This is a genomic window from Mesorhizobium sp. M0870, assembly GCF_040319775.1.
Classification (GTDB): domain Bacteria; phylum Pseudomonadota; class Alphaproteobacteria; order Rhizobiales; family Rhizobiaceae; genus Mesorhizobium.
Genome location: NZ_JAMYOI010000007.1, coordinates 1 through 53,660 on the forward strand (window position 1 = coordinate 1; position 53,660 = coordinate 53,660).

A 53,660-nucleotide genomic window follows, 5' to 3' on the forward strand; every position below is an offset into this window, starting at 1 on the left:
CACGAACAGGATGGAAACGAATCTCCATCCTGTTCGATAGGTCTTACCAGATCCTCATCCAGCCCAACTTAAGTGAACTGCATTAGCCTGTCGAGGCGGCCTTTTCTTTGTCGGTCATGTCCGCTAATCCGGCGCTCTGGGCCACTGAAAGCGACATGCCATGAACATGCTTCCAGACATCGAACCGATCGCCGACAGCGAAGGCGGCTTCCATCCGCTGTTCGCCGACGTGCCGTCCTCGGTCGAATTCAACAAATTGCGCAAGCGGCTGCTGCGGCTGACCCGGCAGGCGATCGAGGATTTCTCGATGGTCACGCCCGGCCAGCGCTGGCTCGTTGCCCTGTCTGGCGGCAAGGATTCCTACGGCCTGCTCGCGGTGCTGCTCGACCTTAAATGGCGCGGGCTCTTGCCGGTCGATCTTCTGGCCTGCAATCTCGACCAAGGCCAGCCCAATTTCCCCAAACATATCCTGCCGGACTATCTCGACAGCCACGGCATTGCCCACCGGATCGAGTATCAGAACACCTATTCCGTCGTCACCGACAAGCTTCCTGCGGGCAGCACCTATTGCTCGCTCTGCTCGCGCCTCAGGCGGGGCCATCTCTACCGCATTGCGCGCGAGGAGGGGTGCTCGGCGCTGGTGCTCGGCCACCATCGCGAGGACATTCTCGAAACCTTCTTCATGAATCTCTTCCATGGCGGCCGTCTCGCCGCCATGCCGCCAAAACTGCTCAACGACGAGGGCGACGTCATGGTGCTGCGGCCATTGAGCTACTGCGCCGAGGCCGATCTGGAAAAATTCGCCGCCGCCATGCATTTCCCGATCATTCCCTGCGATCTCTGCGGCAGCCAGGAAGGTCTTCAGCGCAACGCCATGAAGGCGATGCTCGAGGACCTGGAAAAGCGCATGCCGGGCCGCAAGGATACGATGCTGCGCGCGCTGTCGAACAGCAGGCCATCGCATCTGCTCGACAGAAAGCTGTTCGACTTCGCTGCGCTCAATGAGACCCTCAGCACAAGGCAAGATATTTCCGATGACATTTGACGACACCGCGATCGACTGGCTGGCCGGCATTCTGGCCGAGGCGGCGCTGACCGAGATCATGCCGCGCTTTCGCCGGCTTGGTGAGGGCGACATCCGCCAGAAGACGTCGGCTGCCGACCTGGTGACCGAAGCCGACGTCAATGCCGAGCGGCTGATCGCCGCGCGGCTGCGCGAGCGCTATCCCCAGGCGATGATCGTCGGCGAGGAGGCCTGTTCCGACAATCCGGCACTGCTCGATGGTCTGGGCGATGCCGATCTGGCCTTCGTCATCGATCCGGTCGACGGCACTTTCAACTTCGCCTCCGGCGTGCCGCTGTTCGGCGTCATGCTGGCGGTCGTGGTCCAGGGCGAGACGGTTGCCGGCATCATCCACGATCCCGTCGGCAAGGACTGGCTGATCAGTGCCAGGGGCGCTGGCAGCCATATCCGGCATGCGCATGGCAGCCTGGAGAAGGTGCATGTCGCGGCACCTGCGCCGATCGCGCAGATGACCGGCTCCGTCTCCTGGCAATATATGGCCGAGCCGGAGCGGTCGCGGCTGGCGCGCAACCAGACGAAGATCCTGTCGCAATTCGCCTATCGCTGCGCCGCGCACGAATACCGCCTGTTGGCGAGCGGCCATGCCCACTTCGTCGTCTACAACAAGCTGATGCCGTGGGATCATCTGGCCGGCGTGCTGATCCATGCCGAGGCCGGCGGCCACGCGGCGCGCTTCGACGGCAGCACCTATCTGCCCTCGCATCTCGGCGGCGGCCTGCTTGTCGCGCCCGATCGCGAAAGCTGGCACGAATTGCGCCGCGAACTCTGGGCGGCACAGGATTAATTGCTGCGTTAGCCGAAGGAGCGGTGCAATTTCACGCAAATCCGGAGGCTCTCGAATGAAACCTCGGTTCGCATTTGTCGCCACGGCTCTTGCCGCCGCTCTGTTTGCCAGTTCCCAGGAAGCAAGATCGCAAGAGCGCAGCTGTCGCAGTTCCGATCCCGTCGATACGATAAGGGAGATGTCGGACGCTATCTATGCCTGCTGGAAACCGCCACCCGGAACCGCGGGCATGTCCCTGACACTGCGGTTCTCGCTTCGCCGCAACGGCACACTGATTGGCAAACCTCGCGCCACATATTCCGATCTGGGAACCGATGCCCAGCGCAGCAGGGCCTTCGTGGCATCCATCCTCAGGGCACTTGATGACGCTCTGCCATTGCCTTTTTCGGACAGCATGGGTGAAGCAATCGCAGGGCGCATGCTTGCCCCTCGGTTCACGGCAACTCTTGAAGGTGCGTCCTAATGCAAGTCGGTGATGTGCCCTGAAACGGGCGGGTTCTGTGGCTGGAACATCTTGCCGCGCTCGGCGATGAAGATCATCAGCAGCGCCGCGACCGAGACACTGCAGAAGCCGGCGGCCAGCGGCGTCACCGTGCCGTTGAAGGCCTGACCGATCAACGTGCCGAGAATGCCGCCGAGAAACGTCTGCATGAAACCGAGGATCGACGACGCCGTGCCAGCCAGTTGTCCGAGCGGTTCCATGGCCAGCGCGTTGAAGTTCGCGCCGAGCGCACCGAACGGAAGCATGGCACAGGCAAAGAAGGTGATGAACAGCCAGAGCGGCATCTTCATTTCCAGCGAAACGACCAGCCAGGCAAGGCTGATGACCAGGAACAGCAGCAACGCGCTCTGCGACAGGCGGCGCATGCCGATGCGGCCGACAAGGCGCGAATTCAGAAAGTTGGAGAAGGCGAGCACGCCCGCAACCCCGGCGAAGATGACCGGGAACATCTCCCCGACATGGAAGATGTCCACATAGATCTGCTGCGCCGAAGCGATGAAGCCGAACATGGCGCCGAAGATGAAGGTGCTGGCGAAGGCATAGCAGATCGCAATGCGGTTGGTGAGCACGATGCGAAACCCGCCGACAATCGAGTTCACGGTCAGCGGCCGGCGATGTTCGGGATGCAGCGTTTCAGGAAGGCGCAGCAGCGACCAGGCCGAGACGAGGAGCGCACCGACGGCCATGGTGACGAAGATCCAATGCCAGGTCGCAAACAGCATGATGAACTGGCCGATGCCGGGAGCAATGACCGGTATCGCCATGAACACCATGAAGATCAGCGACATCACCTCGGCCATGCGCCGGCCGTCGAACGTATCGCGCACGATCGAGACGGCGATGACGCGGGTGGCGGCTGCACCGATGCCCTGCACGGCTCGGCACAGCAGAAGTGTTTCAAAGCTTGGCGCAATGGCGGCAGCCGCCGCCGCGGCGACATAAATCACCAGCCCGGCGACCAGCGGTGCGCGACGCCCGAAGCGATCCGAGATCGGCCCGAAGAACAGCTGTCCGCCGCCGAAGCCCAGAATGTAGGCCGTTATGACGTACTGCCGGTGGTTTTCATTTTCGACGCCGAGCGAGGCGCCGATCTGCTGCAGCGCGGGCAGCATGATATCGATGGCCAGCGAGTTCAGCGCCATCAGCGCCGCGCACAGGGCGATGAACTCCCAGCGCGGAATGGGCAGTTTGCTTGCCGATTGCGGCTCTGGTTTTGACTGGTCCACGGCAAGTCCGATCTTTCAAACGAAAATGCGCCGGCGGGCCGGCGCATTGGCTCGTCTTGGTCCTGGGTTCAGGACATGAAAATTGCCGAGGTGGGCTGCTCCCGGCGCCTTTGTGCATGACCCCGAAAATCAAAATCAACCTTCGGATGGCAATATGCACAAACAGAAATCAGGCGGCGCCTTTGACGCTGACGCCCTTCTCGACGAGGAATGTCTGCAACTCACCGGCCTGGAACATCTCGCGGATGATATCGCAGCCGCCGACGAATTCGCCCTTGACGTAGAGCTGAGGGATCGTCGGCCAGTTGGAATATTCCTTGATGCCCTGGCGCAGTTCAGCCGAGTCCAGAACGTTCACGCCTTTGTAGTCGGCGCCGATATAGTCGAGGATCTGGACGACCTGGCCGGAAAATCCGCATTGCGGGAAACCGGGCGTGCCCTTCATGAAAAGGACGACGTCGTTGCCCTTCACTTCATTGTCGATGTAGTCGTTGATACCGCTCATGGAAAATCCTTTCCCGCCTGTGGGAGTCAGGCTCGAAACATATCCCTTCAAATAAACCCAACGATTGCTCGAAACAAGACGTTAGCCGTGCCGTGGCTGAAATGGCGCAAAGGATGAGCCGTGTTGGGCCAAGCGGTTCTCTCGACACTGATCCGCGTGGTTGCGGTTGTTCCGGTGCGGCTCAGTCAGGAACGCTGGTCTGCAGCGCCAGTGCGTGCAGCACGCCACCCATATTTCCTTTCAGCGCGTCATAGACCATCTGGTGCTGCTGCACGCGGCTTTTCCCTCGAAAGCTCTCGGCCACCACCTCGGCCGCATAATGGTCGCCGTCGCCGGCGAGATCGCGGATCGTCACCTTGGCGTCCGGAATGCCGTCCTTGATCAGTTTTTCGATGTCGTGGGCATCCATTGCCATGGCAAAATCCTGTTTCGAGCGGCCGGCAGCCGGCCATAAGATGAGAGTCGGGCGAGCCTAAAGCCTTTCCGGTCCGGATTGAAGCCGTTCTGTCCCACCAACGGCAAGACGGTTCGATGGCTTCAGAGAAAGACTAGACCGGTGGGCTTGCTTCATTCTCGGCAACGTCCTCGCGTGTCGAGAAAGCACGGCCAAGGCTGAAGGCAAGTACATAGAGCGGCAAGTTGAGCACGAGGCTGACAATGGGAAGATAGCTCGTCATTTGCCAAGCCGGCGAGAAGAACGCCTGGCCGTAGCCGTCGCAGGTCAACGACGAGCCGTACTCCCACAACGCGCCTACGACCACCGCGCTGGCAAAAAGCTTGATGCAGGTGACAATGTGCCTTGCCCGTGCCGGATCCGGCGCCAGGCGGTCCCACAGAACCAGGCAGACGATCGGGACCGCGTAGACGAGATTCTGCGCGATGAGCATGGGGATGGCGCCATTGGCCGCGGCAAGGAACTCCGCGCGCGTTTCCAGCCGCATGCATACCTCGCTTGAGGTTGTCGACAGCAGGAAAAAGACGAACGGTCCCAGGAACCAGAAGAAGAACAACGACGGCCAGAAGACGACTGCAAGCAGCGCCCGGGCAGCCAGTTTCCTGTGATTGATCATGAGTTTCCCGAAAAACCGTTCCCACTTTTCGGGATCATGCTCTCGTCAACTGGCCTGGTCCATGAAGCGGGGGAACCAGCCTTCGTGCGCCGCGGAGAGTTCGCTGACCGGGATTGCCCTGGCGTCGCCAAGCTTCAGCGCGTTGCCCCCGGTCGAGCCGATCCACGGCGCGAAGATGCCGAGTTCGCCCTGCTGCTTGCGAATGGCGTCCCATTCGTCACCATGCGGATCGATCGACAGCGTCAGGAGATAACGGCCCTGATCCTCGCCGAACCAGACCGGGATCGGGTCGGTGCCGACAAGCCCGGGAACGGCGGCGCCGATTCCGGACGCCATCGCCATCTCGGCAAGTGCAACGGCGACACCGCCATCGGAAACGTCGTGCGCCGCCGTGACGATGCCGGAGGCGATGAGCGCTCGCACATGGTCGCCGACGCGTTTTTCGTGATCGAGATCGACCGGCGGCGGCGGGCCATCCGTGCGGCCGTGTACGTCCCTGAAATAGACCGATTGGCCAAGATGCGTTCCCCAGGACGCCGGTGCGCCGACCAGCAGGATCATCTGGCCCTCGGCCGCAAAGCCGATCCGCACCATCTTCGACCAATCGGCGATCAGCCCGACGCCGCCTATGGTCGGGGTTGGCAGGATGCCTTGGCCGTTGGTCTCGTTGTAGAGCGAGACATTGCCGGAGACGATCGGGAATCCGAGCGCACGGCAGGCGTCGCCTATGCCTTTCACCGCGCCGACCAGCTGGCCCATGATCTCAGGCCGTTCCGGGTTGCCGAAATTGAGGTTGTCGGTTGCGGCCAGCGGCAGAGCGCCGGTGGCGGTCAAATTGCGCCAGCATTCGGCCACCGCCTGCTTGCCGCCCTCATAGGGGTCGGCCTCGCAATAGCGCGGCGTCACGTCGGAGGAGAAGGCGAGCGCCTTGGTCGCATGGCCTTCGACCCGGACCACGCCGGCATCGCCGCCTGGAAGCTGCAGCGAATTGCCCTGGATCAACGTGTCATACTGTTCCCACACCCAGCGCCGCGAAGACAGGTCGGGCCCGCCGAGCAGCTTCAGCAGCGCGTCTGCAACGTCGGCTTGCGGAATGTCATTGGCGGCCAGCGGCGCCGGCTTTTTCGGTTCGGTCCACGGCCGATCATATTCCGGAGCCTTGTCGCCAAGATCCTTGATCGGCAGGTTGGCGACCTCGTCGCCCTGGTGCAGAACGCGGAAGCGCAGATCGTCGGTGGTCTTGCCGACGATGGCGAAATCGAGCCCCCATTTGTGGAAGATCGCCTCGGCTTCCTTTTCCTTTTCCGGGCGCAGCACCATCAGCATGCGCTCCTGGCTTTCCGAAAGCATCATTTCGTAGGCGCTCATGCGCTCTTCGCGCACAGGAACCTTGTCGAGATCGAGCTCGATTCCGAGGTCGCCCTTGGCGCCCATTTCGACCGCCGAGCAGGTGAGGCCGGCGGCACCCATGTCCTGGATGGCGATGACGGCGCCCGAGGCCATCAGTTCGAGGCTGGCTTCCAGCAGGCATTTTTCGGTGAAGGGATCGCCGACCTGCACTGTCGGGCGCTTCTCATCGATTTTGTCGTCGAATTCGGCCGAAGCCATGGTGGCGCCGCCGACGCCGTCGCGGCCAGTCTTGGCGCCGAGATAGACGACCGGCAGGCCGACGCCCTTGGCTTCCGACAGGAAGATCGCATCGGTTTTGGCAAGGCCCGCCGCAAAGGCGTTGACCAGGATGTTGCCATTGTAGCGGGCGTCGAAATTGACCTCGCCGCCGACTGTCGGCACGCCGAAGGCGTTGCCATAGCCGCCGACGCCGGAAACCACGCCTGAAACGAGGTGCCGGGTCTTGGGATGGTCAGGCGAGCCGAAGCGCAGCGCATTCATCGCCGCGATCGGCCGCGCGCCCATGGTGAAGACGTCGCGCAATATGCCGCCGACGCCGGTCGCCGCGCCTTGGTAGGGCTCGATATAGGACGGGTGGTTGTGGCTCTCCATCTTGAAGACGACGCAGTCGCCGTCGCCGATGTCGACCACGCCGGCATTCTCGCCCGGCCCCTGGATGACTTGCGGACCGGTGGTCGGCAGCGTGCGCAGCCACTTCTTCGAGGATTTGTAGGAGCAGTGCTCATTCCACATCGCCGAGAAGATGCCGAGTTCGGTGAAGCTCGGCTCGCGCCCGACGAGGTCGAGGATGCGCTGATACTCGTCGGGCTTGAGCCCGTGTGAGGCAATGAGCTCGGGGGTGATCGGCACGGAATTGGAAATGGTCATGGGCGGCGATTTATATCCGGGACGTTGGGATTTTGAGTCCCGTCTTATCGCAAGCCTCGCGGCCGATACACCCATGGATCGACGAAAAACGACGGAAAACCGGACAAAGCCACGCAGTGTCAGGAGAAGCTGTCGTAGCCGGCGCGGCCTTCATCGAGAAGTCGCCGGATCGCCGCGACGCCTTCGGCTATGTCCTCGCGCTGTCTCGGCTGCGAAACGCCAAAGCGGACGCCATGGAAAACCTGCTCGGAGCGGCCGGCCTTGAACTCGTCCTCATCGTCGATCAGCACGCCGTGCTCAAGGCAGGCGTTCTTGAAGGTGCCGGAAAGCCAGGGGTCGGGCAGGGTCAGCCAGACAAAGGGCACCCTGTCATGCGACTTGAATGCGAAGCCGGCCAAAGTCTCGCGCACGATGGCGATGCGGGCGCCGATTTCGGCGATGCTGCGCTTGCGTATCTCATCCGCCTGACCTGACAGCACCAGCCTTGTATTCACCTCCGCCAGCAGGAAGGGCATGCCGCCGGTCATCATCTTGTGAGCGACACGGATGCGGTGGCGGTAGGCGGGCGGGCAAGAAAGCCAGCCGCCGCGTACACCGGCTGCGACCGACTTCGACAGGCCGCCCGCGACAATGGTGCGTTCAGGCGCATACTCGGCCAGCAATGGTGTCGGGTCATCGGTCAGATTGCCATAGAGGTCGTCCTCGATGAGGACTACGTTGTATTCGCGTGCGACATGGGCGATCGCCTCGCGGCGCGCCGCCGACAAGGTGGCCAGCGTCGGATTCTGCGCAGTCGGCATCAGGAAGATCATCTTGGGATGCTTTTGCGCGCAGACGCGCTCGAAATCCTGCGGATCGATGCCTTCCTCGTCCGATGCCACCAGCGCGGTGCGCCTGCCGATCAGGCCGGCACTGCGGGAAATCTGCGAGTAGGTGAGGTGCTCGAAGGCAACATAGTCGCCAGGCATGGTGAGCGCCGCGATTGCCGCCATCACCGCCGCATGGGTGCCGAGCGTGGGAACGATGGTGTCGGCACTCGGACGAAACGAATTGCGCGCCAACCAGCGGGCGCCGGCTTCGTACCAGCGGTCGGGAAAATCCCGCGTGTAGCTTGAAATCTCATGTGGATGGTCCTGCGCCGTGCGCGACAGGACACCGGCGACGATGTCGCCCTGGCCGATATCGGGTGCTGCGGTGCTGTCGAAACGCAGCTTGCCTTTAGGCGCATCGATATAGCGTGTGCCTTCGCCGCCGACGTCCGGAGCCGGAAAATCCGGCTTCGCGCGCTGGCCGAGCACATAGGTTCCACGCCCGACTTCGCCGCTCACCAGCCCACGCTCGCGCAGCAATTGATAGGCCCGGCCGACCGTGCCGACGGTGGTGCCGATGTCGTAGGCGAGGTCGCGTTGCGGCGGCAGCTTTGCGCCGGCATCGATCACCCCCCGGTCGATGTCCGTTTCGATGGAATCCGCAAGCCGCTGATACAGCGGGCCGGAGCCGGTGGTGAGGTCGGGGAGCCAATTTGTCATGGTGACAATTTTCTATATTGCACCCATACATGAGTCAATACATATCAGATGCGTGCCAAAAAGGGTACAATTTGGAATTCTGGTAGAAAGAAATTGAATACAATCGCCACAATCCGTCATTCGAGCGCCGAGTTATCGGGCCAAGCGACACGTCCATCGGACCGGAGCGGCTTTGTCAGCCGTCTGGTGCGTCTGGTCAGATCGCTGGCGAGATGGATCGACAGCCTGCTGGATCGCCGCCGCAGCCGGCTGGCACTGCTGGAAATGACCGATGATCAGCTCAAGGATATCGGCGTCTCGCGCTGCGATGCCCACCGTGAGGGCATCAGGCCGTTCTGGGACTGAAAGCTAGCGGAGTTTTGATGCCCTGATGCGTGCAATGCCATGGTCCGCAAGGACGGCGACCACGCACAGCACGAGAAAAAGTCCGGTGATGGCCAGCGCCGAGATGGCAACGCTGGGCGCACCGTTCTTGGCGACGTCAAGGAAGGGATAGGGCACCTCGCCGGCAAGCGGTGCCCGTACCAGCGCATAGATCAGATAGGCGACGGGATAGAGCATCCACCAGGAAATGTCGCTCCAGCGCGTCCTGCCGTCAGCGCCCGATATCAACCACCACAGCACGAAGAGCACCGGCGTCACATAATGCAGCAGGACGTCGCAGAGCAGGAACAGCCCCTGCGGCTGCCAGAGTTGTGCCAGGACCGTTGCGTAGATGATGAAGACCAGCGCGATCGAAACCGCAACGCCGGTGCGCATCCGCGCGCCTGCAAAGGCCGGCAGCCAGGCATAGAAGGTGGGTGACAGCAGCGACGTGTACACCAGCACCGCGCCGATGTTGGTCAGGATGGTGAAGAAGCTGAAGACGAAAATGATTGAGCCAAGCAGGCTGCGGCCGGCTTCCATCGATGCCGGAATGCTGATGCAGAACTGCAGGATGAGCCCGGCCAGACCGATGACCAGACCCGCGATCTGCAGGAACCGGCCCACGGGCTAGGCCGTCGCGGCGCAGGCCGGATTGCCGGCCTGCCAACGGGCGATGTCCGAGCCGATGCGGGCGCCGAGCGGATCGTTCATCAGCGGTCCGAAGACGTCGACGCGGCTAGAATTGCCTTGCGCTTGCACGACGAGCAAAGGTTTGCCGCCATAGTGCTTGGCCGGCACCAGCAGGAAACGCGGCGTGCCGCTGAACGAATTCAGCTCATTGGCCATCTGGTACGGTTTGAAGGCTGGGTCCTTGCTGGCGATCCAGCATTTGTGGGCAGCGATCGCCACTTGTTCCATGGCCAGCAGCGCAGCACTTTTGCCTGAGGGAACAGGCGTGCTCTTTGGCGTCGACTGGCAGGATGCCAGCACAAAGCCCGCCGCGGCGACCAGCGCGATCGTCTTCGACTTGATCAAGCGGCACCCATCTCAAGCTCGGAAAGAAAAATCTTCAAACCATCGGTCATCTCGCCCCACACCCGCGACAATGCCGGGTGTTGCGAGGCGATCTGCTGGTAGGCGTCGAATTTCGGATAGGCGTCGAGCAGGTCGTGGCGTCCCGTCATAACGCGAAAATTGTTGAAGATGAACCGCGTCGGCGTCAGCCAGGCATCGGCGAAACTAATGTCGTCGCCGAGTGCGAAGGGCCCTTGCGCCATGCGGGCCTCGATCGCCGCCAGTCCATGATGTAGGCGGGCGAACTGGGCGTCGATCTCGGCATTGTTTCGCTTCGGCACGGAATGAAGCTCGAAAAGCTTCATCATCGGTGTCAGCACATCGAGATCGGTGATGCGGGCGAACATACGCACCAGCGCGCGGTCCTTGGAATCGGGCGGCAGCAGCGCCGGTTCCGGGAACCGTTCCTCGAGATATTCGGCGATGACCACCGATTCGACGATGGTTTCGCCCGAGCCGGTGATCAGAACCGGAATCCGGTTCATCGGTGAGATGGCGCGAAACTCTTCCGGGATGGGGAAACCGGGCGGCGGCGCGATGATCTTGAGTGGTACGTCCTTGATGTAGGCCAGTGCCCGCACGATCGACGAGTAGGGCGACAACGGCCGCGAATAGAGTTTCATGACCGTCTCTCTCCCCAATGAACCAGACTTGCTCCAAAGAGACAGGAATGTCCGGCTGTTTTCAAGCTGTTCGCTTCGATATCGTCAGGCGGCGATGCCGAGGGCGCTCTCGAACAGTCCGCGGCCGTCGGTGCCGCCATGGGCTGCTTCGATCAGGTTTTCCGGGTGCGGCATCAGCCCGAGCACATTGCCTTGGCTGTTGACGATGCCGGCAATGTCGTTGATCGAGCCGTTGGGGTTGGTGCCCTCCGCATAGCGGAACACCACCTGGCCTTCGCCTTCGAGACGGGCAAGCGTGTCGGCGTCGGCGAAATAATTGCCGTCATGATGCGCGACCGGCGAGCGGATGATCTGGCCCGGCTGATAGCGGCGGGTGAACATGGTGTTGGCATTGGTGATCTCGAGCTTCACCTGCCGGCAGACGAATTTCAGCGAGGTGTTGCGCATCAAGGCGCCCGGCAACAGGCCGGCCTCGACCAGGATTTGGAAACCATTGCAGACGCCGATGACTGTAACGCCCGCGGCCGCTTTTTCGGCCACTGCCCGCATGACCGGCATGCGCGCAGCGATCGCGCCGCAGCGCAGATAGTCGCCGAAGGAAAAGCCGCCCGGAATGGCGATCAGGTCGACATCGGGGATTTCGGTGTCGGTCTGCCAGACGGTGACTGGCGGTGTTCCCGAAATCTTGGTCAACGCCGCGATCATGTCGCGGTCGCGGTTGAGGCCGGGCAGGAGGACGACGGCTGCTTTCAATTTAGGCAATCTCCACCGCGTAATTCTCAATCACCGTATTCGCCAGCAGCTTGTCGCACATGGCCTTGAGGTCGGCTTCGGCCTTGGCCTTGTCACTTTCGGCCAGTTCGACGTCGAAAACCTTGCCCTGCCGCACCGCGCCGACGCCGCCGAAGCCAAGGCCCGACAATGCGTGTTCTATCGCTTTGCCCTGCGGGTCGAGCACGCCGTTCTTGAGGGTGACGGTAATGCGGGCCTTGATCACGCTGGACATGCTCCTGTTCTGACTATCAGTTCGCAAGCCGCGATCAGTGCGGCTTGCCTTTGAGGCCGTCGGTCGAGGCGACGAGCACCGGGCCGGTCGGGCGCGGCGGCTCGTTCTCGTTCATGATGCCGAGGCGGCGGGCAACTTCCTGGTAGGCCTCGACGAGGCCGCCCATGTCGCGGCGGAAACGATCCTTGTCGAGCTTGTCCTGCGTCGCCACGTCCCACAGGCGGCAGGAATCCGGCGAGATCTCGTCGGCGACGACAATGCGCATCATGTCGCCCTCGAACAGCCGGCCGCATTCGATCTTGAAGTCGACGAGCTGGATGCCGACGCCCATGAACAGGCCGGAGAGGAAGTCGTTGACGCGAATGGCCAGCGCCATGACGTCGTCGATCTCCTGCGGGCTCGCCCAGCCGAACGCAGTGATGTGCTCTTCCGACACCATCGGATCGTCAAGCGCGTCGGCCTTGTAATAGAATTCAATGATCGAGCGCGGCAGAACGGTGCCTTCCTCGATGCCGAGCCGCTTGGACAGCGAACCGGCGGCGACATTGCGCACCACCACTTCGAGCGGAATAATCTCGACTTCCTTGATCAACTGCTCGCGCATGTTCAGCCGGCGGATGAAATGGGTCGGGATCCCCATGCGGTTCAAATGGTTGAAGATGTACTCGGAAATGCGGTTGTTGAGGACGCCCTTGCCGTCGATGACTTCATGCTTCTTCTTGTTGAACGCGGTGGCGTCATCCTTGAAGAACTGGATAAGCGTGCCCGGTTCGGGTCCCTCATAGAGTATCTTGGCCTTGCCTTCATAAATGCGGCGGCGATTTTTCATCTGGATTTTTCTCTGGGGTTCCGGACAGGCGGTATCAGACCATTTCCTGTCCGTCTGCCTGAAATAGTGCGGCTACGGTAGGGTTCAATGCCGGGTCTATCCCAATCACATCGTTTGCTCAATCGGCAAATCCTTCCAATCAACCGCTTTCGGGACTGAAATGCCGCAGCGCAGCATGCGATGAAGCGTATTGACCGGCCCGCGACCTTTTGGTTTGTGCTTTGGCAACGCACATATTCACCGCCAACGAATCGAATTTGACCGGAGGGACGCCATGAGCAGCATGAAAGACCGCGAAGAGGGCTTTGAGCGTAAATTCGCATTCGACGAGGAGCTTCGGTTCAAGGCCTCGGCGCGCCGCAACAAGGCGCTCGGCCTGTGGGCCGCCGAAAAGCTCGGAAAGTCCGGCGCTGATGCCGACGCCTATGCCAAGGAAGTGGTTATCTCCGACATCGAGGAAGCCGGCGACCACGACGTGTTCCGCAAAATCCGCGGGGATTTCGACGCGGCCGGCGTCGAGCAGTCGGACCACCAGATCCGCCGCACCATGGACGAACTGATGGCGCAGGCGATCGAGCAGATCAAGAACACCTGATCCGGGCCATGCGCTGATCCCGGCCATACGCTGGACCAATCGACCGCCCGGCCTATCCGGGCGGTTTTTCTTTGCCTTTGTCACGATTTCCGGCTGAAACTGCCGGAGTTAACAAGGAAAGTACCCATGTCCCTGAAGTCCCGCCTCGCGGCCGACGAAACGTTGTTCACCGCATGGTCCGGCGTGCCGGATGCCTTGACCGTCGAGATCGTCGCCAAGCAGGGCTTTGATGCCGTCACGCTCGACATGCAGCATGGCGGCCATCACGAAGACAGCGTGCTGCGTGGCCTGGTGCCGGTGCTCGCTGCCGGCAAGCCGGCGCTGGTGCGCATTCCTGTTGGCCGTTTCGACATGGCAAGCCGCGCGCTCGATTTCGGCGCCGAGGCGGTCATCGCGCCGATGGTGAATTCGGTTGCCGATGCAAAACTGTTCGCCGCCGCCATGAAATACCCGCCGCTCGGCGAGCGCTCATGGGGGCCGACTTACGCTTTTCCACGCCACGGCAAGGGCGACCAGGCCGAGTGGCTGCGCGACACCAACCAACGCACCATGGCCTTCGCCATGGTCGAGACGCGTCCGGCCCTCGATGCGCTCGACGGCATCCTCGACACCCCCGGCATCGACGGCATCTTCCTCGGCCCATCGGATTTCTCGATCGCCTGGAGCAATGGTGCGACCGTCAATTCGACGCTGGAAAGCATGATGGAGACGGTGGCATCGGTGGCCGAGCGCACCCGCAAGGCCGGCAAACATGCGGCGATCTACGTTGTCGAGCCGGCAATTGCCGGCCGGGTTGTGTCGATGGGCTATCGCCTGCTGGCCATGGGCTCCGAGCATTCGCTGATCGGGCTTGGCGCAAAAACGCTGATCAAGAGCGTCCGCGATTCGATTGGGTCCTGAAGAAACTCAGGGTTTCAAATCCGTCAGGAATTTGGCGAAGGTCATTGAACCTTCGGGCCACGGCCCGAAGCCTGAATCCGCGTTCAGATGACCGGTCTCGCCGGCATCGATGAATAGTGAGCCCCATGCACCGGCAATGTCTTCGGCGACATCGAAGGCGCAGAACGGATCGTTGCGGCTGGCGATCACGATCGAGGGAAAGGGCAGCGGCTCACGCGGGTAGGGACCGAAGGTCATCAGGTGCCTGGGCCTGATCTCGGGATTGGCGACGTCGGGAGGTGCCACGAAGAAGGCCCCGGCGATCGGCTTGCGGAATTGCGGAATGGCTTGCACCGCAGTGGTGACGCCGAGCGAATGCGCGACCAGGACGACCGGCCGCTCGGCCTCGTTGACCGCCTTGGCGACGCTCGCGGTCCAGTCCTCGCGAACCGGCTTCGACCACTCGGCCTGTTCAACGCGGCGCGCCGTCGACAGTTTCGACTGCCAGCGGCTCTGCCAATGGTCGGGGCCGGAATTGGTGTAGCCCGGCACGATGAGGATATCTGCTTCCTTGACCTTCATGGCGCTGAGATAGCGAGCGGCATCGCTTCGTGCAACCGGCGGGAACGCCACTTTTGATCACAATAGTGAACACCATGTTCGCTTCTTCGCGTCTTGTGTGAACGATGCCGATGGACGATCTGTGGTCAGGAAAAGAAACAGCCGTGCGCGGGAACCCTGACTTTGGAACTGACACGACGTACAATGATCGGCGGAGTGGGGCTTCTCGCTTTGGGAGCTTCATCGCAGGCCGGTCGAACGGAGCATTTGATGAGCGAGTTGCCTTTTGCCGCCACCACCCCAGTCAGCGTTGCCCGCGTCGGGCTGAAGGCGCGCGACGCGGAAAGCCTTGCCGCATATTACCGCGAAATTGTCGGTCTGCAGGAGTTGGGCCGTGCCGATGGTTCGATCACGCTGGGCGCCGCCAACCGTCCCTTGTTGGTGCTTGAGCAGGACGCTTCAGCTAAGCCGGATGATCCGCGCAGCGCCGGGCTGTTCCACACCGCCTTCCTGCTGCCCAGCCGCGCCGATCTCGGCCGCTGGATCAACCACGCTATATCGAACAAGATCGCGATCGAGGGCGCTTCCGACCATCTGGTCAGCGAAGCTCTGTACCTGACCGATCCCGAAGGCAATGGCATCGAGATCTATGCCGACCGCCGCCCGCAGGACTGGAAGTGGAATGGCGACAAGATTGCCATGGCAACGGAGCGGCTGAACATTCCGTCCGTCGTTGCCGAAGTGCCTGCGGGTGACGCCGGCTGGCAGGGCGCGCCGGAAAACAGCATCGTCGGCCATGTCCACCTGCGTGTCGGCAGGCCGGAAGACGCCGAAGCCTGGTGGAACCAGGAATTCGGCTTCGACACGGTGGCGAAATATGGCGGCCAGGCGGTGTTCCTGTCTTCGGGCGGCTATCACCACCACATCGGCGCCAACGCCTGGCAGAGTTCAGGCGCAGGCCGCCGCGATCCCTCCCGGTCAGGTCTGGCCTGGGTCGAGATGCGTTCGGACAAGGCATCCACCGAAACCACGCGGGAAGACCCGTGGGGCACGGTGATCCGCACCGTGCCTGGCGCTGCCGGCTAAGCGCCCGCTGCGCTCTTAAACAGAACTGGCGGCGTAACCGGTCAGCAATCCGTGTGCCCAACTGTCGAAGCCGGCCGCCGTCGCGCGGCTGGATGCTTCGGCCCAGTCATAACTGACCGCGTGATGGCTGAACGACCATTCTCCGCGCTTGTGCGTGGCGAGGGCGTAGCGGGCATGCGGGCTGCCGGTCACGGTAAGGCCGGGAAACGCCTGAACACCGACGCTGCCGGGATTTAGGATCGTCTGGCGGTCGGAAAGCCGCACGACGCGCGGCGTATGGGTGTGGCCGCACAAGGTCAGCCCGGCATCGATGCTGCCGAGCTTGTGTCTGATTTCTTTTTGATTGGATGGATAGAAGTGATTGCCGCCGTCTTCCTCGAGCAGGAACGTCTCGTCGTCGCTGGGGCTGCCGTGGCAGAGCAGAATTTCAGGGGCGAGCGTCAGGGCAATCGGCAATGCCAAAAGCCAAGCCAATGACGTCTGGGAGAGGCAATGGTGGGTAAAGGCATCGACGTCTTCCAGCCCGGAAGCCGGCGGCTCGATCAGCACACGGTCGTGATTGCCGCGCACGGTCGGCCAGTTCTGTGCAATCAAATATTGCGCGGTTTCTTCCGGCCATAGCGGCCCGGAGAGACAATCACCCAGATTGACGATGATGTCGGGAGAATTGTCCTTGATCCGCGCATGAACCGCTTCAAGCGCGCGCAGATTCCCGTGAATGTCGGAAAGGACAGCCAGTCGCATGGAAATCCTATCCGAACACCCGCTTGAAGATCGTGTCGACATGCTTGGTGTGATAGCCCAAGTCGAATTTCTCGCGGATCTCGACCTCTGGCAGCGCTGCGGTCACTTCCCTGTCGGCGAGCAGTTCTTCAAGGAAATCAGCGCCTTGCTCCCATACCCTCATAGCGTTGCGCTGCACCAGCCGGTAGGAGTCTTCGCGCGACAGGCCGGCCTGCGTCAGTGCCAGCATGACGCGCTGCGAATGCACGAGACCGCGGAACTTGTTCATGTTCTTCAGCATGTTGTCGGGGTAGATAAGCAGCTTGTCGATGACGCCGGTCAGCCGTGACAGTGCGAAATCAAGCGTCACCGTGGCGTCCGGCCCGATCATGCGCTCGACCGAGGAGTGCGAGATGTCGCGCTCGTGCCAGAGTGCCACATTCTCCATCGCCGGCAGCGCCATGGAGCGCACCATGCGGGCAAGCCCGGTGAGGTTTTCGGTCAGCACCGGGTTGCGCTTGTGCGGCATGGCCGACGAGCCTTTCTGGCCCGGCGAAAAATACTCTTCCGCCTCCAGCACCTCGGTGCGCTGCAGATGCCGGATCTCGATCGACAGCCGCTCGACCGAGGAGGCGATGACGCCGAGCGTGGCAAAGAACATCGCATGGCGGTCGCGCGGGATCACTTGCGTCGACACCGGCTCGGGCTTCAGGCCGAGCTTCGCCGCGACATGCTCCTCGACATAGGGATCGATGTTGGCGAAGGTGCCGACTGCGCCCGAAACGGCGCAGGTGGCGATGTCTTCGCGCGCGTGCACCAGCCGCTCGCGGCAGCGCGAGAACTCGGCATAGGCCTGCGCCAGCTTGACGCCGAAGGTGGTCGGCTCGGCATGGATGCCATGGCTGCGGCCGATGGTGACCGTGTCCTTGTGCTCGAAGGCGCGGCGCTTGAGCGCTGCAAGCAGACCATCGATGTCGGCGAGCAGGATGTCGCTGGCGCGGGTAAGCTGCACCGCAAAGCAGGTGTCGAGAACGTCGGACGAGGTCATGCCCTGATGGATGAAGCGGGCGTCCGGCCCGACGAATTCGGCAAGATGGGTGAGGAAGGCGATCACGTCATGCTTGGTAACGCGCTCGATCTCGTCGATCGCCTCGACATCGAATTTTGCCGCCCCGCCCTTTTCCCAGATGGTTTTTGCCGCTTCCCTGGGGATGACGCCGAGTTCGGCCAGCGCGTCGCATGCATAGGCTTCGATCTCGAACCAGATGCGGAACCGGGTTTCTGGCGACCAGATGGCGACCATTTCCGGCCGGGAATAGCGAGGGATCATCGGTCAGTCCTGACATATCGAGAAGTTTGCCCGCGTCCTAACAGAGGCGAGCAAAATGCTCAACGCCGCTGGCGCGCAAACCAGACGCCCGCGGCAAACAGAGCGATGAAACCAACTGGAAAATAGAGCCGGATGCCCAGCACCACGAACTGATAAAGCGCAATCAACGTCGTGAAGACGAACTGGAGGACCCAGGTGCGGGTGAAAGCAGGCGCATGCCACTCGGCATAGTAGGAGCGGTACTGCAGGGCAAACAGCCCGGCGGTCAGGCCGATCGTCGCCGCGGCTAGGCACACGAAGGCCGCGGCAAAGGCGACTTCCCAGCGTCTTCCCTGCGAAACCAGCCGCGCCGCGAACAGGCCGATAGGAAAGGCCAGCGCAGCTCCCACCGCGAACAGTACGGTGACAATGCGGATTTTCGCCGGCGTCTCCCAGTCGTCCAACAACAGGGTGACGAGCGCACTGGCGCCCATCGTCGTGGCCCATAGCAAGGCGCCATAAAACGCAGTGCGCGGCGTCGGTATAGCGCGGCGAAGGCGGTTCAGCGAACGATCGCGCGGGGCGGGTGGGACAAGCGGTGTCACAGGCGGCCGGTCACCGCGATCCAGCGAAAGTCCGGGCCTTCAAAGCCGTACTGGCGCACCGCGATCAGCACGGCATAGGCGCTGAGACTGTCCATCGAAAAGGTCTGCACGGCGCCGATGCGGTAGCCGTTCGGGCAACCCCGGCTTTTCGGTATCGCCTTATCCTCGTGCAGCAGCTTGGTGGTGCCACCATCCTGCGCCTCGATGCGCAGCAGCCGGAAGCCGTTGATCTCGCCCTGGCTCTCGCAGCCCTCGGTGTTGTTCATGCCGATCTCGTCGAGCCGGAACTCGAGCGGTGGGTCGACCGGCGAAAAGATCGGGCGCGGGTTGACTGCCATCCGGTGCGGATCGGCCGAAAGTTCGGTCACCGGGTTGAAACCGGCGGTGATGCCGCGATTGGCGTCCAACTGGGCCTGACTGACAATGGCTTCGCCTTTTTGTCGGGCCTGAAGGCGCGCCGCATCCAGTTTGGCATTCTCGTCCTCAAGCCGGACCCGGATCGGCGTGCCCTTGAGAAAGCTGTCGGTGCTGGTGTCGATGTAGTAGCGGTTGGCATAGGGAAAACCCGATCCATCCTGCACGCCATATTCCTCGAAAGCAAAGACGTTGCCGTCCTTGGTGAAGCCGAGGATTTCAAGTTCGGCGACATCGCCGGCATGAGCCGCGATCGAGGTGGCAAACTGTGCAAGCAGGCCAACGGCAAACAGAAAGAGCATTCGCATCGGTCTTCACCCCGGTGATCGTCTCAATCCCCTAGCACGCCGAAATCAAAACGTCATGCGGTGCGAAAGCCGATGCATCCAATCGGCCCGTCATTTGTTATGGTCGGCAGTCCCAATGGAGAACCACCATGACCGACACCAGCAAAATTCGTGAGCATATGGAAGTCGTCGGCGCCGACGGCGTGCATGTCGGCACTGTCGACAAGGTCGATGGCCAGCGCATCAAGCTAACCAAGGCCGATAGCGGCGAGGGCGCTCACAAGGGCCATCATCACTATATTCCCCTGAGCCTGATTGCCGAAGTCGACGGGAAGAAGGTCTGGCTGTCGGCGAATTCCGATGTTGCGGTGACGTTCGAGGAAGAAAAGTCCGATCGGGTCTGATTGATCGCTTCACCTCAGGCGTGACGACCAGACCGGAAACAGATCGTTTTCGGCAGGCGTTGCCGCATAGACGCCGCGACTGATGGCGCGCGCCATGGTGGCGCCGGCGGCGGCGTAGAGATCGATTGCGGCATCGGCGGAGAGTTCGATACCGCTCGTGCCGGTCGCCAGCGCGAACACAAGATCGCCATCGGCCGGTGTGTGCGTCGGCCATATGGCGCGCACGAACCCGTCATGCGCCGATATCGCCAGGCGCTTGGCGGCAGCTTTTGTGAGCACCGCATCGGTGGCAATGACGGCGATGGTGGTGTTGCCGCCGGTCTCCATCTGCCTGCCAACATGCTTGTCGCGGTGTTTCAAAAGAATCCGTTTCGCATCGTCCGGCATCGGCGTGGGGTAACCAAGCCCGCCGAATTCGCCGCCGATTTCGAATGGTGCTGCCCAGAAATGGCGGGTTCGGCTGACGGTTACCGAGCCCGTCGGATTGACGGCGGCCAGCGCGCCGATGGTGACGCCACTTTCCAGCAGCGTCGAGGCGGAGCCGAGGCCGCCCTTTAGCCCCGAGGTCAGCGCACCGGTGCCGGCGCCGATTGTGCCGAGTTGGAAATCGGCGGTGGCGGTTTGCGCCGCCTCATAGCCAAGCTCACGGTAGGGCGGATAACGGCCCCAATCCTTGTCGCCGCCATTGCGCAGGTCGAACAGGATCGCCGATGGCACGATCGGCACGCGAAAGCCACCGACCTCGAGGCCGATGCCGCGTTCGCGCAACGCCGCCTGCACGCCGGATGCCGCGTCGAGGCCGAAAGCCGAACCGCCTGAAAGCACGACGGCGTGCACCACATCGACCGAATTGTGCGGTTCGAGCAGGTCTGTCTCGCGCGTGCCCGGCGCGCCGCCCAGGATCTGAACGCCAGCCACCGTCGGCGCATCGCAAAGCACGGTCGTCACCCCGGATTTCAGCCTGGCGTCGGACGCATTGCCGACGCGCAGGCCGGCAACGTCGGTGATCAGGTTGCGTGGGCCGGTGCGAAACATCAGTTGCTTTCCAAGGGCGCAAAGCGCGTGCCGTCGAAACGAAAGACGCGGTAGGGGCTCTGGCTGAGGTCGCCTTTTGCATCAAAGCGGATCGGCCCGATCGCCGTGGTGAAATCCTGCCCGGTCAGGGCTTCAGCCAATGGCTTGCCCGAGCTTTCGGACAAGCTTGATGCCGCCTTGGCGATTTCGACCGCGGCGTAGGCGGGCAGCGCATAGCCGTCGGGCACGATCTTCCTAGCGTCAAATGCCGCCAGCACTTTTGGATCGGCGACATCGGCCCATTCAGGCGGTGCGATCATCAGCGTGCCCACGGCATAGGGCACGTCGCCCGGCGGTGTGCGGAGATTTTCGCCGCCGGCAAAGACGATGCCAGCCTGAAGCTGTGCGGCATCGCGGCCCATGATGGCGATGTCGTCGCCGTCGCCGCCAGCAAAGACATGCGTCGCGCCGGCCTTCTTCAGCCGGCCGATCATGCCGATCTGGTTGTCGAGCTGTGGCCGGAACGTGTCTGTGAATACCGGCCTCAGCGCTGCCTGTTCGGCCGCTGCCCGCAACGTCTCGGCGATCTCACGGCCGTAGATGGTGCCGTCGTCGATAATGGCGAACAGCTCGTTCTGCCACAGATGGGTGAGGGCAGAAGCGACGGTGTTGCGCTCATCGTCGCCGCGTGGTCCGAGGCGATAGACCGGCCAGCCAGTCTTGGCGCGGCGGTCGGTCAGGCTTTCGGTCCGCACGCCAACGGTGATGACCGGAATGCCGGCATCCTTCAGGATCGGCATCGCCGCCTCGATGGCCTCGGTGCAGAGAAAGCCGACCACGATATTGACCTTGGCGGCCGCAAACTTCCTGGCCGCGGCAGCGCCGCCATCGGCGGTGCAGGAATCATCCACCGTCTTCAGTTCGATGCCGTTCGCTTCGGCCGCCAGGCCGGTCCCGGCCTCGATCTGCTTGCCGAGAATGGCAGATGGTCCCGATAGCGGTGCCGCGACGCCGACGAGCAGCGTCTGGGCATCCGCGGCACTGGCCAGAAACAGCCAGAACAGCGCCGCTATTGTTCTTGTCCTGGGTCGCATTCGAGCGATGGGTCCCTCCGTGCCGGCTCTATGCTCCCGGCACTATTGCCGCCAAGACCTAAAGGCTGCCCGGCCTTGGTGCAACACGCGAATTTCGGGATATGGCTCAGGCACTTCGCTTGTGGCGGGCTATGTCTGGCCATATATGTCGGTAGGATCCTGACCATGGAAAAATTCCGGTGCTGAAGAAGAACGACATTGGGCCGCAGGCCTATCGCGACGCGATGAGCCACTTTGCCGGCCACGTCCATGTGGTCACCACCGACGGGCCGGCCGGCAAGCGCGGCACGACGGTGATCGCCGCCTGTTCGGTGTCGGACACGCCGCCCACCATCCTGGTCTGTCTCAACCGCGAAAATGCCAAGAATGAGCTGTTCGTGAAAAACGGCAGGTTTGCCCTGAACACGCTGGCCTCGCACCAGGAGCCGCTGTCGGTCGGCTTTTCCGGCATCACCGGCCTGCCGGTCGAGGAACGTTTCGCGCTTGGCGAATGGGATGTGATCTCTACCGGCGCACCGACGCTGAAAGGCGCGCTCGCCGTGTTCGACTGCGAATTGATCGACACCAAGGATCTGGCCACCCATCGTGTGCTTTTTGGCAAGGTGACAGGTCTGCGTATGGGCGATAATTTGCGGCCGCTGATCTATCACGCCCGCGGCTACCACGTACTGGAAAGCGGAGCGGCGGCGTTCACGGAGAAAGAATGACCGAGCTGAAACCGCGCGCCGCGCCACGGACGATCGACGAGACTCTCGATCTCCTGACCGGTGCGGACTATGTGGCGGACCGGTCGCTGGCGACCGTGCTGTTCCTGTCGTTGCGTATGAAGCGGCCGCTTTTCCTCGAGGGCGAGGCCGGCGTCGGCAAGACCGAGATCGCCAAGGTGTTGGCACAGGCGCTCGGCCGCCGGCTGATCCGCCTGCAGTGCTATGAAGGCCTCGACGTCTCGTCCGCCGTCTATGAGTGGAACTACGCCGCGCAGATGATCGAGATCCGCATGGAGGAGGCGGCCGGCGAGGTCGAGCGCTCCGCCATGGAGCGCAACGTCTTTTCCGAAAAATACCTGATCCGCCGCCCGGTGCTCGATGCGCTGACCGGAAAGACGGGCGCTGCCCCGGTTTTCCTGATCGATGAGCTCGACCGCACCGACGAGGCGTTCGAGGCCTTCCTGCTCGAAATCCTGTCCGATTTCCAGGTGACGGTGCCCGAACTCGGCACCATCAAGGCGGAAGAACCACCGATCGTCATCATCACCACCAATCGCACCCGCGAAATCCACGATGCGCTGAAGCGGCGCTGCCTTTATCACTGGGTCGACTATCCCAATGCCGAGCGCGAGCTGGAGATCGTGCGCCGCAAGGTGCCGCAGGCCAACCAGCGCCTTTCGGCCGAAGTGGTCTCCTTCATCCAGAAGCTGCGCCAGATCGAGCTGTTCAAGGTGCCGGGCGTCGCCGAAACCATCGACTGGGCCGGCGCGCTGACCGAGCTCGACAAGGTGGCGCTCGATCCTGAAACCGTCTCCGACACGATCGGCGTGCTGTTGAAATACCAGGACGACATTGCCCGCATCGAACAGGGCGAAGGCCGGCGCATCCTCAACGAGGTGAAGGCCGAGCTTTCGGCGGCGGAGTAGGCGATGCTGCGCCCCGAGCCAAAAGAGGCCATGCCGCACGGGCGAATCGCCGACAACATCGTCTATTTTGCCCGCACCTTGCGCAAGGCGGGCATGCGGGTCGGGCCGGCCTCGGTCAAGGACGCCATCGAGGCGGTGCTCGCCGCGGGCATTGGTTCGCGCGACGATTTCTACTGGACGCTGCACGCCGTGCTGGTGTCGCGGCATGAGGATCACGCCATTTTCGACGAAGCCTTCCGGCTGTTCTGGAAGTCGCGCGAACTGATCGAAAAGATGCTGGCTATGTTTTCGCCGGTGACACCCGACACCAGGGAAAAGCAGAAGCCACGCGCCGCTGAAAACCGGGTCAGCCAGGCGATGTTCGAGGGCCACCAGAAGAACCAGCCGCCACAGGAAATTCCCGAGATCGAGGTCGACGCCCGCTTCACCTTTTCCGGCAACGAGGTGCTGCGGGCCAAGGATTTTGCCCAGATGAACGCCGCCGAGATGGCCGACGCCAAGAAGGCGATCGCGCAGTTGCGGTTGCCTTTCGACATGGTGCGGACCCGGCGCTTCAAGGCCGATGCGCATGGCCGCCGCATCGATCCGCGCGCCATGATGCGTTCGGCTGCGCGCACCGGCGGCGAGCTGATTCTGCCGAAGTTCCGTTCGCCGCGCGAGGTTCACCCGCCGCTGGTGGTGCTGGCCGATATTTCCGGCTCGATGAGCCAGTACACGCGCATCTTCCTGCATTTCCTGCATGCGCTGACTGAAAAAAGGCGTCGCGTGCACACCTTCGTCTTCGGCACCCGGCTCACCAACCTGACCCGGCAGATGCGCCATCGCGACCCGGATGCAGCCCTTGCCGACTGTTCGGCGGCGGTCAGGGACTGGTCGGGCGGCACCCGCATCGGTGACACGCTGGCCGAGTTCAACCTGATATGGTCGCGGCGTGTGCTGGGGCAGGGCGCGGTCGTGCTTCTGATCACCGACGGGCTGGAGCGCGACGATGTCGCCGGCCTGTCAGAAGAAATGGAACGCCTGCACAAATCCTGCCGGCGTCTGATCTGGCTGAACCCGTTGCTGCGCTTCGACGGCTTCCAGGCGCGCGCCCGCGGCGTCAAGACGATGCTGCCGCATGTCGACGAGTTCCGCTCGGTGCACAATCTCGACGCGCTCGCCGATCTCTGCGCGTCGCTGGACAAGAAGTCGGCACAATCCGTCGATCCGCGCCGATGGCTGGAAGCTGGCGCGAGGCACGCCGCATAACCATATCTTTCCCATCCGGAAAACAGATCCCGAGAAAAACAGACTTCTGGAGAAACGGTCATGGAAAACAGCATTTATCTGGATGAGGCCCGCGACCCGCTGATCATTGCGGAGGGCTGGATGAAGGACGGCAAGGACGTGGCCATCGCGACTGTGGTCGAGACCTGGGGTTCGGCGCCCCGACCCATAGGCAGCCATCTGGTCATTGATGCCGACGGCAATTTCCACGGCTCCGTTTCCGGCGGCTGCGTCGAAGGCGCTGTGGTCAGCGAGGCCATCGACGTCATCGACAGCGGCAAGGCCAGGATGCTGGAGTTCGGTGTTGCCGATGAAACCGCATGGCAGGTCGGCTTGTCCTGTGGCGGTCGCATCAAGGTGTACGTGGAAAGACTGGGCTAGAGCATGATCCCAAAAAGTGGGACCCGGTTTTTGGACAAGATCATGTTCGGACAAGAGATTTCCTGATGGATCCCTACGCCTTAAAAACTTTGAACGCCGAACGACGCGCTCGCCGTGCGGCGATCCTTGTCACCGATCTCGGTGACGGCCGCGACCGGATCGTGCGCGAGGGCGATCAGGTCGCCGGCGATCTTGGCGCCGCGATCGCCAAGGCGTTTCGCACAGGCAACTCCGGTTCGGCCGAAGCCGAGGGGCGGACTTTCTTTCTCAACGCGCATCTGCCGCAACCGCGTCTGGTCGTGATTGGCGCTGTCCATATCAGCCAGGCGCTGGCGCCGATGGCCAGGATCGCCGGCTATCCCGTCGAGATCATCGACCCCCGCACTGCTTTCGCCACGCCGGACCGCTTTCCCGACGTGGCGCTTCATGCCGAATGGCCGGAGGATGTGCTGAAGCGCCAGCCGCTCGACAGCTACACCGCACTTGCCGCCGTCACCCATGACCCGAAGGTCGATGATTTCGCCCTGAAGGCCGCGCTCGACGCCAACTGTTTCTATGTCGGGGCGCTCGGTAGCAGGAAGACGCATGCCAAGCGGGTCGAACGCCTGCTGGCGCTGGGCGCGAGCGCCGATCAGATCGCCCGTATCCATGCGCCGATCGGGCTCGACATAGGTGCTGCCAGCCCGGGAGAGATCGCCGTTGCGGTGTTGGCCCAGGCGATCCACGCCTTCCGCTCGCGCGGTTTCGATGCCTCCGCATCGGCTCCGAAATCGAAATCGATTTTGGAAAAGCACGATGCGTAGATTCAAAGTAGTAGAGCGTCCTTTGCGCGTCCAAAAGGACGCGCAGCGCTCTACGGGCGCCGTCGCGTGAAATTCGGCCCGATCCCTATTGAGACGGCGGAAGGCGCGGTGCTGGCGCATTCCACCACCGCTGGTGAACGCCGCTTCCGCAAGGCGCACAGGCTGAGCGCCGAAGATGTGGCGCTGCTGCGGGCTGCCGGCATTTCCGAGGTCGTTGCAGCCGTGCTGGCCGCCGACGACCTCGGCGAGGATGCCGCCGCGCAGACGATCGCCGAGAGTATGGCCTTTCGCGGCATCGAGGCCAGGCCTGCCGCGACCGGGCGGGTCAACCTCCATGCCAAGGCGCCGGGCATCTTCACGGTCGATGCCGCTGCCATCGACGCCATCAATGCCATCGATCCCGCCATCACCATCGCCACGCTGGCGCAGCATGCGCCGGTCGAGAAAGGCCAGATGGTCGCGACGGTGAAGATCATTCCCTTCGCGGTCAGTTCAGCGCTGGTCGACGCCGCGACAAAAATTTGCGCCGGTGGTGAGATCTTTGCCGTCAACGCCTACCAGCCGGTGCGTGTCGGCGTCATCCAGACGGTTCTGCCGGGCATCAAGCCGAGTGTGCTGGACAAGACGTTGCGCGTCACCGAAGCGCGGCTGGCGCGCACCGGCGGCAGGCTGACGGCGGAGCGCCGCACGCCGCATGAGATCGCGTCGGTGGCGGAAGCCGCGGCCTCGCTGGCGCGCGACAACGACATGGTGGTGATCTTCGGCGCCTCGGCGATGAGCGATTTCGCCGATGTCGTTCCCGCCGCGATCGAGAAGGCGGGTGGTACTGTCATCCGCGCCGGCATGCCGGTCGATCCCGGCAATCTGCTGGTGTTGGGTATGCTCGACGGCAAGCGCGTCATCGGCGCTCCCGGCTGCGCCCGCAGCCCCAAGGAAAACGGCTTCGACTGGGTGCTCGACAGGCTGATCGCCGGTCTCGACGTGACCGCCAAGGATATTGCCGGCATGGGAGTAGGCGGGCTGCTAATGGAAATCCCGACGCGGCCGCAGCCGCGCGAACCGCTGCCGGCCATGAGCCAGCTCAAGGTCGGGATCGTGCTGCTGGCGGCGGGCCGGTCGAGCCGCATGGGTGGACCGAACAAGCTTTTGGCGCTGTTCGACGGCAAGCCGCTGGTGCGCCGCACCGCCGAGCGGGCGCTCGGCTCGAAGGCGTCTGGAACGATTGTCGTCACCGGCCATCAGCGCGAGCGGGTGCGCACGGCGCTGGCCGGCCTCGACGTGACCTTCGCCGACAATCCGGATTTTACCGAGGGCCTGTCCACCTCGCTGAAAGCCGGCATTGCCTATCTGCCGGGAGACGCCGCCGGTGTGATGATCGTTCTCGGCGACATGCCGGGTATCGCGTCCGACGACCTCGACAGGTTGATCGATACATTCCGCAAGGCCGGCGGCAATGCGGTGGTCCGTGCCTCGCATGACGGCAAGCGCGGCAACCCGGTGCTTTTGCCGCGCTCGCTGTTTCCGGCGATCGCCCATCTGGAAGGCGACACCGGTGCACGCCATCTGGTCGAGACCGAAGGGCTCGATGTCATCGATGTCGAGATCGGCGCGGCGGCGTCTGTCGATGTCGACACGCGCGAGGCGCTGGAAGGCGCTGGCGGCGTGCTGCAGGATTGACAAACCCAAGCCTAAAAACGCATGCCAGAGGGATGACTTCATCTTCCATGTTGGCGCTTTTACCCCCCTCTGGCCTGCCGGCCGTCTCCCCCTCAAGGGGGGAGATTGGCAGCTTTGACGGCAGCTCACGTCCCGAAACCTTGGAGATTGGCGAAAGCAGAAGGCGCATCCAATCTCCCCCCTTGAGGGGGAGATGGCCGGCAGGCCAGGGGGGGGCGTGCCGCGCTTTCCTCACGGCAATGCTTTTCTTGTTTTCTTCGGCCGCCAACGCCGACACGTTGTCCTTGAAACCCTTCAAGGACGATCTCTTCGCCTATCCGGCCACGCTGTCGTCCGACACCAACGGCGCCTACACCGTCATCGACTACCGCGAGATGCGCGATATCAACCAGCGTGACCAGGTGCCTGAGCGCCGGGTGAACGCCCAATACACCGACACCGGCGTCCGCAAGATGCAGCAGGATCTGTTGCTGAAAACCGATGCTGGCGATGTCAGGCATGTCGCCGTCGGAAGGACCGAGGGCGCCGGCATCATCGTGCTTTATCTGCACGGGCAGGGCGGCAGCCGCAAGCAAGGCGTCGACGACTTCACCTTCGGCGGCAATTTCAACCGGCTCAAGAACCTGATGGCCGGCAATGGCGGCCTCTACCTCAGCCCGGATTTTACCGATTTCGGCGACAAGGGAGCGACGCAGGTGACGGCGCTGATCGGTCATTATGCCGAACGGTCGCCAAGTGCGAAGATCTTCGTCGCCTGCGGCTCGATGGGCGGCGCGCTGTGCTGGAGGCTTGCCGCGCGCAAGGACATGGGCGGCCGCATCAGCGGCCTGCTGCTGCTCGGCTCGCTGTGGGATGAGAGCTTCTTCGCCAGCCCTGCTTTCAAGCGCCGTGTGCCGGTCTTTTTCGGCCAGGGCAGTCACGATGTGGTCTTCCCCGTGGCAAATCAGGAAGCATTCTTTCGCTCGATCCTGGCCAAATCGAAGACTTACCCGACCCATTTCGTTCGTTTCGAGACAGGCACCCATGGCACGCCGATCCGCATGACCGACTGGCGCGGCACGCTCAACTGGATGCTATCGAAGTCGCCCTGACAGGCGCTGCCTGCAAGCCCGTGTGACGCTCAAGGCGCGGTGTTGTAGTCGACGACAGTCTGCGGGTTTTGCTCGCCGTCATAGGACGCATCGACGTCGTACTGGACCAGCGAGAAATTGCCGTTGCGGAACAGATACGTCCCCGCGTCGGACGCGTCGCCGATGCCGCGCCACTTGTTGAACGTAGTGATCATCTGGGTGGCCTCGTCATAGTCGGAATTGACTGCCCAGCCCGACGTCTGGAAACCGACGATACTCATGCCCAGCAATTTGCCGTTGCTGTCATTGTTCTCGTAGCGGATGTCCATCTTGGGTTCGGCGAACTGCAATTGCTGCACGCCCGATACCTCGTCGGTCATGTAGTAGACCGAGCTTTCATTGTAGGCGGCGGCCGAGCAGGAAAAATGGAACAGTCGCGTCTCCTTGTCGGGATCGCCGGGCTGCGCATCCTTGTCCTTGTATTTGATCGAAAAAACGGTCGGCTCATTGGCGAGGAACTGCTTGTCGCACTGGTCGCCATAGGTTGCCAGAAAGGCCTTCTTGGCCTGTTCCAGTGCGGTGTCTTTCTTTGGCGGTGGCGGGCTATCGCCGCAGCTTGGCGGCAGCGCCTTCTCGAAATCGGCAGTGGAGGGCTTCAGTGCCCCTTTCTCGATGTGGATCGGATCGAAGGGTGGCTCCGCCTGGATCTGGGCATTCACCTGGCGCAGCGTATAGCACCCGGCAAAGACCTTTTCGCCGCCAGCCTTGTCCGTCGCGCGGATGGCGACGGGGACGTTGTAGAAAATGCTGCCAGCCGTGCCTTCGTCGGAAACCGTCCCGGTCTGGACTTCGACCTTGTCCGTCCCATCATAGCCCTTGACGAAACTATCGAAATCCTTTGCCGGCTTTGTATCGCCGAAATACCCCCATGCGCGGGCGAATTCGTGCCGGCTGATGGCGCTGTACAGCGAACGGACAACCGCATCGGCGCTCGACCGATCGTCGATATAGGGCGCTTCGGGGGCATCTTCGGCTGCCAATGTCGTTTGGCCGATCGGTGCAAGGGAGAGAAAGGCAGTCGCTGCGAAAAGGGCGCGTCTCATCGGGAACCTCCGCTCGATAAGAGGATTCTACGACGGCGATTGCGGCAACGTGGTGACGCAGCGTCGGCGGTCTTGAAAAATCCTGCGCGAAGGCGCTACGTGGCGTCCGCCGGCGTTCGGCCGGACAGGAGATTTGACGTGACGATATCGATGTATGAGGCATCCGTGCCGGTGTTTGCAGCCAGGCTGAAAGCGCTTTCCAATGTGCTGGCGACCGCCGAACAGAATGCGCTTGACCGCAAGATCGATCCGCAGGTGTTTTTGACCTCTCGGCTGGCGCCCGACATGTACGCTCTGACGCGGCAGGTGCAGATCGCCACCGATCACGCCAAGGGTGCGCCGTCCCGGCTCGCCGGGCGCGAAGTGCCGAGATACGAGGACAACGAGGCGAGTTTCGCCGATGTCCAGGCGCGCATCACGAAGACGCTGGACCTTCTGACGACCTTTTCGGCGGCAGAGTTCGATGGCTCCGACGACAAGATCATCGAGTTGAAACTTGGCGGACGCGAAAGCTCGATGCCCGGCCTGCAATATCTGTTGCATGTGGCCATGCCCAACTTCTATTTCCATCTTACCACGGCTTACGACATCCTTCGCCACAACGGCGTGCCGTTGGGCAAGGCGACGTTCCTGGGATCGCGCTAAGGAACTGAGTTTTTAGAGGTGTCCCGGACCGATCCGGGACATCCTGAACACCGCATGCAGCTAGCGAACGGACATTTCGCGGGCGATGCGGGGGAAGTCGGCCGGCTTGATCCCGATGTCGGCGCGGTCGGCATTGCTCATCGAATGAAGCAGCGCAAGCGCCGAGCGGTATCTCAGATGCTCCTGCGGCCGCGGCCGGGCGAACATTTCAGCGAAGAAACCCATGATTCAAGCCCCAAATTGGTCCTCCAGCGCTGCCAATATAGGTGAATCGTGACAATTGTGCAGTGCAGCATTCGCATACCTGCCATGTCTTGGCGATTTTTTCGCCATTTTCTGCAACCGGATGAAACTTTTGACTGATGCGCATCGTAGCCTCGAATGCTGGCTACATGGCCGGTTTTTCCTCGCCACTCCTGGCGAATTCCGGACTGCATGAAAATGCAGTCCGGCTTTTGTTTTTGGGATTGCGGTCAGTCAAGCGGTAGATGAGGCGACGGCTAAATTCGTTAAGATCGGTGCCATGCATTTTTAACGAGCCGGTTCTATGCTTCTATACCCGAATGGTCGGGCGAGGGGGAGGCTGACATCGCTACTGGCGCCAAGCGGGATTTCGCTTCGTTGCTCGACGACCTCTTCATCGCCCCCGACAAGAATGGCGAGGGCGAAGAGGCCGGCGCGCGTCCATCCATCCCGTTCGACTATCTTTCGGTGGCCGATGAACTCCATTCCGGCCGCATCAAGGTTTCCGCTGCCGAATATCGCGAGGCGGGCGCGGATCTGGCGACCGAATTCGCCGCCTTGCTCGATCATGCCAAGCTGGCTCTCGCCGGCGAAGAGCCAAAGCCCGAGGAGAAACTGCCGCCGATCGATCCCGAAGCCATCGCCGTGGAACTCGGCCTCAATCAGCCCAAGCAGGTCGCCGATTTCGGCCGCATGCGCCGCAGCTTTGCCTTTGCCAACCACCCCGACCGTGTCGCTCCGCATCTGCGCCAGCGCGCCATGATCCGCATGCAAGTGGCCAACATGCTGATCGACGAGGCCAAGCGCCGCGCGCTGGCCGGCGCTCGCCGCTAAACCTTTCGGGTTCACGCAAAAGTCGCTCTGGCCAGGCTTGGAGAGCGGCTCTGCTTTGCCTATAGATGCGGCTTCCTCCGCGCAGTCGCGCCAGCCTTCCTCCGGAGCCGAATTCCATGCACAAACGCCGTCTCGGTCGGACCGATCTCCTTGTTACCCAGATCTGCCTAGGCTCCATGACCTGGGGCCAGCAGAACACCGAGGCCGAAGGCCACGCCCAGATGGACCTGGCTTTCTCGCGCGGCGTCAATTTCATCGACACCGCCGAGCTCTATCCGATCCCGCCCAAGGCGGAGACGCAGGGACGGACCGAAAAGATCATCGGCAGCTGGATGAAAGCCAAGGGCAACCGTGACAAGGTAATCCTGGCCTCGAAGGTCGTCGGCCGCACGGCCAACAGCTGGTTTCGCGGCGACAGGCCGTCGCAACTGGTGCGCGCCGATATCTTTGACGCCATCGACAAGTCGCTGGCCAAGCTCGGCACCGACTATATCGACCTCTATCAGATCCACTGGCCGGAGCGGGATATCCCCTGGGGCGCCAACCCGACGCGCGTCGGCGCCGTGTCGCCGCGCGCCGATTCCGTCGGCGCACCGGCCGACGAAACGCCGGTCGCCGAGACGCTTGCCGTGTTCGACGAACTGGTGAAGGCAGGAAAGATACGCCATTTCGGCCTGTCGAACGAGAGTTCCTGGGGCGTGATGCGGTTCCTTGCCGAAGCCGACAAGGACATCGGCCCGCGCGTCGCGTCGATCCAGAACGCCTACAATCTCGTCAACCGCACCTTCGAGGTGAACCTCGCCGAGGTCTGCGAGCGCGAGCAAGTGTCGCTGCTGCCCTATTCGCCGCTGGCACAGGGATACCTGACTGGCAAATACGACCATGGCGCGCGGCCTCAGGGCTCGCGCACGCAGCTATTCAACCGCGGCCAGCGCTACGAGACGCCAGGTGCTGCCGAAGCACAACTTGAATACAATGAGCTGGCGCGCTCCTTTGACCTGGAGCCGGCACTGTTTGCCAATGCCTATGTCTCAAGCCGGCCGTTCGTAACCTCCAACATCGTCGGCGCAACGACGCTTTCGCAGCTCGACATGGCGCTGTCTTCCGTCGATGTCGTCTGGACCGAAGAAATGCAGAAGGCGGTGGATGCGATCCATCAGCGGGTCGGTAATCCCTGTCCTTGAACGGGGATTGGCCGCTGGCCGAATCCAATGATTACAATGGGAGAGGGCAACAATGAATTTTCCGATCGAGCTGGTCCGCGAAAGATTTCCCGCTCTCTCCCTGACCGACAAGGGCCGTCGCCGCATCTATCTCGACAATCCGGCCGGCACGCAGGTGCCGCAAGTCGTCGCAGACGCCGTGTCGCGCTGTCTTTTGACCACCAACGCCAACCTTGGCGGCTATTTCGAAACGACGATTGCCGCGCAGGCCGTCGTCGATGAGGCGCATCGGGCAATGGCCGATTTCCTTGGTGCGGCGAGCCCGGAAGAAATCATCATCGGCGCCAACATGACGACGCTGACCTATCACATGTCGCGCACGCTCGGTCGCACGATGAAGCCCGGCGACGAGATCATCCTCACCCGCATGGACCATGAGGGCAATGTGTCGCCCTGGCTGCAGCTGGCCGAGGATCTCGGCCTCGTCGTGCGCTGGCTGCCGTTCGACGAAAAGAGCTGGCAGGTCGAAGAGGCGACGCTCGCCGGGTTGCTATCCGACAGGACCCGGCTGGTCGCGTTGAACTATGCCAGCAACCTGACTGGTTCCATCAACCGGGTGAAGGCGCTGAGCGCCATCGCCAGGAACGCCGGCGCGCTGGTCTATGTCGATGCCGTGCAGTTCGCCCCGCACGGCCTGATCGACGTTCAGGAGCTCGGCTGCGATTTCTTGATCTGTTCGGCCTACAAATTCTTCGGCCCGCATATGGGCATTTTGTGGGGCCAGCATGATGTCATCGATGATCTGAAACCCTACAAGTGCCGCTGTTCATCCAACGGCCTGCCGGAGCGGTTCGAGCTGGGCACGCCGCAGATCGAACTGATGGCCGGCCTCACGGCCGCGGTCGATTACTTCGCCGACCTTGGCTCGGCAGCGGGCGAGGGTGGATCGCGAAGGCAGAAGATCGCCAAGGCGTTCGCGGTGTCGATCGCCTATGAAAACCCGCTGGCGCAACAGCTGATCGACGGTCTGTCCGATATCGAGGGTCTGACCATCCACGGCATCACCGATCCGAAGCGGATTGGCGAGCGCGTGCCGACGGTGTCCTTCACCGTCGACGGCATCGTGCCGGAGACGATCGTACGGCAGATGAACGCCGAGAACATCTTCCTGTGGTCGGGGCACAACTATGCCTGGGAGATCGTCCATCAACTCGGCATCCCGGCCGAGTATGGCGTCGTGCGCATCGGCATCGCTCACTACAACACATCTGCCGAAATCGACGAGACGCTGGAGAGCGTGCACCGGGTCATCGCCATGCTCAGGCAGCAGCGCTCCTGACACTGGCTTGAGTACTCACCGCATCTTGCCGCCGAAGCCGGTGAGGAACGCGGTGAGATTGTCGCCGAGTTCGTCGCAGAGGTAGCCGCCCTCCTGGACGATGACCGTCGGCAGGTCGAGCTTTGCGATGGCCTCGCCGATGCGCGAGAAACCCGGCGTCGTCACCGAAAGTCCGCCGAACGGATCGCCCTCGAACGCATCGAGCCCGAGCGCCACGACCAGCGCGTCGGGCGAAAAGGCACGGATGCGCTGGAACGCTACCTCGAGCGCTTCGAGAAACGCCGCGTCGGCGGATTTGCGTGGCAGCGGCAGGTTGAAATTGTAGCCGAGGCCTGGCCCTTCGCCGCGCTCGTCGGCATGGCCCCAGAAGAACGGGTAGAAACGCACGGGATCGGCATGCAGCGAGACGGTCAGCACATCCGGTCGTGCATAGAAGATGCCTTGCGTGCCGTTGCCGTGATGCAGGTCGACATCGAGGATCGCCACCCGTGCGGCCTGTTTACGCAGAGCCTGTGCGGCGACGGCCGAATTGTTGATGAAACAGAAACCGCCGGCGACATCGGCAAAGGCGTGGTGACCGGGCGGGCGGCATAGCGCGTAGGCGGCCGGTACGCCTGACATCACCGCCTCGGCGGCTTCGACCGCGCTCCAGGCGCTCCACAGCGCGCTTTGCCATGTTTCCCCTGAGATAGGGCAGGCCGTGTCGGCCATGTGGTAGCCGGCCTGGCCGACTGCCGAGGCCGGGTAGGAGCCGTTGCGCGCGATCGGATGGATGTTGGGGATCACTTCGGCCGAAGCGCCCTCGATGCGCTGCCAGCGCGCGTAGATATGCTCGAGGAAATCCAGATATTCGGGCGTATGCACAGCCGCGACCGGACCGAGGCCATGGTTGCGAGGTCGCTCGATCGTGCAGCCAGCATATTTTGCGCCGGATAACAATCTCCCGACGCGCTCCGGCTTTTCCGGATTGGGCTGCGCCGCACCGCTTGACAGAAAGGCCTTGGGGTCGTGACGCTTCTGTTCCTCGGCATAGAAGGCTTTCATTCCGGATCCTCGTTCTGCGGCGCATCGGCGAAGGCAAAGAACGCCTCGCCAATGATTTTCTGGGTCTGCTCATAGCTCGACCAGGCAATGCCCAGCCTTTCGTAGAAGGTCTTGGCGCCTTCATTGTCGGTGTCGACCGACAGTCGGAGATAGACGCCGCCTTCTTTCCGGCACTGCGCCGCAACGTGCCGCAGCAGCCGCTCGCCGATCTTGCGCCCGCGAAAACGATCCTCGACATAGAGGTCCTGCACATAGACGCCAGGCCGCCCCATCCAGGTTGAAAAGATCGGAAAATGCAGGCAAAGCCCGGCAAATTCGCCGTCCACCTCGGCGATCAGGGTCGAGAAGGCGGGCTTTTCGCCGAAGCCATAGGTTCTGAGATCGTCCGGTGTCGAGATGATTTCCTCCGGCGCGCCGATATGGGTGCCGAGTTTCAGGATCGCCGCGTGGATCGTTTCGACGTCGTCGAGAGTGCCGAGTCGAAGGAGGATATTGGGCGGGGGGACAATCATCGGAGGTTCGGTGCCCAGGCACCCCCCTCTGTCCTGCCGGACATCTCCCCCGCAAGGGGGGAGATTGGCAGTTTTGATACTACCGCCCATCCTGCAACGTTGGAAGTTAGCGAAAGCCGAAATGACATCCGATCTCCCCCCTTGCGGGGGAGATGTCCGGCAGGACAGAGGGGGGTGCGAAGGAACGCAATCATTTCAGATTGTCTCCCTTTCAAACGCCAGCATCTCAAAACGCCACCCGGTCGCCGCCCTTGAGCGCCAGCATGTCGCGCGCTTCGGTGGGGGTTGCAACCTCCAGCGACAGCCCATCGAGAATGCCACGGATGCGGCGCACCTGATCGGCATTGGATTTCGCCAGCTGGCGGCCGTCATAGAGACTGTCCTCCAGCCCGACGCGGACATTGCCGCCCATGGCCGCGGCGATCGAGATCAGCGGCATCTGCTGGCGGCCGGCGGCCAGCACCGAGAACTGGTAGCTGTCGCCGAACAATTTGTCGGCGATCCGCTTCATGTGGACGAGATTGTCCGGGTCAGCGCCGATGCCGCCCAGAATGCCCAGCACGAACTGGATGAACAATGGGCCAGACACCAGCCCCCGGTCGCGGAAATGCGCCAATGAGTAGAGATGGCCGACATCGTAGCATTCGAATTCGAAGCGCGTGCCGCAGCCCTTGCCCAGTCTTTCCAGCACCCCTTCCATGTCGGCGAAGGTGTTCTTGAAGATCGTGTCGCGGGTGGCTTCCAGCAGCTTCGGTTCCCACTCGTGCTGCCATTCCCTCGGCTTGTCGAGCATCGGGAACAGCGCGAAATTCATCGAACCCATGTTGAGCGAGCACATTTCGGGTTCGGCTCTGAGCGGTGCCACCAGCCGCTGGTCCAGGGTCATCAGCGACGAGCCGCCGGTGGTGATGTTGATCACTGCATCGGTCGCCTGTTTGATGCGCGGCAGGAACTGCATGTAGACGTCCGGATCGGCGGTCGGGCGGCCGTCACTCGGATCGCGGGCGTGCAGATGCAGGATCGAAGCACCGGCTTCGGCCGCCGCGATCGCCTCCGCTGCGATCTGGTCCGGCGTCACCGGCAGATAGGGCGACATCGACGGCGTGTGCACCGAGCCGGTGACAGCGCAGGTGACGATGACTTTTCTAGGCGCCATCTTTGTCGCCTCAGCCTTCGACCGGTAGGTCGAGTTCGGAGGCCAGAACGTCCAGCGAGTCGCCGATGATGGAGACGATCTCGCCGACCTGCTCCCTGGTGACGATCATCGGCGGCGCGACCATGAAATTGTCGCCGTCGACGCCGCCCTTGACCCTGCGGCCATAGATGATCAGCCCGCGCTCATAGGCGAGGTCGAGCAGCCGTTGCGTGGCTTTCATGGTCTGGTCGATCGGCCTCAGCGTCTCGGGATCGGCAACCATCTGGGCGCCGGTGAGCAGGCCCTTGCCACGCATATCGGCGATGAACGGAAACCGCTTCGCCAGCCCCTTCAGCCCGTCCATCAGCACGTCGCCCATGGCGGCCGCATTGGCGATCAGGTCGAGCCGGTCCATTTCACCGAGCACGGCAAGCCCGGCGGCGCAGGCCAGCGGATTGCCAGCATAGGTGTGGCCGTGCTGGAAGCCGCCGGAGTCAAGCAGCGGCTGCACCAGCCGCATCGGGGCGGCGAGCGCGCCAAGCGGCGCATAGCCCGAACCCAGCCCCTTCGACAGCGCGACGATGTCGGGCTTGCAGTTCCAATGGTCGCCGCCGAGGAATTTGCCGGTGCGACCGGCGCCGCTCATCACCTCGTCGTGGATGAGCAGGATTCCGTAGCGGTCGCAGATCTCGCGGATGCGCGGATAGTAGCTGTCGGGCGCCACCAGGGCTGAGGTCGCCGCGCCACCGATCGGCTCCATGATGAAGGCCACCACGCTCTCAGGCCCTTCGGCCAGGATCTTTTCTTCCAGCATGTCGGCATAGCGGATGCCGCGCTGTTCCATCGAGAGATTGTCGCGGTCGCGCCAGGCGTTCGGCGCCGGCACGGTCGGCATCACCCGCATCATCGGCTCGAACGTTTCGGCCAGCGCATCGTCGCCGGTGATCGAGAGCGAACCCAGCGTGCCGCCATGATAGGAGGGGAAGCGCGTGATCACCTTCCAGCGGCTGGCCTGTCCGGTGGCAACGGCCCATTGCCGCGCCAGCTTGATGCAGGATTCCGTCGCCTCCGAGCCGCCCGAGACGAAGAAGATGCGGTCCATGCCTTCCGGCAGCTTGCCGGCCAGTTCGCGTGCCAACTCCTCGGCCGGCTCGTTCTCGAAATGCAGCCGATAGGCGAAGGTGGCGCGGTCCATCTGCCGCTTCATGGCATCCAGCACATTGCGGTTAGAATGGCCGATATTGGCGACCATCGGGCCGCTCGAGCCGTCGATGAAGCGGCGGCCATCCTGCGTCCACATATAAATGCCCTCGGCGCGGTCGATCAGCGGCCGGCGCAGGCTGGACAAATAGAACAGATGCGACTCTCGCCGGGCATCGGTGTCTTGCGTGGCGGTCTGGACTTTCGACATGTCAGGACTTTCCGAGGTAACGATCGAGGACATTCTTGGTGACGCGTTCGACCATCGGGTCCTGTCTTAGCAGGCCGGCGACCCATTCGCAGCTTCCGGCGTGGAACACCTCGCCCTTGCCACGCGGGAAATTGACGATCATGCCGTTGCCGCGTTTGACTTTTTCCAGATTGGCGTCGCTCGCCTCGCCGAACAGCGTCTCGGCGGTGAAGCGGCCATCCTCGTCGGTGAGGAATTGGTCCTCGATCGGGATGTCGGCACTTTCCTCGACCTGGGATGCCATGCCGACGGCGAGAACCTGCAGGCCGTCTGGCGCGCCGCTGGTGGCGGTCGGGTAGGGCAGGCCGCCGCGTACCTCGAAGTCGAGCCCATCGACTTCATAGCCATAGACGTGGCTGTCGGAGCCCAGCAGGTCACCATAATAGATGCCGGTGCCGGCAAAGGCCCAGTGCTCCGGCCGGTAGACCGGAAAGCCACGCACGCCGCGCGGCGCGCAACCGCCCCAACCGGTATAAACCCCGCGCGTGGCGTTGAGCCCGAAGGTCGCCGAACCCGGCCGGCCGATTTCCGGCGCTTCCCAGGAGTTGGTGGCGCGGGTGATGTCGCCGCCTGGGAGATAGGCGGGGTCTTCGGCACGCGCGCGATATTTGTAGCAGACCTGCCGGCGGGCCTCGTCTTCCAGCCGCGTCTGCCACATGAAATTGCCGGCAAAGCGCGCCGCATGGCCGCCGCGCTCGACATAGGCGTCGACGGCATCGCGCATTTCCCAGGTCCAGTATTCGTCATGGCCGACGAAGACGGCACAGTCGTAGCCGTCGAGAATTTCGGGCGAAAAATGCAGATCGTGCTGGCTGATGAGATCGACGCCATAGCCGGCCCGTTCGGCGAAGCGGAAGAAATGGCTGTCATAGCTGGCCCAGCCCGACGAGGCGTATTTCTTCGAATGGCCGGTGGCGAGCGCCCATTCCATATGCGGATAACGCGGCACCGTCTTCGGCGGCACGGCGACTTCCAGCGGCACGCGCGGCGCATCCTTCGGCAGCACGACGAAGCCGCGGCACCAGGGGCGTTGCGTCGACACGATGGGCGAATACTGGTTGCGGTCCGGCCCGGTGATGCCCTGGTAATGGTTGGAGCCGCCCCAGGTGTTGTAGGCCAGCCATGTGCCTGTCGCAGCCACCTGCAGCACACGGCCGGGTTTACGGCCCGGCTGTGGGCTGACGATAAAAACATGGTGGCATTGGATCGGCTTGCCGTCGCGCCCGTCGGCGGTCAGCGTGACCCGATAGGCACCGGACGGCCAGTCCGCCCCGACGCGAAATTCGAAGGATACGTCCCAGCCGCAGCCTTCAACCGAACACTGGTCAGGTGTGTCCTGCCGGCGTGCCGCGATGCCCGATTTTTCGAACGCTTTGGTCTCGCTGCCGCCATCCCGGGTGATTGTCATGCCGAAGTTCGGAGCTGTCGAACTGACATGCAACGCCACCGTTTCGCCGGCGCGATAGGAAAAGCGGTCGCTGTAGCACCAGATCTCGCCGCGCTCGCCATCCATCCCCGGCCATTCGTAGTAATGGCCACGCACCGCGTGGCGGCGCTGCTCCGGCGTCAGTCCGAAATCGGGGAATTCGGTCGGCAGATGGGTCATGAACACCTGAAAGGTCGAAGGCCGCCATTTCGGCGATCTGCTGTCGTTGCGTCAAATGGAAACGATCGGACCAGCATTCGTTAGCCGCACCCTTGGCCGCCTCCATCAAACGGACTATCTCAGGGCAGGCGGCGTTTCCGCCACGGGGGTCGGAATGCTCAGAGTGCAAAAGGTCAAAGTCGACGAGATCTACGTGCCGACAGCGCGCAAGAAGACGCTGCATCCCGAGACCGTCCGCCATCTGGCCGAGGACATTCTGGAAAACGGCATGAAGACGCCGATCCAGGTCCGCCATGACGGCAAACGCCACATCCTCGTCGAAGGCCTGCACCGGCTGGAAGCGGCAAAGTGGCTCGGCGAAACCGAAATCGAGGCTTATCTGGTGCAAGCCAAGCGCCACTGACACTTCCTTCGTTCCCCACGGACCGACGCGGAGCAGGGACGTCATCGCAAAATTTTCGTGGACGATGTCGGTTTGCGGTTCATCGGCTCGTCCTTGGGACGGAAGCCAGATCAAACGCAGGACGCCCTTATGACCACCAAGCTCGACACCGCCCCCACCAACGACCGTGAAGTGGTTCTTGCCCGCATCATCGATGCGCCGCGTGAGAACGTCTATCGCTGCTGGACCGATCCGAAACTGATCACGCGCTGGTTCTCGCCAAAGCCGTGGACGACGCCGCGCGCCGAGATGGATGTGCGCACCGGCGGCTCGAGCCTTGTCGTCATGGCTAGCCCGGACGGTAACGAATTCCCCAACCCGGGAATCTTCCTCGAAGTCGTTCCCGGCAGGAAGATCGTCTTCACCGACGCCTACACAGAGGCTTGGCAGCCTTCGGAAAAGCCGTTCATGACCGTCGTGCTGACCTTCGAGGACGAGGGCAACGGCAAGACGCGCTACATCGCTCGGGTCAGGCACTGGAGCGTCGCCGACCGCGAACAGCATGAGAAGATGGGTTTCCACGAGGGTTGGGGACAGTGCGCCGACCAGCTCGAAGAACTCGCCAAAACGCTTTGATCCGCATGACGCTCTGATACCGGCAGGACGAGAGGAGATCGATATGTCCAAAACCCTGTTTTTCGCCATTTTTGCTTCGGCCGCAGCACTGCTTGCCTGCCCGGGCACCACCAATGCGGAGGAGACAAAACCCGCCATGACGACTGAGACGAACGCACTGCCGAAGCCGGAAAAGTCTGGCCTGCTGCCGATCGACGGCCTGAATTATTATTATGCCATCTATGGCAAGGGCGAGCCGCTGCTTCTGCTGCATGGCGGTCTCGGCACCACGGATATGTTCGCGCCGATCCTGCCGAAACTTGCCGAAAACCGCACCGTCATCGGCGTCGACCTGCAGGGTCACGGTCGCACCGCGCTGGGTGACCGACCATTCACCGTGGAAGCGATGGGCGACGACATGGCCGCCATCGTCAAGGCGCTCGGTTACGACCAGGTCGATGTCATGGGCTATTCGCTGGGCGGCGGCGTCGCCTTCCGAATGGCCGGCCAGCATCCCGAAGCGGTGCGCCGCCTCGTCCTGGTATCGACCGGCTACGCCACGGACGGCTTCTATGACGAGATGCGTCCCCAGCAGGCACAGGTGAGCGCGGCTGCGGCTGAGTTCATGAAGGACACGCCGATGTACAAATCCTACGTCGCGGTGGCGCCGCATCCGGAGGAGTTCCCGAAGCTCCTCGATGCGCTGGGCGGCTTCATGCGTCAGAACCGCGATTACTCGGCCGACGTCGCCAAGCTGAAGATGCCTGTCATGCTGGTCTATGGCGACAGCGATATGTACAAGCCCGAGCACGAGATCAAGTTTTATCAGATGCTCGGCGGCGGGCTGAAGGACGCCGGCTGGATGCGCGAGAACCTGTCGCAGAACCGCCTGGCGATCCTGCCCAACCGCACCCACTACGACACTTTCTTCGCCCCCGAACTCACGGCCGCCGCGCTGCCGTTCCTCAACGGCCAGACCAAGGTCAAAACCTGGGACGAGGTCGTCGGCGAAACGGAGTGAACGCCAAGGCCGCCGGTTGTTGGCTGGCAGCCGGCGGATCGTCATGCGGCCGCCATGACGGCTTTCGGCGTCATGACTTCAGCCCCACTCGCATCAGCATAAGCGATGACGTTGCATCAAAGCTTTTCAATTGACCCAATCGGCCGCGCCGATACCTTGCGCGCCTATTCTCCCCCACCAGTGGATCGATCCGGACAATGGCAAGATATGACGGCGGATGCCTGTGCAAGGCGGTGCGCTACCGCGCGGACGCGGCCCCCATCAACGAACGCGTCTGCCACTGCCGGGTTTGCCAGAAGGCGATCGGCGCCGCCTTCAACGCACGCGTCCTGTTTCGCATCGACGACGTGACGATCGACGGGCCGCTGGCGACCATAAACTCTTCGCCGGATCTCAAGCGCGGCTTTTGCCCGAGCTGCGGCACGACGATGTTTTCCCGGCGTGATTCCGCTGATATCATCGGCATCACCACCGGTTCGCTCGACGATCCCACGGTTTTCAAGCCGCAAATGCATATTTTCACCGCCTCGAAGCAGCCCTGGGTGGTGCTCGATGACAGCCTGCCGAAATACGAAGGCGCCCCTCCGCCAGGCTAATTTTCCCCTTTCCCTTTGTTGTGGAAGAAGGTGGATCGACGCGCTACGCCAGCGAGAAGGAAGAACGCAACCATGGCCAAAATTTAATTCAAATCGACACGAGGTAGCCGGCAAAGCGTCATTGGCGGGCCATCATTGTCTCCCTATTTATGGGTCGCGGGTACGGCATTCGAGGAGACGACGGATGAACGACAGCATCAGCACCCTGGACGAGCTTTTGAGCGATCCGATGGTCCTGCTTGTGATGGAGCGCGATCGTGTGCGCCCCGAACAGGTGCGCATGCTGCTCGAACGGGCTCGCCGGCCTTCGACCGATGAGCCCGAAGTGCCGCCGGCGCATGTGATCGCCAGGACATGCCAGAAACTCTGGCTCTGCCCGTAGTCGCTTTGCGATTTTCCCTGTGTATCTCAAGCCGGCTCCAAGGTGGGCCGGTTTCGAACGGCGTGCACTTCGGCACGCCAGCTTACAAATCCGTAAATTGATTATCCGGCCCATGACGATAAGGCTTGTCGGGGATTGACCGGTGGTCGGTCCACGCAACTCTGATCTCTCATGCACGGAATTCGATTTTGGCCGACATCTGCACACAAGGCCTGGACACGGGCTTCGTCGGGCTGGGGTTCGCCAAGGTGGCGTTCCTCGGCGTGGTGCAAGGCATCACCGAACTGTTGCCGATTTCCTCGACCGCCCATATGCGCATCGTGCCGGCCGTGCTCGGCTGGCAGGATCCTGGCTCCGCCTTCTCCGCCGCCATGCAACTCGCGGCTCTTGCCGCGGTGGTCAGCTATTTCTGGAGTGATGTCAGGAATATCCTGTTTGGTTCGTTCGACGCTCTGGCGCGACGCGATTTCGCCGACCGGCATTTCAAGCTGGCGCTCTGGATCGTGCTGGCGACGATCCCGATCGTCATCGCCGGCGTGGCGCTGTCGGGCGTGCTCAACGCCTGCAATTCGCCGCTACGTAGCCTGACGGTGATCGGCTGGGCCTGCATCGCAATGGCGATCTTGCTGGCGCTGGCCGAGATCTTTGCCCGTCACCGGCGCAGCATGGGCGGTGCGTCGCTGACCGATGCGCTGCTCGTCGGTGTTGCCCAGATCGGCGCGCTTGTCCCCGGCGTCTCGCGCTCGGGCTCGACCCTGACGGCGGCACTGGGGCTCGGCTTCAAGCGGGCCGAGGCGGCGCGCTTCTCGTTCCTGCTCGGGTTGCCGGCGATTGCACTCGCCGGCCTTAAGGAACTCTGGGAACTGCACAAGGTCCATCTCGACGCCCATGGGTGGTCGGTCCTTGCCGTCGGGCTGGTCGTCGCCTCGATCTCCGCCTTCTTCGCCATATGGGGGCTGATGCACGTGCTGGAGCGTTTCTCGGCCTGGCCGTTCGTCATCTATCGCGGCCTGCTCGGCATCGTCTTGTTGTTGAGCGTCGCCATGGGATGGCTTGCCTAAGTCCAGCGCCTTTCACAGTATCGCTTGAAACGGGTTATATCCGTATCGGACCTCGAACTTCGATTCCGGTAAGCGCATGGATTTCCTGACCCTCTTACAATCATTGCCGTTGCTGCTGGCATTGGCCAAGGGCGCACTGCCGTCGGTGGCGGCATTAGGCATGGGATTTGGCCAGTGGGTCGCCTCACTGCCGCCATGCCGGGACTTCACCTTCGAGGCGACCAGCTATCTCGTTTGCGAGGTCGATCCGAAACGATATCAGCTCGAGCTGTTCTGGAAGGATGCGGCGGGCAAGCCGTTTCAGTCGCTGCACAATCTGCATGCCGCGCAACAGGCAGCAGGTCGCACCATGCTGTTCGGCATCAATGCCGGCATGTATCACCCGAACCTCGCTCCGGTCGGCCTCTATGTCGAGCGTGGCCAGGAGATGGCCTCGGTGAAAACGGGATCTGGAAGCGGCAATTTTTCCCTGCAGCCGAACGGCATTTTCTACATTCGCGACGGCAAGGCCGCGGTCCGTGCCACCAGGGATTTCGTGAAAAGGCGCCCGACCGTCGACTATGCGACGCAATCGGGGCCGATGCTGGTGATCGACGGCAAGCTGCATCCGAAATTCCAGGCCGACGGCACTTCGCGGAAAACCCGCGACGGTGTCGGGGTGCGAAAGGACGGCGTCGCGGTCTTTGCGATTTCGAACGGCACAGTGACCTTCCATGCCTTCGCCCGGCTTTTCCGCGACGCGCTTGGCTGCGACAACGCGCTGTTCCTCGACGGCACGATATCAAGCTTGTTTTCGCCTGCCATCGGCCGCAAAGACGACTACTGGAATCTCGGGCCGATGATCGGCGTTTTCAGGAAATCCTAGCCGGTTTTCCACCGCGCTTACCCACACGCGGTATGGGCGAAAAAAATTGATTCAAACTTTATTGGTAATTTCTCATTCATAACTGATCCGGTTTGTCCGTCGGCTGTCGTTTTGCCCTCGGTCTGTTGTGTTTTGAGTACAGGTCCAGATGCGGATTCCGGGCGTCGTCAGTTTTTTGATCGCATCGCTATGCCTTGCCGGCTGCTCTTCAACGGCCGGCGTCGACGCGCTGGATTTGCAGAAACCGTCCAACGAGACCACCAGTTCCGTGATTCGGCCGCCGGCACCGATCGCCGCTGCTCCGGCGGCAAGGGGCAACAGGGCGGCAAGGGCCGAATTGGCCCCCATGTCTGACAACGGTCCGAGGCGCCCGTTTGGTTTGGCGGAGGAGGAAGAGACGGGGGTGTTTGCCGCACCTGATGTGCCTGATCCCCAAGTGCCTGATGTCGGCGGGTTGCCGGTCGAGCCGGCAGCCTTGGTGTCGCCGCCCAAGCTGTTGACCCGCGCGGCACCGGCCATGCTTGCCGGGCCGCTCACCCGTTACGGTTTTCGTGATGCCAAGCCTATCAATTTCGGCAAGGCTTCGCCTCGCCGCCTTGCAGTGCACGGCGTCGACGTCTCGCGTTGGCAAGGCAACGTGAATTGGGACAAGCTGCGCGCCCAGGGCGCCAACTTCGCCTACGTCAAGGCGACCGACGGTGGCGACCACCTCGATCCGATGTTCATGAAAAACTGGCGCAACGCCGACGCCGCCGGCTTGAAGCGCGGCGCCTATCATTTCTTCTACTGGTGCCGCACGGCCGGCGAGCAGGCGGACTGGTTCATCCGCAACGTGCCCAGGGTCGAAGGCGCACTGCCGCCGGTGATAGACGTCGAGTGGAACGGCGAGTCCAGCTGCAAGCGCCGGCCGTCGCGCGAAAAGGTGCTGGAAAAGATGCAGGTGTTCATGGACAAGCTGGAGCGCCATTACGGCCAGCGTCCCATCATCTACACCGCGCCCGATTTCTACCGCGACAATCTCAGGGGCGAATTCCTCGACTATCCGTTCTGGCTGCGTGCCGTGGCCCAGCATCCGTCAAAGGTCTATCCCGGCCGCAAATGGCTCTTCTGGCAGTATTCCGGCTCCGGCCTGTCGCACGGCGTCACCGGCCGTATAGACCTCAATGTCTTCCATGGCGACGAACGGCAATGGCGCGCCTGGGCCGGCGGCCGGCAGACGGTAGCCGACGCCAACTGAGACAGTCGTCAGTCCCGGCGCGCTTCGCTCTGCTTGATGCCCGCGGTCTGGGCAAGCGCGATATCGGACTGCTCGATGGACACGCTTCCGCCGGCAGCATTCGCTGAGGAAAGTGTCCGGCTCTTTGACCGACATGGACGCATGGGAGGAAAAGATGGGTGTGTCATCGGAGGCTCTGGCGCAGAGCCGTCAAACGATCAGCGCCTACGAGGATTATGCCGAACAATATGATGCCACCGTGCGCCATGTTCCCAACGAGAGGGAGCAGGCATCGCTGAAGCGCCTGGTGGCAATCGCCGGTGCAGGCGGCCGGATTTTGGAAGTCGGGTCCGGAGCCGGATATGACGCGGATTTTCTGGAGACTTTGGGTGTCAAAGTCCGGCGCACCGACGCAACCAAGCGGTTTCTGGAACTGCAGGCCGCGCGTGGCAAGCATGGCGAGTTGCTCGATCTCATCACCGATGATCTCGGCGGCCCCTACGACGCAGTCCTGGCCCTATGCGTCCTCATCCATGTGCCTCGCGACGAGACCGACCAGGTACTTGCCAAGATAGCCGGGTCGCTGCGGCCGGGCGGCGCCTTCCTCGTCTCGATGCGCAATGGCGACGGCGAGACATCAGGCGAATATCACATGGTCTACTGGCGCAGGGACGACTTCGCGGCCCGTCTCGAAGGCGCCGGGCTCGTCCTCATCAGGGACGATTTCAACGTCGGCCGCGATAGCGAAGAATGGAACACGTTCCTGGCCGTCAAGCCTGCATGACCCGCCGAACGCTGTCGCTGTTTGCGCTGCTCAGCCTTTTCAGATTTCGCGAATAAGCAAGACATTGCCGCAGCCTTGCTGTCTATGTGAAGTTCCTGCACTCCTGGGGGAGACGAGTTGGAACTCAAGATCATGCTTGTCGGCTTTGCCTGCGTGGTCGCGGGCGCGCTGTCGTTCATCACCTTCATGAAATGGCGAGAGGTGAAAGCGCTCAGCCGCTGGTTGCCGGCCCCGGGAAAGATCATTTCCTCGCGCGTCGAGGCACGTGAAGTGAGAAACTCGGGCGTTGGCTCGGACAGCAGCGATACCACCGAAATGCGCAATTTTCCGGCGATCACCTTCGAATACAAGGTCGGCGGCAAGAAATTTCAAAGCTCGCGCTACAGCGTGAAGGAGAATTTGGGGAATTTCGAAGTCGCTGAAACCCTTGCCCAGTTTCCCCGCGGCGCGGAGGTGACTGTCTTCTACAATCCGGCCGATCCGAGCAAAGCGGTGATCGAGCGCACACTGCCGGACGGCGCCTTCAAGTTCATGGTCCAACTTTCGGCAGGATTGGTGATCGGGGCGGTTGTGCTGGTGTTTTCCGTCGGCGGTGTTCTGGAAGCGATTGGGCCGCATTTGCCCAAGCCGCAGAATCTCGGTGCCGCGGCGTTGCTGCTTTTTATGGGCTTGTTCATCCTGAGCATGGGTTTCGCCCAGAAAGCGTTAGCCGAGCAGGCGGCAAAATGGCCGATCGTCGCTGGCCGCATCGACACTTCAGGTCTGCAGGCGCTCCGAAACCATTCAGGCTATGGCCGCTGGCGCACCGTCTCCAAATCCCGCATCGTCTACTCCTATGGCGTCGCCGGCCAGCGCTACAGCGCCGATCGTGTGACCTTCGGCGCCACCGTGACCGCCTCGCTGCCCGGCCTCGTCGGCGGCCAGGCACGGCAATATGTCGAAGGTAGCAAGGTCGACGTTCACTATGACCCCGTCAACCCCGGCTCAGCGGTGCTCGAATGCCGGGTCCGGGGGCTTGGGCTGCTATGGATCTGCTCGGCAGGCTTTCTCGGCGGCGCCGCCTTTCTGCTCGGGCTGGTATGACACTGGTCAGGCGGATTCGGTCATGGCGCCGATCCGCCGGTAGACGAATGGTTCTTCTCTCGAAGGGGCTGTGGCAATGCGCTTGGCTTCGTCGACCAGCATTGCCATGCGAGCATGGATCGGCGATTTCGCGCAAGCCGGGTCCGTTGCAGCGGCATCGCCGGCGATCGCCATCGCCTGGCAGCGGCAGCCGCCCCAGTCGATCTCGCGCCGCTCACAGCCGCGACAGGGTTCCTGCATCCAGTCCGTGCCGCGAAAGGCATTGAACCCCGGTGAATCGGCCCAGATCGAGGACAGCCTGCGTGGTTCGAAACGCTCGAAGCTGAGAGACGGGATCGTCTGTGCGGCATGACAGGGCAGTACGGTGCCGTCAGGCGTCACCATGAAGGCGTCACGCGCCCAGCCGCCCATGCACGGCTTGGGATAGATCGCAAAATAGTCCGGCGTCACAAAATCGATGTTGATGATGCCGGCCAACCGCTCCTGTGCCTCCGCGACGATCTCCGCCTGCCTGTCGACCGCTTCACGCTCGGGCATCAGTTGATCGCGATTGGTCAACGCCCAGCCGGCATACTGCACATTGGCGATCTCAAGCCTCTCCGCGCCCAGCGAAAGGGCGAGATCGATGAATTCCGGCACTTCCTCGATGTTATGGCGATGGATCGGTGCGTTGATGGTAAGAGGCAGACCGGCAGCGCGCGCGCGGCGTGCCGTCTCCAGCTTCTTTTCGTGAGCGCCCTTGTGGTTGCCGATGCGATCGGTGGTCGCCGGCCGCGCACCCTGAAAGCTCAGTTGCAGATGGTCGAGACCGGCTTCGGCAAATGCCTCGATACGGCCCTCGACGATGCCAACGCCCGCGGTAATCAGATTGGTGTAGACGCCGCGCCCCGCAAGCCCGGCGATCAATTGCTCGAGGTCGCGGCGCAGTGTCGGCTCGCCGCCGGACAGATGCACCTGCAGCACTCCGAGATCGGCTGCCTCCGAGAACAGAGCGAGCCAGGTCTCTGTGTCGAGTTCGCGATTGGCCTTCAGCAGTTCGAGCGGATTGGAGCAATAAGGGCATTGCAGCGGGCAGCGATGCGTCAGTTCCGCCAGCATGCCGATTGGAGGGAGGAGGGGCGTGCTCATAGCCTCACCAGCAGCTTGTCCGACCATTCCTGCAGGAAGGCGATGACGTCGGTCGCCACGGCCTCCTGTTCAGCCTCATAATCCGCGGCAAGGCCGGCAATGATGTCACCTGCCGTTGCCCGTCCATCGCAGCGGCGCAATATGTCGAGACTGACATCGTTCGGCCAGAATATCTTTTCCGGTGAAAGCACGGCGAATGCCTGCCGCACGGAATCGTACTGTATGCGCACGTGCTTCGGCAGCGAAGGTACCGACCGCAGCGACACCACGGCTCTTTCGCGCAGCGCCATCATAGGGCTGCCTCAGGCTGGAAGGCGCCGGGCGGTATGTTTCCCTGCTCGCCATAGGCGTGTTGAAGCGCATCAAGCATGGCCCAGAGTATATCGCATTTGAACACCAGTGCATCGATTGCCTGCTGCTGGCGCTCCGCCGTATCGGCGTGGCTGAGCACGTAGGCGAGGGCGAAGTCGGCGTCACGCGAGGCCTGTTCGGGCCGTTGCCTGAAATAGGCCAGCGTATCCTCGGTGATGTAGTCGTATTTGGCCAGCATTGCCGGCACCCGCTCGCCGATGATGAGTGGCGAGAACATCTCGGTCAGCGACGACGCGACCGCCTCGAACAGCGTCCGGTTTGTACAAAAGGAAAGGTAAGCGCCCACCGCGAAGCGCGTCGCCGGCAGCGCCAGCCTTTCGCTCTTCACGGCCTCGGCGTCCAGGCCGAGCGAAGTTGCCAGATGCAGCCAGCGCGCGATGCCGCCGCTCCAGCCGTCCTCGCCGTCATGATCCTCGATCCGCTTGCGCCAAGCGGCGCGAAACGCCGGATCCTCGGCATGCACGAGGATCATGGCATCCTTGCGCGGGATGACCGCCTGATAGCAATAGCGGTTCAGCGCCCAGGCCTTCATCTCGGCCTTTGACAACGCGCCGCTGGTCATCCTGTGGTGAAAGGGATGGCGATTGTGATAGCGCTCGGCGCCAACCTGCCTCAATACGGCTTCGAGAGCGCTCGTGGAGAGTCCGCCTTTGGCTGCATCGCGGAAGTCGCTCAAAATTCCATCTCCATACCGTCGTTTGCGATTTCCCAGCCTGCCGCCTTGACCGCCGCGTGCTCGGCGGAATTCTCGTCAAGGATGGGGTTGGTGTTGTTGATGTGGACGAAGACACGGCGGCTAACCTTCACATCGGCCAAGCCTGCGATCGAACCCAGTTCTCCCGAGATCGCCAGATGCCCCATGCGCGCGCCGGTTTTCTGACCGACGCCGGCGACGATCATCTCGTCGTCGGTATACACCGTGCCGTCGAACAAAAGACAGGCGGCATCGGTGAGACGCGCGCGTAAGCGCGCATCGATGCGCGCGCAGCCTGGGATATAGAAGACGGAGCCGCGGCTGCCGATGCCGGCAATTCGGACTCCGATCGTGTCACCTGCGTCGGAGCTGAAATTGGCATCCGGACGGTCTCTATCCTCCAGATAGAGTGCTATCTTCCCGGGCACGGGAAAGGGCTCGATCATCACGCCGGTATCGCGGCCTTCTGCGTCGCAGATGGCCAATTCTTTCGCCGGCGGCAGGATGCGCCGCGGCACAAGCGCTGGATCGAGAACGTTGAAAATCGAATTCGCCTCCAGCGTCGCCAGAACCTGCGCCGTTGCATAGATGGCGAAAGGCTGCCGTTCGCGTAGGCTGAGCAGTCCGGCGATATGATCGACATCGGCATTGGTCAGCACCACCGCGCGAATAGGCGTCGAGCGCAGCGGCGCATCGCCCGCAGGCTGCAGTTCAGGTGTTGCAGCGATTTGCTGGCGAATGTCGGGCGAGGCATTGAAAAGAACCCAGCCGAACCCGTCCGCGGAGGCGGCGATACTGGACTGGGTTCGTGAACGCACCCCGGCCATGCCGGTGCGAGCCGCACGACTCAGACGGTAGTTGCAGTTCCATTGCGGAAAGCCGCCGCCCGCCGCCGCTCCGATGATCCTCAAATGCATGAAAATGCCCGCGCGCCGGCTTCTCTGACCTGCAGGCAATTTGCAGTCACAAAAAACGCTTCGCGCGCTTTGCGTGCGTCAAAATCTTTCACGAAAATCCCATGCGGCGAGGGGATGCGCGCCCCTGTCGCCAGGGACGCGCACCTCTGCGGCCTACTTCTTGGGAGTAATTTCAGCAGGCAGATACCGTGAAATTTCGAAGCCAGCGGCAACCTGACACATGGTCGGTTTTTTCCAGTTCTTCTTCATGACATTTCTCCTCTTATACCAGCCCGAAGGGACCGATCCTGTCGTTAGTCAACCATTGCAGGGCACCGACGCAATGGCTCGTCCATCAAGTCTCAAAATGGACAAATGAAACAATAGGTTTTGAAAAGTTGAAAACAAACTATCGAGAATAATTGCAGTCCTTACTTCAATTGTTCGTTGTGTAGGGTTTTTTCTCCTCCAGTGGAAGGTTTGCATCTTCCCACCCATCAGCGCCGAGCGGATACCAGATTACCGAACTGTAGCCCCACTCGACGGCCCGTTTCGCCGCATTCCACGACATCCAGCAATTCGTCATGCAGTAGAACAGAATCGCGCGCGACTTGTCCGTCCCGGCCTTGGCCTCGAGGCCTTGGCGAAAATAGCTGGCGGTCTCCTGCGAAATAGCGCCGTATCCCACATTGGCCAGCCATATGCTGCCTGGAATGTCCTTTCTGACCTTGTCCCTCCATATGGTTCCTGCCGGCAAATTGGTCGGTTTGGGCGTGTCCGGCATCACGTCGAAGAAGATCGCCTTTTTCGCTCGCCACAGCGCTTCCGCTTCCACCGTCGTCACCACCCTCGCGCCTTGCAGCGTCCGCGGCACCGGCGCCCGATAGTCGTCCATTCGGTAACCGCTGGGTTCGGCGACATCGCCAGCCCATGTCGGCTCGGTCAGACCCAGAAGGCTCGCGGCGACCAGCAAGAAAATAGTCTCCCTTCCATTCATTGGGTAATCAGGTTGTCCTGTTCGTCGATCAGCGGCACGTTGTAGCTCAGCAGGATCCTGGTGATCTCCGCCTGGTTTTCCCTGATCACCCGGTTGAGCGTCCGCTTCCATTCCTGGTCGGACGGACGTACGCCCATGGTGATGCGGTAAGACATGCGCGAGCCGGTTTTTTCCTTCACCAGTGGAACGATCGTCACATCAGCTCCGAGTTCCCTTGCATAGTAACCTGCCATCGGTCCCCACAGCACCGCCGCATCGATCTTGTGTGCCAGCATGTCCTTGATCATGACCTCTCCCATGGATGGGGTGACGCGCGTATCCACCGCAAGCGGATAGATCTTGGCGGTCCGCAGAAGCTTGTTGGCGGCCATGTTGGCGGTTGGCGGCGTGCTTTCAACGACGCCGATCGTCTTGCCCGTGAGTCTGGGATCCTCGATCGTTTCCACGCCTTCCATAACTTTGCTTTTCGGATGCACCAGCACATAGGCGGAGCGATAGTAGGCGTTGGTGTTCTGCACCAGCTCATCGCCCTGGGCATAGCCCATGATGATGTCGCATCGGTTGGCCCCCAACGTATTGCGCACGAAGCCGGTGATCGTGGGAAACCAGGTGTAGGAGACGGACTTGCGCCCGGTTTTCGCGGCAACCAGTTCGGCCAGCTTGTTTTCGAATCCTTCGCCGCTCTTGTCGGTGAAGGGCATATTCGAGGGATCGGCGCAGACGCGCAGAATGTCGGGATCGACCAGTTCTCCCGCCGCGCCAAGGCCGGCGCTTTGCGCATGCGCGTTCGACGGCAGCAAGGCGAGTGTGCCGAGGATCGGCAGAACGACGCGCAGCTTCAATGCATCGCGGCCAATCATGTCATCCACCCATGCAGGATGCTTCGGCATCCTTCGCCGCCTGGGCCTTGTCTTCGTGCTTGGGCGGCCGTCCGCGGGGCGCCGCGCCATCTGCGCGCGCGCGCAGGTAGATGTAGAGGTCGTCCATGTAGCAATAGACATTCTTGTTGTCGCCAAAGGCAGGCATGACGTTTTCCTTGCCGCCGCCGACATTCTTGCGGCCCTCGGCGACGATCGAGAGGAACGTGCCGTAATCCATGTTTTTCAAGCTGTTGACCAAAGCCGGCGCATAGCTCGAACCTGTTGCGTCCTGCCCATGGCAGACATGGCAATCGGAGTGATACCGGCGGTAGCCGCTGAACGTGTACCAATCGACGGTTCCGTTTTCGATCTTGTAGGTCGGATTTCCATCCGCATCCAAATACTTGCCGCCTTCTTCCTTCACCGCCTTGGCTTTTTCCATGCTGTCGTCGGCCTGGGCGACGCCTGAGCTTGCCAGAGGCAGCAGAGCCAGGACCAAAGCCGAAATTACAATGCGAACGGACATTCAAACTTCCTTCATTTGCCAATGGACACGGTTTTGCTGGCGCGACCGGCATTGATCGGTGTTTTGGGTGCGTGACCGAATCGAGAGCCCGGCCATGGCTTCCGGATGATCCGGGCTCTCGTTCTTCAAGCCTTTGGTCTCACAAGACCTGAGGCGTTCTCAAGGTTCCCAGCGCATCAATCCGGGAGACCGAAGACGGTGAGCTGACCGCCCAGCGTCGTGTAGTCGGCAAGTGCAGCGTAACCGCCGACGGCACCAAGACCAGCGGTGCCAACGACCGCGGCCTCGTCGCCTTGGGCACGGCCCTGATCGACGGCGCCATGCCAGGCAGCGGCGTTATCAGGCGAAAGCAGACCGCCTGCCAGGCCGATACCTGCCCAGCCACCGACGCCGGACAGAACGGCGATGTACTGCTTGCCGCCCTGCTCGTAG

65 protein-coding genes (1 of these 65 running past the window's edge) are annotated in these 53,660 nt (G+C 62.3%); 29 read left to right on the forward strand and 36 right to left on the reverse strand.

Going from position 1 to position 53,660, the window contains the following annotated elements; all coding sequences use genetic code 11:
* Positions 1-160: 160 nt before the first annotated feature.
* Genes ttcA through NKH97_RS33305 form a run of 3 tightly spaced genes read left to right on the forward strand, consistent with a single transcriptional unit; the run spans position 161 to position 2,331 of the window.
* Entirely contained in the window at positions 161-1,045 is an 885-nt protein-coding gene (gene ttcA / locus NKH97_RS10460; protein ID WP_352720352.1) for a tRNA 2-thiocytidine(32) synthetase TtcA, read from the forward strand.
* Complete coding sequence (locus tag NKH97_RS10465) at positions 1,035-1,868, forward strand: inositol monophosphatase family protein (RefSeq protein ID WP_352610568.1); 834 nt, start codon at positions 1,035-1,037, stop codon at positions 1,866-1,868. The genes ttcA and NKH97_RS10465 overlap by 11 nt, the downstream gene beginning before the upstream one ends.
* Positions 1,869-1,923: 55 nt before the next feature.
* Positions 1,924-2,331, forward strand: a complete 408-nt coding sequence (locus tag NKH97_RS33305) for a UCP034077 family protein (protein ID WP_127293481.1) — start codon at positions 1,924-1,926, stop codon at positions 2,329-2,331.
* On the opposite strand, the gene NKH97_RS10475 is transcribed toward NKH97_RS33305, so the two are convergent.
* The 6 genes from NKH97_RS10475 to NKH97_RS10500 form a co-directional block, all read right to left on the reverse strand.
* The gene (locus tag NKH97_RS10475; RefSeq protein ID WP_245486115.1) at positions 2,328-3,512 is read right to left on the reverse strand and encodes a multidrug effflux MFS transporter; all 1,185 of its coding nucleotides are present in this window, start codon (positions 3,510-3,512) and stop codon (positions 2,328-2,330) included. The genes NKH97_RS33305 and NKH97_RS10475 overlap by 4 nt on opposite strands.
* 253 nt (positions 3,513-3,765) lie before the next feature.
* Entirely contained in the window at positions 3,766-4,101 is a 336-nt protein-coding gene (gene grxD / locus NKH97_RS10480; protein ID WP_006332883.1) for a Grx4 family monothiol glutaredoxin, read from the reverse strand.
* Between the two features lie 181 nt (positions 4,102-4,282).
* Positions 4,283-4,516, reverse strand: coding sequence for a BolA/IbaG family iron-sulfur metabolism protein (locus NKH97_RS10485; RefSeq protein WP_010909092.1), 234 nt, complete (start codon positions 4,514-4,516; stop codon positions 4,283-4,285).
* Between the two features lie 133 nt (positions 4,517-4,649).
* Positions 4,650-5,171 carry a hypothetical protein gene (locus tag NKH97_RS10490; RefSeq protein ID WP_031212939.1) on the reverse strand — a complete coding sequence of 174 codons (522 nt, stop codon included), beginning with the start codon at positions 5,169-5,171 and terminating at the stop codon, positions 4,650-4,652.
* A gap of 45 nt (positions 5,172-5,216) precedes the next feature.
* Positions 5,217-7,448: a phosphoribosylformylglycinamidine synthase subunit PurL gene (gene purL / locus NKH97_RS10495; RefSeq protein ID WP_023810335.1), complete on the reverse strand. Its 2,232-nt coding sequence runs from the start codon at positions 7,446-7,448 to the stop codon at positions 5,217-5,219.
* A 119-nt stretch (positions 7,449-7,567) separates the two neighbouring features.
* Positions 7,568-8,977, reverse strand: coding sequence for an aminotransferase-like domain-containing protein (locus tag NKH97_RS10500; RefSeq protein ID WP_352751532.1), 1,410 nt, complete (start codon positions 8,975-8,977; stop codon positions 7,568-7,570).
* A gap of 93 nt (positions 8,978-9,070) precedes the next feature.
* Between NKH97_RS10500 and NKH97_RS10505 the strand changes: the two genes are divergently transcribed.
* Positions 9,071-9,322, forward strand: coding sequence for a DUF1127 domain-containing protein (locus NKH97_RS10505; RefSeq protein ID WP_352720345.1), 252 nt, complete (start codon positions 9,071-9,073; stop codon positions 9,320-9,322).
* 3 nt (positions 9,323-9,325) lie between these two features.
* Here NKH97_RS10505 and NKH97_RS10510 read toward each other — a convergent pair whose 3' ends face one another.
* The 6 genes from NKH97_RS10510 to purC form a co-directional block, all read right to left on the reverse strand.
* The gene (locus NKH97_RS10510) at positions 9,326-9,967 is read right to left on the reverse strand and encodes a Pr6Pr family membrane protein (protein WP_352773135.1); all 642 of its coding nucleotides are present in this window, start codon (positions 9,965-9,967) and stop codon (positions 9,326-9,328) included.
* 3 nt (positions 9,968-9,970) lie between these two features.
* Positions 9,971-10,378, reverse strand: coding sequence for a hypothetical protein (locus NKH97_RS10515; RefSeq protein ID WP_023810339.1), 408 nt, complete (start codon positions 10,376-10,378; stop codon positions 9,971-9,973).
* On the reverse strand, positions 10,375-11,040 hold the full coding sequence (locus NKH97_RS10520; RefSeq protein ID WP_023810340.1) for a glutathione S-transferase family protein: 666 nt from the start codon (positions 11,038-11,040) through the stop codon (positions 10,375-10,377). Before NKH97_RS10520 ends, NKH97_RS10515 begins: the two co-directional genes overlap by 4 nt.
* Before the next feature lie 84 nt (positions 11,041-11,124).
* Positions 11,125-11,793 (reverse strand): phosphoribosylformylglycinamidine synthase subunit PurQ, encoded by a 669-nt coding sequence (purQ, locus tag NKH97_RS10525; RefSeq protein WP_023810341.1) that lies wholly within the window; start codon positions 11,791-11,793, stop codon positions 11,125-11,127.
* 1 nt (position 11,794) lies between these two features.
* Entirely contained in the window at positions 11,795-12,037 is a 243-nt protein-coding gene (gene purS, locus NKH97_RS10530) for a phosphoribosylformylglycinamidine synthase subunit PurS (protein WP_023810342.1), read from the reverse strand.
* A gap of 43 nt (positions 12,038-12,080) precedes the next feature.
* Positions 12,081-12,875 carry a phosphoribosylaminoimidazolesuccinocarboxamide synthase gene (gene purC / locus NKH97_RS10535; RefSeq protein WP_013532127.1) on the reverse strand — a complete coding sequence of 265 codons (795 nt, stop codon included), beginning with the start codon at positions 12,873-12,875 and terminating at the stop codon, positions 12,081-12,083.
* A 274-nt stretch (positions 12,876-13,149) separates the two neighbouring features.
* Between purC and NKH97_RS10540 the strand changes: the two genes are divergently transcribed.
* Both NKH97_RS10540 and NKH97_RS10545 read left to right on the forward strand, forming a co-directional pair.
* On the forward strand, positions 13,150-13,470 hold the full coding sequence (locus tag NKH97_RS10540; protein WP_013532126.1) for a DUF1476 domain-containing protein: 321 nt from the start codon (positions 13,150-13,152) through the stop codon (positions 13,468-13,470).
* 126 nt (positions 13,471-13,596) lie between these two features.
* Entirely contained in the window at positions 13,597-14,370 is a 774-nt protein-coding gene (locus tag NKH97_RS10545; RefSeq protein WP_023810343.1) for an HpcH/HpaI aldolase family protein, read from the forward strand.
* Positions 14,371-14,376: 6 nt separating this feature from the next.
* Here the strand turns inward: NKH97_RS10545 and NKH97_RS10550 are convergent, their stop codons facing one another.
* Entirely contained in the window at positions 14,377-14,931 is a 555-nt protein-coding gene (locus NKH97_RS10550) for an RBBP9/YdeN family alpha/beta hydrolase (RefSeq protein WP_023810344.1), read from the reverse strand.
* Between the two features lie 249 nt (positions 14,932-15,180).
* Between NKH97_RS10550 and NKH97_RS10555 the strand changes: the two genes are divergently transcribed.
* Complete coding sequence (locus tag NKH97_RS10555; protein ID WP_352796620.1) at positions 15,181-15,996, forward strand: VOC family protein; 816 nt, start codon at positions 15,181-15,183, stop codon at positions 15,994-15,996.
* A 15-nt stretch (positions 15,997-16,011) separates the two neighbouring features.
* On the opposite strand, the gene NKH97_RS10560 is transcribed toward NKH97_RS10555, so the two are convergent.
* From NKH97_RS10560 to NKH97_RS10575, 4 genes are all read right to left on the reverse strand, one after another.
* Positions 16,012-16,740, reverse strand: coding sequence for a metallophosphoesterase family protein (locus tag NKH97_RS10560; RefSeq protein WP_023810346.1), 729 nt, complete (start codon positions 16,738-16,740; stop codon positions 16,012-16,014).
* 7 nt (positions 16,741-16,747) lie between these two features.
* Positions 16,748-18,049 carry an adenylosuccinate lyase gene (purB, locus tag NKH97_RS10565; RefSeq protein WP_352796623.1) on the reverse strand — a complete coding sequence of 434 codons (1,302 nt, stop codon included), beginning with the start codon at positions 18,047-18,049 and terminating at the stop codon, positions 16,748-16,750.
* A 59-nt stretch (positions 18,050-18,108) separates the two neighbouring features.
* Complete coding sequence (locus NKH97_RS10570) at positions 18,109-18,522, reverse strand: hypothetical protein (RefSeq protein WP_128303287.1); 414 nt, start codon at positions 18,520-18,522, stop codon at positions 18,109-18,111.
* 107 nt (positions 18,523-18,629) lie between these two features.
* Positions 18,630-19,355: a DUF2259 domain-containing protein gene (locus NKH97_RS10575; protein ID WP_352796625.1), complete on the reverse strand. Its 726-nt coding sequence runs from the start codon at positions 19,353-19,355 to the stop codon at positions 18,630-18,632.
* A 128-nt stretch (positions 19,356-19,483) separates the two neighbouring features.
* Between NKH97_RS10575 and NKH97_RS10580 the strand changes: the two genes are divergently transcribed.
* The gene (locus NKH97_RS10580) at positions 19,484-19,738 is read left to right on the forward strand and encodes a DUF2171 domain-containing protein (protein ID WP_127269889.1); all 255 of its coding nucleotides are present in this window, start codon (positions 19,484-19,486) and stop codon (positions 19,736-19,738) included.
* Between the two features lie 9 nt (positions 19,739-19,747).
* Here NKH97_RS10580 and NKH97_RS10585 read toward each other — a convergent pair whose 3' ends face one another.
* Together NKH97_RS10585 and NKH97_RS10590 are read right to left on the reverse strand one after the other, a co-directional pair.
* The gene (locus NKH97_RS10585; RefSeq protein ID WP_352796628.1) at positions 19,748-20,773 is read right to left on the reverse strand and encodes a P1 family peptidase; all 1,026 of its coding nucleotides are present in this window, start codon (positions 20,771-20,773) and stop codon (positions 19,748-19,750) included.
* Complete coding sequence (locus tag NKH97_RS10590) at positions 20,773-21,846, reverse strand: branched-chain amino acid ABC transporter substrate-binding protein (protein ID WP_352440160.1); 1,074 nt, start codon at positions 21,844-21,846, stop codon at positions 20,773-20,775. Before NKH97_RS10590 ends, NKH97_RS10585 begins: the two co-directional genes overlap by 1 nt.
* A gap of 179 nt (positions 21,847-22,025) precedes the next feature.
* Between NKH97_RS10590 and NKH97_RS10595 the strand changes: the two genes are divergently transcribed.
* The 7 genes from NKH97_RS10595 (at position 22,026) to NKH97_RS10625 (ending at position 28,697) form a co-directional block, all read left to right on the forward strand.
* Positions 22,026-22,553 (forward strand): flavin reductase, encoded by a 528-nt coding sequence (locus NKH97_RS10595; protein WP_027036962.1) that lies wholly within the window; start codon positions 22,026-22,028, stop codon positions 22,551-22,553.
* Entirely contained in the window at positions 22,550-23,479 is a 930-nt protein-coding gene (locus NKH97_RS10600; RefSeq protein WP_352440161.1) for an AAA family ATPase, read from the forward strand. Before NKH97_RS10595 ends, NKH97_RS10600 begins: the two co-directional genes overlap by 4 nt.
* Positions 23,480-23,482: 3 nt before the next feature.
* Positions 23,483-24,727 carry a vWA domain-containing protein gene (locus NKH97_RS10605; protein ID WP_352773145.1) on the forward strand — a complete coding sequence of 415 codons (1,245 nt, stop codon included), beginning with the start codon at positions 23,483-23,485 and terminating at the stop codon, positions 24,725-24,727.
* Positions 24,728-24,787: 60 nt separating this feature from the next.
* Positions 24,788-25,126 (forward strand): XdhC family protein, encoded by a 339-nt coding sequence (locus tag NKH97_RS10610; RefSeq protein WP_128303293.1) that lies wholly within the window; start codon positions 24,788-24,790, stop codon positions 25,124-25,126.
* Between the two features lie 65 nt (positions 25,127-25,191).
* Positions 25,192-25,929 carry an XdhC family protein gene (locus NKH97_RS10615; protein ID WP_352773147.1) on the forward strand — a complete coding sequence of 246 codons (738 nt, stop codon included), beginning with the start codon at positions 25,192-25,194 and terminating at the stop codon, positions 25,927-25,929.
* A gap of 66 nt (positions 25,930-25,995) precedes the next feature.
* Positions 25,996-27,606: an NTP transferase domain-containing protein gene (locus NKH97_RS10620; protein WP_352796634.1), complete on the forward strand. Its 1,611-nt coding sequence runs from the start codon at positions 25,996-25,998 to the stop codon at positions 27,604-27,606.
* A gap of 239 nt (positions 27,607-27,845) precedes the next feature.
* Positions 27,846-28,697: an alpha/beta hydrolase family protein gene (locus NKH97_RS10625; RefSeq protein WP_352796637.1), complete on the forward strand. Its 852-nt coding sequence runs from the start codon at positions 27,846-27,848 to the stop codon at positions 28,695-28,697.
* Positions 28,698-28,726: 29 nt separating this feature from the next.
* Here the strand turns inward: NKH97_RS10625 and NKH97_RS10630 are convergent, their stop codons facing one another.
* Complete coding sequence (locus tag NKH97_RS10630) at positions 28,727-29,779, reverse strand: DUF1176 domain-containing protein (protein WP_352796640.1); 1,053 nt, start codon at positions 29,777-29,779, stop codon at positions 28,727-28,729.
* 138 nt (positions 29,780-29,917) lie between these two features.
* On the opposite strand from NKH97_RS10630, the gene NKH97_RS10635 reads away from it, so the two are divergent.
* Positions 29,918-30,424, forward strand: a complete 507-nt coding sequence (locus NKH97_RS10635; protein WP_352796643.1) for a DUF1993 domain-containing protein — start codon at positions 29,918-29,920, stop codon at positions 30,422-30,424.
* Between the two features lie 60 nt (positions 30,425-30,484).
* On the opposite strand, the gene NKH97_RS10640 is transcribed toward NKH97_RS10635, so the two are convergent.
* Positions 30,485-30,649, reverse strand: a complete 165-nt coding sequence (locus NKH97_RS10640; RefSeq protein WP_224695736.1) for a hypothetical protein — start codon at positions 30,647-30,649, stop codon at positions 30,485-30,487.
* 396 nt (positions 30,650-31,045) lie between these two features.
* Here NKH97_RS10640 and NKH97_RS10645 point away from each other — a divergent pair, with 396 nt between their 5' ends.
* The 3 genes from NKH97_RS10645 to NKH97_RS10655 all read left to right on the forward strand — a co-directional run bounded on the left by NKH97_RS10645 (position 31,046) and on the right by NKH97_RS10655 (position 34,003).
* On the forward strand, positions 31,046-31,501 hold the full coding sequence (locus tag NKH97_RS10645; protein WP_127258340.1) for a hypothetical protein: 456 nt from the start codon (positions 31,046-31,048) through the stop codon (positions 31,499-31,501).
* Positions 31,502-31,617: 116 nt separating this feature from the next.
* Positions 31,618-32,685 (forward strand): aldo/keto reductase, encoded by a 1,068-nt coding sequence (locus NKH97_RS10650; RefSeq protein WP_352796647.1) that lies wholly within the window; start codon positions 31,618-31,620, stop codon positions 32,683-32,685.
* Positions 32,686-32,737: 52 nt separating this feature from the next.
* The gene (locus NKH97_RS10655) at positions 32,738-34,003 is read left to right on the forward strand and encodes a cysteine desulfurase-like protein (protein ID WP_352796649.1); all 1,266 of its coding nucleotides are present in this window, start codon (positions 32,738-32,740) and stop codon (positions 34,001-34,003) included.
* A gap of 15 nt (positions 34,004-34,018) precedes the next feature.
* Here NKH97_RS10655 and NKH97_RS10660 read toward each other — a convergent pair whose 3' ends face one another.
* The 5 genes from NKH97_RS10660 to NKH97_RS10680 all read right to left on the reverse strand — a co-directional run bounded on the left by NKH97_RS10660 (position 34,019) and on the right by NKH97_RS10680 (position 39,750).
* Complete coding sequence (locus tag NKH97_RS10660; protein WP_352793687.1) at positions 34,019-35,047, reverse strand: histone deacetylase family protein; 1,029 nt, start codon at positions 35,045-35,047, stop codon at positions 34,019-34,021.
* Positions 35,044-35,559 carry a GNAT family N-acetyltransferase gene (locus NKH97_RS10665; RefSeq protein WP_352440171.1) on the reverse strand — a complete coding sequence of 172 codons (516 nt, stop codon included), beginning with the start codon at positions 35,557-35,559 and terminating at the stop codon, positions 35,044-35,046. The genes NKH97_RS10660 and NKH97_RS10665 overlap by 4 nt, the downstream gene beginning before the upstream one ends.
* A 226-nt stretch (positions 35,560-35,785) precedes the next feature.
* Positions 35,786-36,715, reverse strand: a complete 930-nt coding sequence (kce, locus tag NKH97_RS10670) for a 3,5-dioxohexanoate:acetyl-CoA acetone transferase (RefSeq protein ID WP_352796653.1) — start codon at positions 36,713-36,715, stop codon at positions 35,786-35,788.
* A 10-nt stretch (positions 36,716-36,725) separates the two neighbouring features.
* Positions 36,726-38,105 (reverse strand): aminotransferase family protein, encoded by a 1,380-nt coding sequence (locus NKH97_RS10675; protein ID WP_352796656.1) that lies wholly within the window; start codon positions 38,103-38,105, stop codon positions 36,726-36,728.
* 1 nt (position 38,106) lies between these two features.
* The gene (locus NKH97_RS10680) at positions 38,107-39,750 is read right to left on the reverse strand and encodes a N,N-dimethylformamidase beta subunit family domain-containing protein (protein ID WP_352440173.1); all 1,644 of its coding nucleotides are present in this window, start codon (positions 39,748-39,750) and stop codon (positions 38,107-38,109) included.
* Between the two features lie 154 nt (positions 39,751-39,904).
* On the opposite strand from NKH97_RS10680, the gene NKH97_RS10685 reads away from it, so the two are divergent.
* From NKH97_RS10685 to NKH97_RS10715, 7 genes are all read left to right on the forward strand, one after another.
* Positions 39,905-40,153 (forward strand): ParB N-terminal domain-containing protein, encoded by a 249-nt coding sequence (locus NKH97_RS10685; protein ID WP_013532091.1) that lies wholly within the window; start codon positions 39,905-39,907, stop codon positions 40,151-40,153.
* 129 nt (positions 40,154-40,282) lie between these two features.
* Positions 40,283-40,768 carry an SRPBCC family protein gene (locus tag NKH97_RS10690; RefSeq protein WP_023810371.1) on the forward strand — a complete coding sequence of 162 codons (486 nt, stop codon included), beginning with the start codon at positions 40,283-40,285 and terminating at the stop codon, positions 40,766-40,768.
* A gap of 43 nt (positions 40,769-40,811) precedes the next feature.
* The gene (locus NKH97_RS10695) at positions 40,812-41,768 is read left to right on the forward strand and encodes an alpha/beta fold hydrolase (RefSeq protein WP_128303305.1); all 957 of its coding nucleotides are present in this window, start codon (positions 40,812-40,814) and stop codon (positions 41,766-41,768) included.
* Positions 41,769-41,965: 197 nt separating this feature from the next.
* Positions 41,966-42,364, forward strand: coding sequence for a GFA family protein (locus tag NKH97_RS10700; RefSeq protein WP_023810373.1), 399 nt, complete (start codon positions 41,966-41,968; stop codon positions 42,362-42,364).
* A 184-nt stretch (positions 42,365-42,548) separates the two neighbouring features.
* Positions 42,549-42,746 carry a hypothetical protein gene (locus tag NKH97_RS10705; protein WP_013532087.1) on the forward strand — a complete coding sequence of 66 codons (198 nt, stop codon included), beginning with the start codon at positions 42,549-42,551 and terminating at the stop codon, positions 42,744-42,746.
* A 188-nt stretch (positions 42,747-42,934) separates the two neighbouring features.
* Positions 42,935-43,807, forward strand: coding sequence for an undecaprenyl-diphosphate phosphatase (locus NKH97_RS10710; protein WP_127321898.1), 873 nt, complete (start codon positions 42,935-42,937; stop codon positions 43,805-43,807).
* Between the two features lie 76 nt (positions 43,808-43,883).
* Positions 43,884-44,672 carry a phosphodiester glycosidase family protein gene (locus NKH97_RS10715; protein WP_352796662.1) on the forward strand — a complete coding sequence of 263 codons (789 nt, stop codon included), beginning with the start codon at positions 43,884-43,886 and terminating at the stop codon, positions 44,670-44,672.
* Between the two features lie 72 nt (positions 44,673-44,744).
* On the opposite strand, the gene NKH97_RS33310 is transcribed toward NKH97_RS10715, so the two are convergent.
* Complete coding sequence (locus NKH97_RS33310) at positions 44,745-45,020, reverse strand: hypothetical protein (protein WP_245490376.1); 276 nt, start codon at positions 45,018-45,020, stop codon at positions 44,745-44,747.
* On the opposite strand from NKH97_RS33310, the gene NKH97_RS10720 reads away from it, so the two are divergent.
* From NKH97_RS10720 to NKH97_RS10730, 3 genes are all read left to right on the forward strand, one after another.
* The gene (locus NKH97_RS10720) at positions 44,908-45,909 is read left to right on the forward strand and encodes a glycoside hydrolase family 25 protein (RefSeq protein WP_502897075.1); all 1,002 of its coding nucleotides are present in this window, start codon (positions 44,908-44,910) and stop codon (positions 45,907-45,909) included. The genes NKH97_RS33310 and NKH97_RS10720 overlap by 113 nt on opposite strands.
* Positions 45,910-46,063: 154 nt before the next feature.
* The gene (locus tag NKH97_RS10725; RefSeq protein WP_352440177.1) at positions 46,064-46,672 is read left to right on the forward strand and encodes a class I SAM-dependent DNA methyltransferase; all 609 of its coding nucleotides are present in this window, start codon (positions 46,064-46,066) and stop codon (positions 46,670-46,672) included.
* A 117-nt stretch (positions 46,673-46,789) separates the two neighbouring features.
* A complete protein-coding gene (locus NKH97_RS10730) occupies positions 46,790-47,755 on the forward strand; it encodes a DUF3592 domain-containing protein (protein WP_352610592.1) in 966 nt (321 codons plus the stop codon).
* Positions 47,756-47,761: 6 nt separating this feature from the next.
* Here the strand turns inward: NKH97_RS10730 and pqqE are convergent, their stop codons facing one another.
* The 9 genes from pqqE to NKH97_RS10770 form a co-directional block, all read right to left on the reverse strand.
* Positions 47,762-48,883 (reverse strand): pyrroloquinoline quinone biosynthesis protein PqqE, encoded by a 1,122-nt coding sequence (gene pqqE, locus NKH97_RS10735; RefSeq protein ID WP_023810379.1) that lies wholly within the window; start codon positions 48,881-48,883, stop codon positions 47,762-47,764.
* On the reverse strand, positions 48,880-49,176 hold the full coding sequence (gene pqqD / locus NKH97_RS10740) for a pyrroloquinoline quinone biosynthesis peptide chaperone PqqD (RefSeq protein ID WP_128303310.1): 297 nt from the start codon (positions 49,174-49,176) through the stop codon (positions 48,880-48,882). The genes pqqE and pqqD overlap by 4 nt, the downstream gene beginning before the upstream one ends.
* Positions 49,173-49,931, reverse strand: coding sequence for a pyrroloquinoline-quinone synthase PqqC (gene pqqC / locus NKH97_RS10745; protein ID WP_292657822.1), 759 nt, complete (start codon positions 49,929-49,931; stop codon positions 49,173-49,175). The genes pqqD and pqqC overlap by 4 nt, the downstream gene beginning before the upstream one ends.
* Positions 49,928-50,866: a pyrroloquinoline quinone biosynthesis protein PqqB gene (pqqB, locus tag NKH97_RS10750; protein WP_352796669.1), complete on the reverse strand. Its 939-nt coding sequence runs from the start codon at positions 50,864-50,866 to the stop codon at positions 49,928-49,930. The genes pqqC and pqqB overlap by 4 nt, the downstream gene beginning before the upstream one ends.
* 153 nt (positions 50,867-51,019) lie before the next feature.
* Complete coding sequence (locus NKH97_RS33315; RefSeq protein ID WP_013532074.1) at positions 51,020-51,115, reverse strand: coenzyme PQQ biosynthesis protein A; 96 nt, start codon at positions 51,113-51,115, stop codon at positions 51,020-51,022.
* Positions 51,116-51,281: 166 nt separating this feature from the next.
* On the reverse strand, positions 51,282-51,842 hold the full coding sequence (locus NKH97_RS10755) for a PQQ-dependent catabolism-associated CXXCW motif protein (protein ID WP_352796672.1): 561 nt from the start codon (positions 51,840-51,842) through the stop codon (positions 51,282-51,284).
* Positions 51,839-52,732 (reverse strand): quinoprotein dehydrogenase-associated putative ABC transporter substrate-binding protein, encoded by an 894-nt coding sequence (locus NKH97_RS10760; protein ID WP_352796675.1) that lies wholly within the window; start codon positions 52,730-52,732, stop codon positions 51,839-51,841. The genes NKH97_RS10755 and NKH97_RS10760 overlap by 4 nt, the downstream gene beginning before the upstream one ends.
* Positions 52,704-53,228 carry a c-type cytochrome, methanol metabolism-related gene (locus NKH97_RS10765; protein WP_127327544.1) on the reverse strand — a complete coding sequence of 175 codons (525 nt, stop codon included), beginning with the start codon at positions 53,226-53,228 and terminating at the stop codon, positions 52,704-52,706. The genes NKH97_RS10760 and NKH97_RS10765 overlap by 29 nt, the downstream gene beginning before the upstream one ends.
* Before the next feature lie 176 nt (positions 53,229-53,404).
* Positions 53,405-53,660, reverse strand: the 3' portion of a protein-coding gene (locus NKH97_RS10770) for a methanol/ethanol family PQQ-dependent dehydrogenase (protein WP_023810387.1). The gene runs 1,646 nt beyond the window's last position; the window shows 256 of its 1,902 coding nt (coding positions 1,647-1,902); its start codon lies beyond the right edge, outside the window; it ends in the stop codon at positions 53,405-53,407.

Excerpts from the sequence above, each read along its gene's own strand:
- NKH97_RS10715 (WP_352796662.1), top strand. The coding sequence starts at position 43,884 with ATGGATTTCCTGACCCTCTTACAATCATTGCCGTTGCTGCTGGCATTG.
- NKH97_RS10475 (WP_245486115.1), bottom strand. The coding sequence starts at position 3,512 with ATGGCGCTGAACTCGCTGGCCATCGATATCATGCTGCCCGCGCTGCAG.
- grxD (WP_006332883.1), bottom strand. The coding sequence starts at position 4,101 with ATGAGCGGTATCAACGACTACATCGACAATGAAGTGAAGGGCAACGAC.
- NKH97_RS10700 (WP_023810373.1), top strand. The coding sequence starts at position 41,966 with ATGGCAAGATATGACGGCGGATGCCTGTGCAAGGCGGTGCGCTACCGC.
- NKH97_RS10590 (WP_352440160.1), bottom strand. The coding sequence starts at position 21,846 with ATGCGACCCAGGACAAGAACAATAGCGGCGCTGTTCTGGCTGTTTCTG.
- NKH97_RS10630 (WP_352796640.1), bottom strand. The coding sequence starts at position 29,779 with ATGAGACGCGCCCTTTTCGCAGCGACTGCCTTTCTCTCCCTTGCACCG.
- NKH97_RS10545 (WP_023810343.1), top strand. The coding sequence starts at position 13,597 with ATGTCCCTGAAGTCCCGCCTCGCGGCCGACGAAACGTTGTTCACCGCA.
- NKH97_RS10640 (WP_224695736.1), bottom strand. The coding sequence starts at position 30,649 with ATGGGTTTCTTCGCTGAAATGTTCGCCCGGCCGCGGCCGCAGGAGCAT.
- NKH97_RS33305 (WP_127293481.1), top strand. The coding sequence starts at position 1,924 with ATGAAACCTCGGTTCGCATTTGTCGCCACGGCTCTTGCCGCCGCTCTG.
- NKH97_RS10520 (WP_023810340.1), bottom strand. The coding sequence starts at position 11,040 with ATGAAACTCTATTCGCGGCCGTTGTCGCCCTACTCGTCGATCGTGCGG.
- NKH97_RS10660 (WP_352793687.1), bottom strand. The coding sequence starts at position 35,047 with ATGAAAGCCTTCTATGCCGAGGAACAGAAGCGTCACGACCCCAAGGCC.
- NKH97_RS10695 (WP_128303305.1), top strand. The coding sequence starts at position 40,812 with ATGTCCAAAACCCTGTTTTTCGCCATTTTTGCTTCGGCCGCAGCACTG.
- NKH97_RS10555 (WP_352796620.1), top strand. The coding sequence starts at position 15,181 with ATGAGCGAGTTGCCTTTTGCCGCCACCACCCCAGTCAGCGTTGCCCGC.
- NKH97_RS10570 (WP_128303287.1), bottom strand. The coding sequence starts at position 18,522 with ATGGGCGCCAGTGCGCTCGTCACCCTGTTGTTGGACGACTGGGAGACG.
- NKH97_RS10575 (WP_352796625.1), bottom strand. The coding sequence starts at position 19,355 with ATGCGAATGCTCTTTCTGTTTGCCGTTGGCCTGCTTGCACAGTTTGCC.
- NKH97_RS10490 (WP_031212939.1), bottom strand. The coding sequence starts at position 5,171 with ATGATCAATCACAGGAAACTGGCTGCCCGGGCGCTGCTTGCAGTCGTC.
- NKH97_RS10580 (WP_127269889.1), top strand. The coding sequence starts at position 19,484 with ATGACCGACACCAGCAAAATTCGTGAGCATATGGAAGTCGTCGGCGCC.
- NKH97_RS10755 (WP_352796672.1), bottom strand. The coding sequence starts at position 51,842 with ATGAATGGAAGGGAGACTATTTTCTTGCTGGTCGCCGCGAGCCTTCTG.
- NKH97_RS10560 (WP_023810346.1), bottom strand. The coding sequence starts at position 16,740 with ATGCGACTGGCTGTCCTTTCCGACATTCACGGGAATCTGCGCGCGCTT.
- NKH97_RS10500 (WP_352751532.1), bottom strand. The coding sequence starts at position 8,977 with ATGACAAATTGGCTCCCCGACCTCACCACCGGCTCCGGCCCGCTGTAT.
- NKH97_RS10600 (WP_352440161.1), top strand. The coding sequence starts at position 22,550 with ATGACCGAGCTGAAACCGCGCGCCGCGCCACGGACGATCGACGAGACT.
- NKH97_RS10760 (WP_352796675.1), bottom strand. The coding sequence starts at position 52,732 with ATGCCGAAGCATCCTGCATGGGTGGATGACATGATTGGCCGCGATGCA.
- NKH97_RS10585 (WP_352796628.1), bottom strand. The coding sequence starts at position 20,773 with ATGTTTCGCACCGGCCCACGCAACCTGATCACCGACGTTGCCGGCCTG.
- NKH97_RS10485 (WP_010909092.1), bottom strand. The coding sequence starts at position 4,516 with ATGGCAATGGATGCCCACGACATCGAAAAACTGATCAAGGACGGCATT.
- pqqB (WP_352796669.1), bottom strand. The coding sequence starts at position 50,866 with ATGCATTTGAGGATCATCGGAGCGGCGGCGGGCGGCGGCTTTCCGCAA.
- NKH97_RS10725 (WP_352440177.1), top strand. The coding sequence starts at position 46,064 with ATGGGTGTGTCATCGGAGGCTCTGGCGCAGAGCCGTCAAACGATCAGC.
- NKH97_RS33315 (WP_013532074.1), bottom strand. The coding sequence starts at position 51,115 with ATGAAGAAGAACTGGAAAAAACCGACCATGTGTCAGGTTGCCGCTGGC.
- NKH97_RS10705 (WP_013532087.1), top strand. The coding sequence starts at position 42,549 with ATGAACGACAGCATCAGCACCCTGGACGAGCTTTTGAGCGATCCGATG.
- NKH97_RS10550 (WP_023810344.1), bottom strand. The coding sequence starts at position 14,931 with ATGAAGGTCAAGGAAGCAGATATCCTCATCGTGCCGGGCTACACCAAT.
- NKH97_RS10680 (WP_352440173.1), bottom strand. The coding sequence starts at position 39,750 with ATGACCCATCTGCCGACCGAATTCCCCGATTTCGGACTGACGCCGGAG.
- NKH97_RS10685 (WP_013532091.1), top strand. The coding sequence starts at position 39,905 with ATGCTCAGAGTGCAAAAGGTCAAAGTCGACGAGATCTACGTGCCGACA.
- ttcA (WP_352720352.1), top strand. The coding sequence starts at position 161 with ATGAACATGCTTCCAGACATCGAACCGATCGCCGACAGCGAAGGCGGC.
- pqqD (WP_128303310.1), bottom strand. The coding sequence starts at position 49,176 with ATGATGGCGCTGCGCGAAAGAGCCGTGGTGTCGCTGCGGTCGGTACCT.
- NKH97_RS10540 (WP_013532126.1), top strand. The coding sequence starts at position 13,150 with ATGAGCAGCATGAAAGACCGCGAAGAGGGCTTTGAGCGTAAATTCGCA.
- NKH97_RS10665 (WP_352440171.1), bottom strand. The coding sequence starts at position 35,559 with ATGATTGTCCCCCCGCCCAATATCCTCCTTCGACTCGGCACTCTCGAC.
- NKH97_RS10655 (WP_352796649.1), top strand. The coding sequence starts at position 32,738 with ATGAATTTTCCGATCGAGCTGGTCCGCGAAAGATTTCCCGCTCTCTCC.
- kce (WP_352796653.1), bottom strand. The coding sequence starts at position 36,715 with ATGGCGCCTAGAAAAGTCATCGTCACCTGCGCTGTCACCGGCTCGGTG.
- pqqE (WP_023810379.1), bottom strand. The coding sequence starts at position 48,883 with ATGAGCACGCCCCTCCTCCCTCCAATCGGCATGCTGGCGGAACTGACG.
- NKH97_RS10650 (WP_352796647.1), top strand. The coding sequence starts at position 31,618 with ATGCACAAACGCCGTCTCGGTCGGACCGATCTCCTTGTTACCCAGATC.
- purC (WP_013532127.1), bottom strand. The coding sequence starts at position 12,875 with ATGAAAAATCGCCGCCGCATTTATGAAGGCAAGGCCAAGATACTCTAT.
- NKH97_RS10765 (WP_127327544.1), bottom strand. The coding sequence starts at position 53,228 with ATGTCCGTTCGCATTGTAATTTCGGCTTTGGTCCTGGCTCTGCTGCCT.
- NKH97_RS10690 (WP_023810371.1), top strand. The coding sequence starts at position 40,283 with ATGACCACCAAGCTCGACACCGCCCCCACCAACGACCGTGAAGTGGTT.
- NKH97_RS10465 (WP_352610568.1), top strand. The coding sequence starts at position 1,035 with ATGACATTTGACGACACCGCGATCGACTGGCTGGCCGGCATTCTGGCC.
- NKH97_RS10675 (WP_352796656.1), bottom strand. The coding sequence starts at position 38,105 with ATGTCGAAAGTCCAGACCGCCACGCAAGACACCGATGCCCGGCGAGAG.
- NKH97_RS33310 (WP_245490376.1), bottom strand. The coding sequence starts at position 45,020 with ATGGGGGCCAATTCGGCCCTTGCCGCCCTGTTGCCCCTTGCCGCCGGA.
- NKH97_RS10625 (WP_352796637.1), top strand. The coding sequence starts at position 27,846 with ATGCTTTTCTTGTTTTCTTCGGCCGCCAACGCCGACACGTTGTCCTTG.
- NKH97_RS10615 (WP_352773147.1), top strand. The coding sequence starts at position 25,192 with ATGGATCCCTACGCCTTAAAAACTTTGAACGCCGAACGACGCGCTCGC.
- NKH97_RS10605 (WP_352773145.1), top strand. The coding sequence starts at position 23,483 with ATGCTGCGCCCCGAGCCAAAAGAGGCCATGCCGCACGGGCGAATCGCC.
- purL (WP_023810335.1), bottom strand. The coding sequence starts at position 7,448 with ATGACCATTTCCAATTCCGTGCCGATCACCCCCGAGCTCATTGCCTCA.
- purB (WP_352796623.1), bottom strand. The coding sequence starts at position 18,049 with ATGATCCCTCGCTATTCCCGGCCGGAAATGGTCGCCATCTGGTCGCCA.
- NKH97_RS10610 (WP_128303293.1), top strand. The coding sequence starts at position 24,788 with ATGGAAAACAGCATTTATCTGGATGAGGCCCGCGACCCGCTGATCATT.